We start from the raw sequence: 57,671 nt of genomic DNA on the forward strand, positions 1-57,671 counted from the left end.
GGTTGATCACCTGGTGTTCGGTCATGGGCACAGCTCCTTCTCAGCAATAAATTGGCTCGGCAGTGAAAAGCGTGACTTCTGCGGAGCGGATTGCACGGTCCGTGCCGGGAGGCGGGTAGCCGTAATCAGCGGGCCGGGCGCAGGAAGGCTCGCCGGCAACTGTTGCCCAGCCAACAGCGCATCAACAAATCGACCTGTTGATGGAGGAGACGACGGTCTACCTGTAGCCGCTGCCGCAGGCTGCGATCGGCTGCGCAGCAGACGCCGCTTTTGCCGACGCAGGAAGGCCCTTAGGGCCTTTGCGCAGCCTGCGGCAGCGGCTACAGGGCGAGTGTCTTCTGGCGTTTTGTGGCTGGCACGGTTGCTGCTCTATTCCCCGGACACTTCAGTCGCGAGGACAAGCCAATGAGTCAGCAAGCCGTGAAATTTGCCTACTGGGTGCCGAACGTCAGCGGTGGGCTGGTGGTCAGCAAGATCGAGCAGCGCACCCACTGGGGCATCGACTACAACCGCAAGCTGGCGCAGCTGGCCGAGGCCGCCGGGTTCGAATACGCCCTGACCCAGATCCGCTTCACCGCCGGCTATGGCGCCGAGTTCCAGCATGAGTCCGTGGCGTTCAGCCATGCGCTGCTGGCCGCCACCGAGAAGCTCAAGGTGATCGCCGCGATCCTGCCCGGCCCCTGGCAGCCGGCGTTGGCGGCCAAGCAGCTGGCGACCATCGACCAACTGACCCATGGCCGGATCGCGGTGAACATCGTCAGCGGCTGGTTCAAGGGCGAATTCCAGGCCATCGGCGAACACTGGCTGGAGCACGACGAGCGTTATCGGCGTTCCGAAGAATTCATCCGTTCCCTCAAGGGCATCTGGAGCCAGGACAACTTCAGCTTCCGCGGCGACTTCTATCGCTTCGACAACTACAGCCTCAAGCCCAAGCCGCTGGGCCAGCCGGAAGTGTTCCAGGGCGGCAGCTCCCGAGCCGCGCGGGACATGGCCGCGCGGGTGTCCGATTGGTATTTCACCAACGGCAACACGCCGGAAGGTATCAAGGCCCAGGTCGACGACATTCGCGCCAAGGCCGCGGCGAACCATCATTCGGTGAAGGTCGGGGTCAATGCCTTCGTGATTGCCCGCGACACCGAGGAAGAAGCGCGCGCGGTGCTGGCCGAGATCATCGACCAGGCCGACCCGGAAGCGGTGAATGCCTTTGGCGATGCGGCGAAACAGGCGGGCAAGGCGTCGCCGGAAGGCGAGGGCAACTGGGCCAAGTCCACCTTCGAGGACCTGGTGCAGTACAACGACGGGTTCAAGACCAACCTGATCGGCACGCCACAGCAAATCGCCGAGCGCATCGTCGCCTTGAAGGCGGTGGGCGTGGACCTGGTGCTGGCGGGGTTCCTGCATTTCCAGGAAGAGGTGGAGTACTTCGGCAAGCGCGTATTGCCACTGGTGCGCGAGCTGGAAGCCAAGGCGGCGCTAAAGCGCGAGGATGCCGCGGCTTGAGGTGGACTGTAGGAGCGAAGCTTGCTCGCGATAGCGGTTTAGCGGACACACCGCGTCGCCAGTATCGCGCGCAATCGAGCGTCGACCGGCCGCTCCTACAGAAGCGGGTTACAGGCCCAGTTCGGACAGCCCCGGATGGTCATCCGGGCGCCGGCCCAGCGGCCAGTGGAACTTGCGCTCGCTTTCCTTGATCGGCATGTCGTTGATGCAGGCGTAGCGGTTGGACATCAGGCCGTGCTCGTCGAACTCCCAGTTCTCGTTGCCGTAGGAACGGAACCAGTTGCCCGAGTCGTCGTGCCATTCGTAGGCATAACGCACGGCGATGCGGTTGTCGGTAAAGGCCCAGAGTTCCTTGATCAGGCGGTAGTCCAGTTCCTTGGCCCATTTGCGGGTCAAAAAGCCCTTGGCTTCTTCGCGGTTGTGGGCGAACTCGGCGCGGTTACGCCATTGGGTGTCCAGGGTGTAGGCCAGGGACACTCGCTGCGGGTCGCGGGAGTTCCAACCGTCTTCGGCCAGGCGGATCTTTTCAATGGCCGATTCGCGGGTGAAAGGGGGAAGTGGCGGACGAACTTCAGCGTTAGATGACATGTAAAGTCTCCAATGAAAGTTGAGGTTCAGCAGGGTGTCGAACTTGTTTTAAACGATTACAGGTCCAATAACTTTCGCGCCATGCATTGCGCATTATCGGCGGCACTGCGATCACCCATCACAAGTGCAACGGTAATGGCGCCGTCGATCAGGATCAGCAGCTGCCTGGCTTGCTCCTCCGGATCCTCGGTGCCGTGTTTTTCAGCAATGTGTGCCTTGCAGAGCTCGAGCACGTAGTCGAGCAGTTTCTGTTTGTGTTCCCTGGCCACCACCCGTACCGGGTCCTGCGGGTCGCCGGTCTCGCCGCTGGTATTGATGAAGGCGCAGCCGCGAAAGTCCTCCGAGGCGAACCAGTCGCCCAGCACCGTGAACAGGTTGAGCAGGCGCGCGGCCGGCGTCGGGGCCTTGCCCACCTCGCGGGTGAACCAGTGCATCCAGCGCAGGTCGCGGCGCTGCAGGGCGGCCACCACCAGCTCGTCCTTGGTGGTGAAGTAGCGGTAGATGCTTTTTCTGGAGACGCCGGCGGTCTTCACCAGAAGATCCATGCCAGTGGCGGCGATGCCACTTTTGTAGATCAACTTTTCGGTGACATCCAGAATGATGTCGCGTGTGTCGTTGCTAGTGATTTCGTTCATGTGGCGCACAGTAGAACGATCGTTCTCCTTGGTCAATAAGTTATTTTTCCACACGCGAAATTATTGTCGTCGCTTATCCCGTTGCGAGCGGTTGTGCGGCGGGGACGAAGGACAGGCGACAAATCTTCACAGCGACCCGCAAGACCCGAACCGGCACCTTGGTGTAAGCTCTTGCGCTCTTTTGGATTCGACCTTCTGCGAGCCCTATGCCGTCGCTTTTCAAACGTTCCCTGCTGCCCAAATTGCGCAGCTTCCCGCTGGCTGCCGATGACCTGACCATCCTCAATGGCGCCGCCGAATTCCGCCGTTGCCTGCTGGAGAAAATCGCCCAGGCCACCCGGCGCATCTATATCGTCGCGCTGTACCTGCAACAGGACGAGGCCGGCCAGGAAATTCTCGATGCCTTGCACGCCGCCAAGGCCGCGCGCCCGGAGCTGGACGTGGTGGTCGTGGTCGACTGGCTGCGCGCCCAGCGCGGGCTGATCGGCGCCGGCAAGCAGCCGGGCAACTCGGCCTGGTACCAGGAAATGACCCGTACCCACGCCAGTGAGGTGCCGGTGTACGGCGTGCCGGTGCAGACCCGCGAGCTGTTCGGCGTGCTGCACCTGAAGGGTTTCGTGATCGACGATTGCGTGATCTACAGCGGCGCCAGCCTGAACAACGTGTACCTGCACAAGTTCGACAAGTACCGCTTCGACCGCTACCACCTGCTGCACAACCGCGAGCTGGCCGACTCCATGCAGCACCTGGTCCAGCATGGCCTGGTGGCGTCGCGGGCGGTGCATCGCCTGGACCTGCCGAACCTGCCGACCACCCGCAGCCTGCGCAACGACATCGGCGACCTGCGCAGCCGCCTCAAGCACGCGGCCTACGACACCAGTGCCGGTGGGGTGCTCAAGGACACACTGTCGGTCAGCCCGCTGCTCGGGGTGGGCAAGAACAACCCGCTGAGCCGGGTCATCTGCGAACTGATCGCCAGCGCCCAGCAGCAACTGACCATCTGCACGCCGTACTTCAACCTGCCGCTGGCGGTGACCCGGGAAATCAATCGCGCCCTGGCGCGCGGGGTGAAGATCGACATTATCGTCGGCGACAAGACCGCCAACGACTTCTACATTCCGCCGAGCGAGCCGTTCAAGGTCATCGCCGCGCTGCCTTATCTGTACGAGATCAGCCTGCGGCGCTTCGCCAAGCGGCATCAGAAGGCCATCGACAGCGGCCGCCTGAACCTGCACCTGTGGCGCGACGGCGACAATACCTACCACCTCAAGGGCATGTGGGTGGACCAGCGCTACACCCTGCTCACCGGCAACAACCTCAACCCGCGGGCCTTCCGCCTCGACCTGGAAAACGCCTTGCTGCTCGACGACCCCAAGGGCGAGTTGCTGGAGCCGCGGCGCCAGGAGCTGGAAACGATCTTCCGCCACACCCAGCGCATCGAGCACTTCCAGCGCCTGGAAACCCTGGTGGACTACCCGGCGGCGGTCGGCAAGTTCCTGCGCCGGGTCAGCCGGGTGCGGATCGAGCGGTTGCTCTACCGCATCCTCTGAGGTCCGCGGCGAACGATCCACGATGGGGTCGTTCTTGCTGGCCCTGAAGCCCCTGCGGGGCTTATCGCAACCTGCGGCAGCGGCTACACGGAGCCAGGCCCCGATCCCTGTAGCCGCTGCCGAGCCCGCGAGGCTGCGACAAGGCCCGCAGGGCCTTCATCGGTCTCGAGATCGCCGCGCCCCTTCGGGAGGTACGCAGCCTGCGGCAGCGGCTACAGCGGTATCGGCGCTCGATCAGATGGGGCTTTTCGCCGCCGGCCAGCTCGCCACCAACAGCAGCAACAGCGTGGCAATCAGGTAGGGCAGGCGCGGTTCGACGGCGTAGATCAGCGAGCCGGCCAACGGGCCGATCACCACGCCGAACCCCTGGGCCGCGCCAATCGAACCGGCGGTGGCGCCTTGTTCGGAGGTGTCCACCGCGTTGGCCGCCAGGGCGGAGAAGGACGGGAAGATCGCGCCCATGCCCGCCGCCGAGACAAAAAAGCCCAGCCACAGCCCCCAGGCATTTTCCACCAGCATGCAGCCGGCAAAGCCACTGGCGGCCAGCAGCGCGCCGGCGCGGATCATCTGCAGCGGTGGCCATTCGAGTTTGCGCACCACCAGTTGCGAGCAGATCAGCGCCACGCCGACCATGGCCAGGGCGATACCGGCGGCCTGGGCGGCGTCGGCGCTGTCCAGGCCCAGGCGGTCGAGGGCGTAGAAGCTCACGGTGATCTGCGCGATGGACACGCAAAGCATGGCGACGAAGGCCACCGCCATGGGTCGGCGCAGCCGCGGGTCGCTCAGGCGTACCGAGCGCGGCGCCTGCTTGAGGTGCAGTTCCTGGCGCGGCAGCTTGTACAGCAGCACCAGGAACGCCGCCAGCGGCAGCACGGCCATGGCGTACAGCGGCAGGCTCAGGCTGACCCGGGCGAGCAGCGCGGCCACGGCCGGGCCCAGCACCAGGCCGACGGCATTGGCGGCACCGAGGGTGGCCATGGCGCGGGCCCGATGCTCGGGCTCGACGTTGTCGGCGATCAGGGCAAAGCCGCCCACCGGGATGGCCGCGTAGAACACCCCGATCAGGCCGCGCCCGAGCATCAGGCCGATAAAGGCCAGCCACATGCCCGGCAGCAGGTGCAGCGAGACATCGATAAACAGGCACAGCGCCCAGTAGGCGAGGGTGAAGCCGGCCGTGCCGAGCAACAGCACTCGACGGCGCCCGAAGCGGTCGCTGGCCTGGCCCCAGGGCCGCGCCAGGAGCATCCAGATCACCCCGGACACGGTCACCGCCGCGCCGGCCTGCCAGGTGGCCAGGCCGAGCACACGGACGATCGGGCCGATCAGCGAGACGAAGGCCATCATCGACATGGTGCAGGCCATGTAGGCGAGCATCAGCGGCAAGAGTTTGAACGGGGCGGCGGTCTGCGGCGGTTGGGCCGTTGGGGTGGACATGCAAAATCTTCCATGAAAGTCAGGAGTGCGCGGGACGTTATCGCTAAAACGCGCCGCCGCCCAGGGTTATCGGCGCAGGTGAGGGTAGATCAGCAGCCTGGGTGATGGGGCAAGTCATCGGTACGCCAGCGCTTGTCTGTAGGAGCGAAGCTTGCTCGCGATAAGTTCGCCAGGACGACGCGGTGAAATTTGAATATCGCCGCTGCGCGGCTATCGCGAGCAAGCTTCGCTCCTACGGAAGATCGGGCCGGGTACCCGGAGCTCAGTTCAGCCCCAACTTGCCGCGCAGGGTCGAGAGGTCTTCGGCCAGGGTGTTGACCGGGCCCACCAACGCCTTGCGGTCGTTGTCCTTGACCTTGTCGTAGGTCTCGAAGCCGCCGTCGGCGGTTTTGTACCTGGCCAGGATCTTGTTCACCGTGGCGAAGTTCTTGTCGACCTTGGCGACGAAGGCTGCATCCTGCTTCTCGATCTGCGGGCGGAACAGGTCGACGATTTTCTTCGCCCCGTCGATGTTGCCCTGGAAGTCGTAGAGGTCGGTGTGGCTGTAGCGGTCTTCTTCGCCTGAGACCTTGGTCGCGGCCACTTCCTCCAGCAGGGCGGCGGCGCCGCCGACGACTTTCTCCGGCGGGAAGGTCAGGCCGGCGACGCGGGCCTGCAGGTCCTTGACGTCCTTGTTCAGGCGGTCGGCCAGAGCGTCCAGGCCCTGGGTGGAGTTCTGGGCGAACAGCGAATACTCGATGCGGTGGAAGCCGGTGAAGTCCTCGGCCTCGACGCCTTGTTCGTGGTCGTCGACCCGCGAGTCGATGGCCGCGTCGAGGTCGCTGAACAGCTCGGCGATCGGCTCGATCGACTCGTAGTACACCCGGGTCGGGGCGTAGAGCTTTTTGGCGGTGGCCAGGTCACCTTTCTTCACCGCGTCGGTGAAGGCCTGGGTGTGGCTGGCCAGCTCGTCGAGCTGCTCGGTGACGTAGATCTTGTAGTCGGAAATCGGCCCCACCAGTTCCAGCGGCGATGTGGCGGCCACAGCCGACAGCGGAACATGGAGCAAGCCAAGGGTCAGCAACACAGCAAGGGGCGACTTTTTCATGGGACGTTTCCGTGGGGGTGTGAGTGGTGGTCAGGCGCTGGTTTTCGCTTGGGTGGCCTCGAGCAGCCCGCGACCGAGGAAGTCGCGCTCGCCAGTGACGCCGGGCAGGGTGAAGAAATACCCGCCGCCGACTGGCTTGAGGTATTCCTCCAGGGGCTCGCCGTTGAGGCGGGTCTGCACCGCGATGAAGCCTTGCTCCAGGTCGGCCTGGTAACAGATGAACAGCAGGCCCATGTCCAGCTGGCCGTTCTTGTTCACGCCGTTGGAGTAGTTGAACGGCCGGCGCAGGATCAGGTTGCGCTGGGTTTCGGCGGTGCGCGGGTTGGCCAGGCGGATATGGGCGTCGAGCTTGGTCAGCTGGCCGTGGGGATCCTTGCGGTAGTCCGGCACCTGGTGTTCCTGCTGGCCATCCATGGGCGCCCCCGAGGCCTTGACCCGGCCGATGATGCTTTCTTGTTCCTGCAAGGGCGTGCGGTCCCAGCGCTCGACGAAGTTGCGGATGATGCGCACCGCCTGATAGCTGCCATGGGCGGCCCAGGCCGGTTCGTCGCTGCCGGGCTGGACCCAGACGATCTGCTCCATGGCCTTGCGATCGTTGGAGTCGGGGTTGGCCGAGCCGTCGCGAAAACCCAGGAAGTTGCGCGCGCTCTGCGCCGGTTCGCCAGGACGCGCCGGGGCCTGGGGCGGCACGCTGCCTTCCTGCTTCCAGCGCACCAGCAGCAGGTCCGGCAGGTTTTTCACAATGTCGCGCAGGGCGTGGATATTGGTGTCGGCGGTGTTGGAGCAGAACTGCAGGCTCAGGTCGCCGTGGCAGCAGTCGGGTTCCAGCGCATCGTTGGGGAAGCCGACCATGCGTATCAGGCGCTTGGGTTTGGCCGCGGCCAGGCCGAAGCGCTCATCGAACAGCGAAGCGCCCACCGAGACGGTGATGGTCAGGTTGTCCGGGGTCACCACGGGGCCGAGGATGCCCGAGTCCAGCGGCGGCAGTTTCGGGTCGACCTGGGGGACCGGGCCGCCGGTCATGAGGAACTTGATGCGCTGGTCGAGGGTGCGCAGCAGTCGCTCCAGGTCTTCGCGATCACTGGCCAGCACGTCGAACGACACCAGCATGCCGGCCGCCGGGCGCGGGGTGACGATGCCGCTTTGATGCTGGCCGTGGAAATCGTGGCGGTCCTGGGTCTTGTCGCTGCTCGGGGCTTCTGTGACCTGGGCGGTGGTTTTCCCGGTCTGGGCTGCCATTGCCGGGCAGCTCAGGCTGCTGCCGGCCAGGGCGACACCGGCGGCGCCCATGCCCAGCAGTACACGGCGGCGTTGGGCGGAGAAAGCTGGATTGGATGGATCTGAGTCGTTCATCGGGCGGGCGTCTTCTGCTTACAGGCCTGAGAGGCCAAGGGCGGGATCGATTCCATCGAGTGCATCGGCCAGAACCTTGGCCTGGTCGGCGATCCGCTTGCGCTGATCGGCGCCGACACTGTCGTAGGAGGCATAGCCCTCGGCGCTGCGCAAAGCGCCGTACTGGCTGTCGAGGGCGCCGAGGGCGCTGTCGATCTGCGCCAGCAACGGGGCGGCGGGCTTGGCCAGCAAGGGGCGCAGCAGGTCGACGACCTTGCGGGTGGTCTCCAGGTTGGCGGCAAAGCCGTTGAGGTCGCTGTGGCTGTAGCGCTCTTCCTCGCCGCTGCCGGCACGCACCTCGGCAATGCTGCGCTGGGCGCGCGCGACCAGGCTGACCAGTTGCTCCGGTGGCAGCGACTGGGCCAGCAGTTGTTGCTTGAGTGTGATGACATCGCTGAGCAGGCGCTGGGCGATCGGCGCCAGGCCGCTCAGGTCGCGTTGCTGGAACAGCGCGTATTCGAGGCGGTGGAAGCCGACGAAGCCGGGGTCCTGCTCGCGTTTTTCGAAGTAGTCGGCGCGCGCGTTGATGCTGTTGTCCAGCTCGCCCAGGCGCTGGGCGGCCGGGGCTAGGCGCTGGTAGGCCGCGCGCGCCGGCAGGTACAAGGCCTGGGCCTGGGCCAGGTCGCCGGCCTGGATGGCTTGCTCCAGGGCGCTCACGGCCTTGATCAGGGTTGTGCCCTGGCTGCTCAGGTAGACCCGGAATTCCGACAGCGGGCCGATAAAGGCGACCATCGACGGCCGGGCCTTGGCCTGGGCGTCGGATTCGGTGGTCGGGGTCACATGCAGGGTGCCGCGCGGGTTGCTCAGCAGGCCGCAGGTGATGGCGTAGTCGCCGGGTTGCAGCCTGGCGTTGATCACCTGGCTGAGGCCCGGCGCGATGTTTTCCCGTTCTTCGACCACTAGCACGCCGTCGAGGATTTCCCACTCCACGGCGCGGTCCGAACGGTTGACGATACGGAAGCTCGCCAGCCCGGCCGGCACGTTCAGGGCGTTCGGCTCGCAGCTGTGGGGGTGGATGGTCACGGTGATTTCGTCCTTGTGCGCCTGGCGCTTGCTGGCGGCCAGCTGCGAGGCGTAATAGAACAGCCCGCCGGCGGCGATCATCACCATCACGGAACCCGCGAGCGCCCAGCGCAGGGCGCTCGGTGCCGGGGGCTGTGGGGAGGCTTGCTGGGTCATGGAAAGGCCTTAGTGGCTGGAAACGGAAGACGATGGGCTGGCGACGGGTGCCGCGCCGGGCAGGAAAAACAGCACCAGGGTCACCAGCAGGTAGAGCAGGTAGGCGCCCAGGGTGCTGACGGTCGGGGTGTCCTGGTAACCGAACATGCCGGCCAGCACCGAGCCCAGCGGGCCGTCCATCGGCAGGCTGGCGCTGAAGTCGAACAGCACGCTCTGCAGGTGGTTCCAGACCCCGGCTTCATGCAGGGCCTGCACCGAGTTGGCGAGGATGCCGGCGGCCACCACCAGGATGAACAGGCCGGTCCAGCGGAAGAACGCGCCGAGGTTCAGGCGCATGCTGCCGGTGTAGATCAGCACGCCTGCGACGATCGCCAGCGCCAGGCCGAGCAGGGCGCCGATCGGTGCCGCCGGGCCTTGGCTCTGCTGGAACACGGCGAGGAGGAAGAACACGGTTTCCAGGCCTTCGCGGGCCACGGCGAAGAACACCATGGCGATCAGCGCCGTGACCTGGTGCCGGGAGCCGGTCAGCGCCTGGTCCAGCGAGGCTTGCAGGGAGTGTTTGATCGAACGCGCGACCTTGCGCATCCAGAACACCATGGAACTGAGGATGCCCACGGCCACCAGGCCGACGATGCCTTCGAAGAGTTCCTGCTGCTTTTGCGGAAACTCGGCGCTCATCAGCTCCAGGCCGCCGCCCACCAGCAGGGCCAGGGCCGCGGCGAGAAACACGCCGATCCACACGGCCGGCATCCACTGGCCGCGCCCGGTCTGTTGCAGGTAACTGGCGATGATGCCAACGATGAGCGCGGCTTCGATCCCTTCGCGCAGCATGATCAGAAATGGAACGAGCATTCAGCACCGGCGGGCAGATAGATAGGGAGCTAAGTTGTAACATGTTGATACGTATTCGCAAATGACTATGGTTGCTATTTGCTGAACGTCAGCTGAACGGAGCGCGTTTGCCAAGTCGGCCTCTGGTCTTTGAGGGTGAGGCTTTTTGTAGGAGCGAGCTTGCTCGCGATAGCGCCAGATCAGATGCCCGCGGTGCTAACTGGATTGATCGCGAGCAAGCTCGCTCCTACAGGGGGCGGGGAGGTCAGGCCAGGTTCTGTTCGGTCAGGCGCTGCACGGCCAGGCGCCGGTAGTGGGAAGGGGTCATGCCCTTGAGTTGCTGGAAGCGCCGGTTGAAGTTGGAGATGTTGTTGAAGCCGGACTCGAAGCACACGTCGGTCACCGGCTTGTCGCCGTCGGCCAGCAGTTCACAGGATTTGCTGATGCGCAGGCGGTTGACGAACTCGACGAAGCAGCGGCCGGTGGCCTGCTTGAACACCCGGGAGAAGTAGGTGGGTTTCATGCCCAGGTAGTCGGCGACTTCTTCCAGCGGCAGCTCGCGGGCGTAGTGGGCGAAGATGTAGTCCACCGCGCGGTTGGTGCGGTCGACGTTGTGCTCGTCGGCCAGTTGCACGTTGGTGGCGCCGGACAGCAACTGGTAGTCGTCACAGGCCGCCAGCAGTTCCAGCAGGATGAAAAAGTGCCCGAGGCGGGTGATGCCGCTGGAGTCGGCGATGCGCTGCATCAGGTCCATGGCCTGGGCGATGGTGCGCTTGCAGCGGAACTCGATGCCGCACTGCGCGCGCTCCAGCAGCGGGGTCAGGCTCTTGAGTTCGGCGAACACCTGATAGCCGCTTTCGAACAGCTCGTCGGTGAAGTTCACCAGCATGTCGCGCTTGGGCACCACTTCGTCCTCGGCCACCTGGCTGATCCAGTTGTGGGGCAGGTTGGGGCCGGTGAGGAACAGCGATTCGGGGTAGAAGTTGCCGATGTAGTCGCCGATGAACACCTTGCCGGAGCTGGCGACGATCAGGTGCAGCTCGTACTCCTTGTGGAAATGCCAGCGCACCAGGGGGCAGGGGAAGCCGTGCTGGCGATAGATGATCGACAGGCCGTTGTGGTCGTCCATCAATTCGTAGGAAGGGTCGGTGACTCTCGCTGATCGGCTCATGGCGCTGCGCTTTCTTATCGTTGTTGCGCCAGATCATGCCTCCATCGGATATCCAGCACCAGTGCTGGCCAGGAGATCCCTGCAGGCGCTCGGGCGCGGCGTTCTCAAGATCGCTGAGGGCCTGCGGCCCTATCGCAGCCTCGCTGGTGCCCGTCAGCGGCTACAGGGTTTGTGCCGGCTGACAGATCGAGGCACGGCTCGGTTTCTGTAGCCGCTGCCGAAGGCTGCGATCGCCCCGAAGGGACGCGCTCTTGACGCCTGCGGCAGCGGCTACAGGAGCCTCAGGCCAGGCGGTTTTTCGCCTCGATCCACTGCGCCATGTACTGGGTGCTCTTGTGGTGATGGTGACGCAGCATGCCGCCGGTGAAGTTGTCGCGGCGCAGTTGCGCCAGGTTCGCCCGGCAGTGCTGCAGGCGCTCGATCAGGGCCGGGCCGTGGACCTGTTGCCGATAGCGCGCAAGCAACAGCTGGCGACCCTGTTCCTGGGCCGCGCTCCACAATGCCTGGTCCTGATACAGGCGCACCGCCGCCGCGGCGATGGCGCTGGCCGACTCGGCCACCGCTCCTGGCCATGGCGCGTCGCCGTGCATGGCTTCGGCGCCGACCGGGGTGGTGACACTCGGCGTACCACAGAGCATAGCGTCCAGCAGCTTGCCCTTGATGCCCGCGCCGAAACGCAGCGGCGCCAGGCAGATCCGCGCGGCGGACATGACCTCCAAGGCATCCTCGGCCCAGTTCATCACCTGGAAACCCTGGGCCGGGTTGTGCAGGGCCGCGGCCTTGGGCGGGGTGTAGGCGCCATAGATATGCAGTTGCGCGCCCGGCAGTTGCTGGCGGATCAGCGGCCAGACGGCGTTTTTCATCCACAGCACCGCGTCCCAGTTCGGCGCGTGGCGGAAGTTGCCGATGCTCAGGAAGTGCGCCCGTTCGGCGAAGGGCACATAGCTGTGCGGCATCTGCTCGGGCATCAGTGGGCACCAGTGCAGCAGGGCCGGCGGCAGGCCGAATTGCTTGACCAGCAGATCGATTTCGAACTCGGAGATCATCAGGCTCAGGTCGCAGCGGTACAGCGCGGCGATCTCGCGCCGGGCCTGGTCGGTCTCGGCCATGCCGGCGAACTCCTGCTCGGCGGCGGGGGCGAACAGGGCGCTGAAGTCATCATTGTCGTCGCAGGCGCCCAGGCGCTCCTTGAGGCGCTGATGGCGGGCGTGACGCAGGCTCTGCAGGTCGGAAGTCTCCAGCACGCGCAGGGCGCCGGGGCACTGCTGCTCGACGCGCCAGCCGAACTGTTCCTCCATCATGAACTGGTCGAACAGCACGATATCCGGCGCCAGTTCGGCGATGAAGCGGTCGAAACTGCTGTTGTTCAGTTCGATCGGGCACTCGCGGATGCCCAGGGCGCTGAGGTCTTCCTTGTGCTCGCCAGGGTTGGCCGGGCTGCTGAAGGTGATGTCCCAGCCTTGCCCGAGCAGGACCTGGAGGATCTGCATCAGGTGCCCGCTGGCCGCCGAGGAGCGGGGTTCGGGCCAGACGTAACCAATGACCAGGACTTTGGTGGCGGCGGTCGGACTCATGGGTGGGTATTCCTGAAAAAAGCGGGGGTGTTTGCGGGGGCGCCATTAAACCACAGCAGGGCGCTGGCGCGGCCGTCCCGGCGCCCATGGCCCAGGCGCTGGTCGGCTCGGAGCGGGTTACCGGGGGTTCAGCCGAGGATGGCGCGGACCTTGTCGCGCAACTGGTCGATGGAGAAGGGCTTGCCGATCACCGTCATGCCGGCGGGCACCTCGATGTTTTCCGCGTAGCCGCTGGCGAACAGCACCGGCAGCTCCGGGCGCAAGGTGCGGGCATGGGCCGCCAGTTCCTTGCCGTCCATGCCGGGCAGGCCGACGTCGGTCATCATCAGGTCGATTTGCAGCGTGCTGTCCTGCAACCGGGTCAGGGCTTCTTCGCTGCCCGAGGCTTCCAGCACCTTGAATTCCAGCTCCTCCAGCACATCGACAATCAGCATGCGCACGATGGCGTCGTCTTCGACGACCAGGATGGTGGAATCGGTGGGGGACATGGCAAGGCTCTCGAAAAAATGGAAAAAAAGGACGGCAGCGGAAAAAGGTGCTTGTCTCTTGCATCAGTAAATGACGCGCAATGACAAGTTCCCGAAGCTGTACAAAAAAGTAATTCTGTACAAGCTGTGCCAGAATAACCTGTCTGATCGAGGGCGGGCAGTGCAGGATGAAAAATTGCCACCGAGCTTGTCGGAAGAATAGATGCGCTGCCCCCCTTTGGGGCAAACTCCATGGATTTTGACACTTCACCAAGGCCTTTCAATGAGCTCCCCGTCTTCGGTTGATGAACAGAGTTTTCGCAAGCTGCTAAGCCGCAACATCGCGCTTCCCCTGGGGGTGGGCGTGCTCAGCGCGGTGGTCTTCGTGTCCCTGATCAGCTATCTGCTCTCGGCGATCCAGTGGGTCCAGCACAGCGACCGGGTGATCAACAGCATCAACCAGGCCGCCAAGCTGACGGTCGACCTGGAAACCGGCATGCGCGGCTTCCTGATCACCGGCGACGAGCATTTCCTCGACCCGTATGAAGTGGCCAAGCCGCAGATCTTCAGCGAGCTGCGCGAGTTGCGGGGGCTGGTGGCGGACAATCCGCAGCAGGTCGATCGCTTCAAGCGCCTGGAAGCCTTGCAGGAAGAGTGGGGCCTGCACGCGAAAAGCATGATCGAGATGCGTCGCCAGGAGGGCGATTATCGCCGCTCGGTGCAGTCCGGCCGGGGCAAACGCCTGACCGACCAGATGCGCAAGGAATACGACGAAGCAGTGGCGATGGAGCAGCAGCTGCGGGTCGATCGCAACGAGAACGTCACCCGTACCACGGTCCTCAGCGTGGTCCTGTACCTGCTGTTCGTGGTGGTTATCAGTGGCCTGCTGGCCTTTATCGGTCGCCGCGACCTGCTCAACCTGTCGAAGAGCTACAGCGCCAACCTAGCCGCCCAGCAGAAAAGCGCCCAGAGCCTGGCGCAACAGGCCTGGCTGCGCAGTGGCCAGACCGAACTGGCCGAGCAGTTGCTCGGGCAACTGACGCTGAACCTGCTGGGGCGCAATATCCTGCAGTTCTGCGCGCAATACCTGGGCAGCGCCGTGGCGGCGCTGTACGTGCGTGAAGAGCACGGTGGCCTCAAGCGCGTGGCCGCCTATGGCTTCTCCCGCGAGCAGGAAGAACGCGAACAGTCGATTTTCATCGGTGAAGGCATGGTCGGGCAGGCGGCCCAGCAGGACCGGCTGATCCGCCTGGACGAGGTGCCCGTCGATTATTTCAAGGTCAGCTCCGGCCTGGGCGATGGCGTGCCGCGCAGCGTGCTGGTGGTGCCGACCAGCGACGACGACCGGGTCAACGGGGTGATCGAACTGGGCTTCCTGCGCGCCCTCAGCGAGCGCGATGTCGAGTTCCTGGAGCTGATCGCCGGCAATATCGGCACCGCCATCGAAGCCGCGCGTTATCGCCAGCGCCTGCAGGAAGTGCTGGCCGAGACCCAGCAACTCAACGAAGAGCTGCAGGTGCAGCAGGAAGAACTGAAGACCGCCAACGAAGAGCTCGAGGAACAGTCGCGGGTGCTCAAGGAATCCCAGGTGCACCTGGAAGCCCAGCAGGTGGAGCTGGAACAGACCAACGAGCAACTGGCCGAGCAGGCCCAGGCGCTGGCGCAGCAGCGCGACGCCATGGACCGCAAGAACGGCGAGCTGAACCAGGCCCAGGTGCAGTTGCAAGAACGCGCCGAGGAGCTGCAGCGGTCGAGCAAGTACAAGTCGGAATTCCTCGCCAATATGTCCCACGAGCTGCGCACGCCGCTGAACAGCTCGCTGATCCTGGCCAAGCTGCTGGCGGAAAACCCCCAGGAAAACCTCAGCGCCGAACAGGTGCAGTTCGCCGAGTCGATTTATTCGGCGGGCAACGATCTGCTCAACCTGATCAACGACATTCTCGACATTTCCAAGGTAGAAGCCGGCAAGCTCGAAGTGCGTCCGGAAAACACCAGCGTCGCGCGCCTGGTCGAGGGCCTGCGCGGGCTGTTCCAGCCACTGACGGCGGACAAGGGCCTGGAATTTCGTGTCGAGTTGCAGCCCGGTACGCCGCAGATGCTGTTCACCGACCGCCAGCGGGTCGAGCAGATTCTCAAGAACCTGCTGTCCAACGCTGTGAAGTTCACCGAGAAGGGCCAGGTCAGCCTGAGCGTGTCGCAGCAGCCCGAGGCGGGCATTGCCTTTATCGTGCGCGACTCGGGCATCGGCATTGCCCCGGAGCAGCAGGAAAGCATCTTCGAGGCCTTCCGCCAGGCCGACGGCACCACCAACCGCCGTTACGGCGGCACGGGCCTGGGGTTGTCGATTTCCCGTGACCTGGCGGCGCTGCTCGGCGGTTCGATCACGGTCGCCAGCGAGCCGGGGCAGGGCAGTGTCTTCACCCTGGTGCTGCCGGAGCAGTACGTCGAGCGTGCGGCAGAGCAACAGGGCGAACTCAAGCCAGTCGCTGCGCCGCTGACCCAGGCGCCGAGCAAACCGGCGCCGGCGCCGGCTCCCCTGGTGCCTGAGGTGGAGATTCCGCGTTTCGCCGACGATCGCGACAAGGCGCCGTTCGCCACCCGCTGCATCCTGGTGGTGGAGGACGAGCCGAACTTTGCCCACATCCTGTATGACCTGGCCCACGAGCTGGGTTACCAGTGCCTGGTGGCCCACGGCGCCGACGAGGGCTACAGCCTGGCCGAGCAGTTCGTGCCGGACGCGATCCTGCTGGACATGCGCCTGCCGGATCATTCCGGCCTGACGGTGTTGCAGCGCCTCAAGGCGCACGCCAGCACCCGGCACATCCCGGTGCATGTGATTTCCGTGGAAGACCGGGTCGAGGCCGCCATGCACATGGGCGCCATCGGCTATGCGGTCAAGCCCACCACCCGCGAAGAACTCAAGGACGTGTTCGCCCGCCTGGAAGCCAAGCTCACCCAGAAGGTCAAGCGCGTGCTGCTGGTGGAGGACGACGACCTGCAGCGCGACAGCATCGCCCGGCTGATCGGCGACGACGACATCGAGATCACCGCCGTCGGCCTGGCCCAGGAGGCCCTGGAGCTGCTGCGCGACAACCTCTACGACTGCATGGTCATCGACCTGAAGCTGCCGGACATGCTCGGCAACGACCTGCTCAAGCGCATGTCCACCGAGGACATCTGCTCCTTCCCGCCGGTGATCGTCTACACCGGGCGCAACCTGACCCGCGACGAAGAGGCGGAGCTGCGCAAGTATTCGCGCTCGATCATCATCAAGGGCGCGCGCTCGCCCGAGCGCCTGCTGGATGAAGTGACGCTGTTCCTGCACAAGGTCGAGTCCCAGTTGTCCCATGAGCGGCAGAAGATGCTCAAGGCCGCCCGCAGCCGCGACAAGGTCTTCGAGGGGCGCAAGGTCCTGCTGGTGGACGACGATGTGCGCAATATCTTCGCCCTCACCAGCGCCCTGGAGCAGAAGGGCGCGATCGTGGTCATCGGTCGCAATGGCCATGAGGCGATCGCCAAGCTCGATGAAGTCGAGGACATCGACCTGGTGCTGATGGACGTGATGATGCCCGAGATGGACGGTTACGAAGCCACCCTGGAAATCCGCAAGCAGCCGCGCTGGCGCAAGCTGCCGATCATCGCGGTGACCGCCAAGGCCATGAAGGACGATCAGGAGCGTTGCCTGCAGGCCGGCGCCAACGATTACCTGGCCAAGCCGATCGACCTCGACCGGCTGTTTTCCCTTATTCGAGTCTGGTTACCCAAGATGGAAAGAATCTAGTGGAGCGCAATACCGAGATCGAACTGCGCCTGTTGATCGAAGCTATCTACCTCAAGTACAGCTACGACTTCCGCGATTATTCCGGCGCCTCGATCAAGCGCCGGATCAACCATGCGTTGCGCCAGTTCGAATGCAAGACCATTTCCGCCCTGCAGGAGCGGGTGCTGCATGATCCGGGCGCGTTCATGCAGCTGCTGCAGTTCCTGACGATCCCGGTCAGCGAGATGTTCCGCGACCCGTCGCACTTCCTGGCGATCCGCCAGGAAGTGGTGCCGCTGCTCAAGACCTATCCCTCGATCAAGATCTGGATCGCCGGCTGCAGCACGGGCGAGGAGGTCTATTCGATGGCCATCCTGTTGCGCGAGGAAGGGTTGCTCGAGCGCACCATCATCTACGCCACCGACATCAATCCCAGCTCCCTGGAGAAGGCCAAGCAAGGCATCTTTTCCCTGGAGAACATTCGCGCCTACACCCAGAACTACCAGCAGGCCGGCGGTTTGCGCTCCTTTGCCGACTACTACACGGCGGCCTACGACTACGCGATCTTCGACAAGACCCTGCGCGAGAACGTGACCTTCGCCGACCACAGCCTGGCGACCGACAGCGTGTTCTCCGAAACCCAGCTGATTTCCTGTCGCAACGTGCTGATCTATTTCAACAAGAAGTTGCAGGACCGCGCCTTCGGCCTGTTCCACGAGTCGCTCTGCCACCGTGGCTTCCTGGTGCTGGGCAGCAAGGAAACCCTGGACTTCTCGGCCTATGCCCAGCACTTCGAGCCGCTGGTCAAACAAGAACGGGTCTACCGCAAATCATGAACGACGACGTCATCAGGCAATCCGCCTTGCCGCGGGTCGAGGCCATCGTGATAGGCGCGTCGGCCGGCGGCGTCGAGGCGCTGCTGAAAATCTTCAGCGCGTTCCCCGAGGGTTTCAGCCTGCCGATCGTGGTGGTGCTGCACCTGCCCGAAGAGCATCGCAGCCAGTTGGCCGAGCTGTTCGCCCTGCGCCTGGCGCTGCCGGTGAAAGAGGCCCGCGACAAGGAGAGCATCGAGCGCGGCACCCTGTATTTCGCCGCGCCCGGTTATCACTTGTCGGTGGAGCAGGACCGCAGCCTGTCCCTGAGCCAGGAGGAGCGCGTGCATCATTCGCGTCCCTCGATCGATTACCTGTTCGACTCCGCCGCCGATGCCTATGGCCCGCGCCTGGCCGCGGTGCTGCTGACCGGGGCCAACCAGGACGGCGCCCATGGCCTGGCCCAGGTCAAGCGACGCGGCGGCCTGAGCATTGTCCAGGACCCGGCCGAGGCCCAGGTGGCGACCATGCCCGAGGCGGCCATCGCGCTGCACCGACCGGATTACATTCTCCCTTTGCACGGCATCAGCCGTCTGCTTGTCGAGCTGGAACGAATCGCATGTTAAGTAATATCCAAGCCAAGCTGCTGATCGTCGACGATCTGCCAGAGAACCTGCTGGCCCTCGAAGCGCTGATCAAGCGCGAGGATCGCCAGGTGTACAAGGCGCTGTCAGCGGACGAGGCGTTGTCGCTGTTGCTCGAGCATGAGTTCGCCATGGCCATCCTCGATGTGCAGATGCCCGGCATGAACGGCTTCGAGCTGGCCGAGCTGATGCGCGGCACCGAGAAGACCAAGAACATCCCCATCGTGTTCGTCAGCGCCGCCGGGCGCGAGCTCGACTATGCCTTCAAGGGCTATGAGAGCGGCGCGGTGGACTTCCTGCACAAGCCGCTGGATATCCATGCGGTGAAGAGCAAGGTCAATGTGTTCGTCGACCTGTACCGGCAGAGCAAGGCCATGAAACGGCAGGTCGAAGCCCTGGAGCAGAGCCGGCGCGAGCAGGGGGCGCTGCTCAAGCAGTTGCAGGCGACCCAGAACGAACTGGAGCAGGCGGTGCGCATGCGTGACGACTTCATGTCGATCGTCGCCCACGAGGTGCGCACGCCGTTGAACGGCCTGATCCTGGAGACCCAGCTGCGCAAGATGCACCTGGCCCGCGACAATGCTTCCGCGTTTACCCTGGACAAGATGCAGGCCATGGTCGAGCGCGATGAGCGCCAGATCAAAAGCCTGATCCGCCTGATCGAAGACATGCTGGACATCTCGCGGATCCGGACCGGCAAGCTGTCGATCCGCCCGAGCCAGGTCGACCTGGTACAGCTGGTGCGTGGCCTGCTGGAGAGTTTCGCGCCCCAGGTCGAGGCCGCCGAATCCTCGATCGCCCTGAGCGCCGAAGGCTCGGTGCTCGGCCAGTGGGACGAGTTCCGTATCGAACAGGTGATCTCCAACCTGCTGACCAATGCCTTGCGGTATGGCGCCAAGAGCCCGATCGAAGTGCGGGTCTACAGCGCGGACGGGCAGGCGCGGGTCGAAGTGCGCGATCACGGGATCGGCATCAGCGAGGAAAACCAGGCGCGTATCTTCCAGCAGTTCGAGCGCGTCTCTGTCAATCATGCGGTGGCCGGGCTCGGGCTGGGGTTGTTCATTTCCGAGCAGATCGTCACCGCCCATGGCGGCACCATTGAAGTCGACAGCAGGATCGGCGAAGGTGCGCTGTTTCGCGTTTGTCTGCCGCTGTAGGAAAACACCGGCACCCACGCAACCTTCTGGATGACCGGATGGTCGTATCAGCAGCTATTGACCGAACAAAGGCTTCTCATGAGTGAAGATGCACAAGACGTCGTACTGATCGTCGAAGATGAACCGGTGATTCTGATGTTGCTCGCCGACTACCTGTCGGGCCTGGGCTACCGGGTTTTGCAGGCGGAGAACGGCGAGCAGGCATTCGAGATCCTCGCCAGCAAACCGCACCTGGATGTGATGATCACCGACTACCGGCTGCCGGGCGGGATTACCGGGGTGATGATCGCCGAGCCCGCGGTGAAGCTGCGTCCGGACCTCAAGGTGATTTTCATCAGCGGCTATCCCACCGAGATTCTCGAATCCGGCAGCCCGATCGCCAGAAGCGCGCCGATCCTGGCCAAGCCCTTCGACCTCAACAGCCTGCAAGAGCAGATCCAGCGCCTGCTGGCGTGACACCTCTAAGCCCTGCAGCCCTGTAGCCGCTGCCGAGCCCGCGAGGCTGCGATCGGTTGCGTAGCAACCGCAAGACCAGGCTCCACGATGGATCAGGTAAATCTTGCGCCTGCTACGCAGGCGATTGCAGCCTGCGGCAGCGGCTACAGGGGCGGGTGCGACATTGAAATATCGTCCGGCGGCGCGGGTTTACAGGCCTTGCTGCAAGGCCGGATCGTCGGGGTTCTGTTGTTCCAGCTGGGCCAGGAGGATCTGCACGTTCTGCAGCTGGCCGCTTTCCTTCCAGTACTTGATCAGCAGCACCCGCGCCTTGCGGTTGGCGGGTTGGCGCTGGACGATTTCCTCGAGCTGTTTCTGCGCCGCTTCCAGCTCTTCTTCGCTGTGCAGGGTGGTGGCCAGGTCGTAGCGGTAGTCGGCGTTGTTCGGCTCCAGCTCCACGGCGCGGGACAGGCCGAGCAGGGCGAACTCGCTCTGGTCGTGGTGCAGCAGCCACATGCCCAGGGCGTGTTGCAGGTAGGCGGAATCCTGTTGTGCCTGCAGTTGTTTGGCCAGCAGCTTGCGGGCATCTTCGCTGCGGCCCTGGCGGTCCAGCACCTCCAGTTGCAGGATCACCGCTTGCAGGTTGTCCGGTTGCAGGCTCAAGGCGTGCTCCAGCGTCTGCTGGGCCTGGTCCAGGTTGGCGTTGTGCAGGTACAGGCGCGCCAGCTGGTATTGCGCCTCGACGTTCTCCGGCTGGGCCTTGAGCACTTGGGTGTACTCATCGATCACTTGCTGCAGCGGCCCGAAATACAGGCCTTGTTCATCCGGCGACAGGCCGAGCAGGGCGGTGACGGCGGCGAAGCGCACGCTTTGCACTTCGTCGTCCAGCAGCGGGCCGATCAGCAGGCTGCGCTGGCGCGCCGGGACCAGGCCGAGCACCGCCTGAATGGCCGCCTCGCGGACCTCGGGCTCGGCGTGGTGCAGGCCGGCGTCGGCCAGTTTCAACGCCTGCGGGCTGGGGTAGTTGTGCAGCTCGGCGAGCAGGCGGATGCGCCGGCTGTCCGACAGGTCGGGCCGCCCCAGCTGCTGATACAGCACTCGGGCGGCGCCGGGCTGGCCGTTGCGCGCCTGTTCCAGCGCCTTGCCGTAACCGTGCTTGATCGCATCCGGCACCACCGGCGGCGTGGTGCGCAGGAACAGCCACGCCAGGCCCAGGGCCAGGACGACGAGAAGGCTGATCAACAGAGTGCGGCGGGGCTTGGTCATGCAGGCATCCATGGCAGGGGCGGCTTTACGAAGGCGCAAGCTTCGGTCAGGTTCCCCCCGGAGTCAAACCCGCTTGCGGGTCGATGGGCACGACTCGGGTTTTCGCGCCGGGGCCAGGCCGCAAGAGCGGCGCCGGCTGGTCCAATCACTCTGCTTGACCACGCGATTGGCGCGAACGATCGACAGTTCGGGAAAAATTGCCTTCCTGCCGGGAAGGCCGGGACGATAAGCTTTCCCGGCCGCAGACTGACTACGCTAGCCGCAGGTGCCCCTTTGCCCAGAACCCACTCATGCAGCCACTGATCAACTACTTCAAGGTCGTCATTCACCCGGGAGGTGCGGTGCTGCGCTTTGCCCTGCGCACCATCGTCGCGGGCCTGCTGACCCTGTACCTGGCGTTCATCTTCGACCTCGACCAGCCCAAGTGGTCGCTGATGGCGGTGATCATCGTCAGCCAGCCCCTGGCGGGCATGGCCCTGGCCCGCAGCTTCGGCCAGGTGATCGGCACCACCCTGGGGGCGGCGGTGGCGGTGCTGATCATGGCGATCTTCCCCCAGGCGCCGCTGCCGTTCCTGGTCACCCTGGGCCTGTGGCTGGCGTTGTGCACCGCCGGCGGCACCCTGTTGCGCTACACCAGTTCCCAGGCGTTCGTGCTCAGCGGCTACACCGCGGTGGTGGTGGCGATGCTGGCGATCCCCGAGCAGGGCAATACCCTGACGCTGGCGATTACCCGGGTCACCGAGACCCTGCTGGCGGTGGCCTGCGTCTGCGTGGTCAGCCTGCTGACGGCGCGCCCGGAGGCCGTGGCCCACGGTTACTTCGCCAAGATCGACCAGGTGCTCAAGCTGCTGGCGACCCACGCCGCGGCGGCGATTCGCACCGACGAAAGCGAGGCCGACTTCCACAAGCGGCAGATGCAGCTGCTGGGCGAGATCAGCGCCCTGGAAGGGTTGCGCCGCCACCTGTATTTCGACGCGCCGCGCCTGCGCAGCGCCGACGGCCTGGTGCAACTGCTGGGCAACCAGCTGGTGCTGCTGACCTCGCGCCTCAGCGTGCTGCGCCACCAGCGCGAACTGCTGCGGGCGCGCTGGGTCGGCGAGCTGCCGGAGGCGATCCAGCAACTGCGCGCCGACGAGCTGGCATTTCTCGATGAACTGGCGCAGCACGGCCGTGCCTTGCCCGCCGCCTCGCGGCAGCAGTTCGCGCAATTGCAGCAGCGTTTCGATGAACAGGCGCGGCGCGCCGAGCGCGAGGCCGACGCCTTGCCCGCCACCTTGCGTTCCCTGGCCTGGGCCCTGCGCTGGGAGCAGGCGCGGATGCTCAAGCAGCTCGAAGACATTCTCGAGTTCAGCGATGCCATCCAGGACGGTCGCCAGGCCAGTTGCCTGTACCGCCAGGGCCGGGCCAATCCGTTGCACCTGGACTGGCCGCTGGCGGCGATGAATGCGCTGCGGGCTTTTACCGCGCTGCTGGTCTCCGGGCTGATCTGGATCGAAACCGCCTGGGACGGCGCGCGTTCGAGCATGGTCCTGGTGGGTATTCTCTGTTCGCTGATGGCGACCTTCCCGCGGCCTTTGGCGGCGGCGCAAAGCTACATGCGTGGCCAGGCCCTGGCGCTGGTGATCTCGGCGGTCTACGTCTTCGCCCTGGTGCCCTTGATTGGCGATTTCGAGTGGCTGGCGCTGCTGCTGGTGCCGCTGCTGTACACGGTCGCGGTGGGCCTGGCCAGCCCGATGACCGCCGGCATCGGCATGGGCCTGGGGCTGTCGAGCCTGCTGATGATCGGCCCGCAGAACATCGGCGCCTGGCAGAACAGCGCCATCCAGTGGTTCGAGTTCGCCGGGGCCTATGTCAGCGGCGGGGTGCTGTCGTTGCTGGTGTACGCCTTTATCTTCCCGTTCAACCCGGTGCTGCGCATTCGCCGCTTGTTCCGCGACACCCGCGAGCAGGTGTATGCCTTGCAGAAAACCACGGCCAGCGACGAGGAGCAGTTTGTCTTCGAGAGCCGCATGGTCGACCGCCTGACCCAGATGCTCGGGCTGTTGCCCGCCGCCGGCGACCGCGCTTCCGCCGAGCGTTTCGAAACCAGCCTGGCCTGCATGACCCTGGGCGTGGCGATGAACCAGCTCAAGCAGCAGAGCCTGGACAACCCCTGGCTGAGCAGCGCGACCAACGCCGACCTGCAGCAGTTGCTGCGGCGGATCGGGCGTTATGTGGCCGGGCGCTCGGCGCTGGAGGTGGATGAGCTGCTGGCGCGGCTGCGGGAGCTGGGCGACTACCTCGACCAGCTGCACACCGACGACCGGCCCCAGGCCCACGAGCAGCTGTGGTCGGTGTTCCGCATGCGCGTCTCACTGCTGATCGTCGGCGCCTTCCTGGAGCGCTACAGCCCCATGCTGCAACCCACGGAAACAGGAGAACCGGCCCTTGCCCATTGATTTCGAATTCGGCGGCGTCTACCTGCCGCCCATCGCCCAGGCCCTGTTGCTGGCCTTGCCGATTTTCCTGCTGCTGGACTGGGGGCTGCGGCGCCTCGGTGTGTTGCGCTTCGTCTGGCACGAAGCGTTGTTCGAAGGGGCGCTGTATGCCTGCGTCTGCGCCACGGTCATTTTACTGATGGGAAGCCTATGAATCTGAAAAACACCCTGGCCCGCTCGATCACCCTGGTGGCGGTAGTGCTGGCGCTCGTGCTGGGCTGGTTCGCCTGGGAGCATTACACCCGCGCGCCCTGGACCCGCGATGCGCGGGTGCGGGCCGATGTGGTGACCCTGTCGGCGGACGTCGCCGGGCGCATTGTCAGCCTGCAGGTGCAGGACAACCAGCACGTGGACAAGGGCCAACTGCTGCTGGAGATCGACCCGGCGCAATATGCCCTGGCCGTGGAGCATGCCAAGCGTTCGGTGGAAGTGGCGGTCGCCACCCTCGGCCAGTCCGAAGCGGCGATTGCCGCCAGCGCGGCGCAGCTCAAGCAGCGGCAAAGCGAAGAGCGTCGGCGCCGGAGCCTGAAGCAGGGCTTCGCGATTTCCGGCGAGGAGTGGGAGAAGTCCAATACCGATGTGGCGGTGGCCCAGGCCGACCTGTTGCGCGACCAGGCCAATCTCGGCCTGGCCCAGGCCAACGTGCACCTGGCCCAGGCGGCGCTGAAACAGGCCGAGCTGGACCTGCAGCGCACCCGGGTCGAAGCCCCGGTCAGCGGCTACGTGACCAACCTGCAGACCCGCCAGGGCGACTACGCCAGCGCCGGCGCGGCCTTGCTGGCGCTGGTGGACAGCGACTCCTTCTATATCAGCGGTTACTTCGAGGAGACCAAGCTGCCACGGATCGAGGAGGGCAGTGCGGTGCGCATCCAGTTGATGAGCGGCGAGACCTTCGGCGGCCAGGTACAGAGCATCGCCTTCGCCATTACCGACCGCGAGAACTCCCAGGGCAGCCGCCTGCTGGCCAACATCAACCCCAGCTACACCTGGGTCAAGCTGGCGCAGCGGGTGCCGGTGCGGATCGCCATCGACCCTGATTACCCGGGCAAGGACAGGTTGCGCGCCGGGACTACGGCGACGGTGACGGTGCTGGAATAGGCGAGAGGTTGTTGTGGATGAACGATCTTATCGCGGGCAAGCCTCGCTCCTACGGACAGTGGCGTCTGTGGGAGCGAGCGGGCGGCGATCCGACTTGCCCGCGATGCTTTTTGGCAGGCCAAAAAAAGCCCCGTGACCGAATGAGAACACGGGGCAAAAATTTGGTTGGTTGCGGCCAACCAGAGGAGCTCGGTTGAAGCCTTACTTGCTGGCGACCGTCTCAGGCTGCCAGCCGCCACCCAGGGCCTTGTAGATGGCGACGATGCCACGGTACAGGTCGACCTCGGCCTGGGCCTGGGAGTCTTCGGCGGCCAGGCGTTCGCGCTGGGCGTCGAGCAGCACCAGGAAATCGACGGTGCCTTCGCGGTAGCGGATTTCCGCCAGGTCCGCCGCGGCGCGGCTCGACTCGCTCTGGCGAATCAGCGAGATCAGCCGTTGCTGGCGCTTGCCGTAATCGCTGAAAGCGTTTTCCGACTCTTCCAGGGCCAGCAGCACTTGCTGCTCGTAGGTCGCCAGGGCGCCGTCGGCGTTGGCATTGGCGCCGCGCAGACGGGCGCGCACGCTACCCAGGTCGAAAGCAGCCCAGGTAATGCTCGGGCCCAGGGCCCAGGCATTGGCGGCCGAGGAGCCGATCTGCGAACCACGGCCGGCGGTGAAGCCGAGGAAACCACTGAGGCTGACCCGGGGGAACAGGTCGGCCTTGGCCACGCCGATCCGCGCGGTGGCGGCGGCCAACTGGCGTTCGGCGCTGAGGATGTCCGGACGGCGTTGCAGCAGCTCGCCCGGGTCGCCGATCGGCAGGGCCTTGGCAATCGCCGGCAGCTGCGCGGGCGCAAGATCGACGCTGAGCTTGTCCGGACGCTCGCCCAGCAGGGTGGCGATACGGTTGCGCTGGCGCACCTGTTCGGCCTGCAGTTGCGGCACGCTGGCCTCTACCGCGGCCAGGCGCGCATCGGCGCGGACCACGTCGAGCTGATCGCCGACGCCGGCGTCACGCAGGCTTTCGGTGATCTTGCGCGACTCCTGCTGGTTGTTCAGGTTGGCCAGGGCGATCTTCTCCCGCAGCTGGGCGCCGCGCAGTTGGCCGTAGGCATCCACCAGCTCGGCAATCATGGTGACTTGCAGCTGGTAGAGGTCGGCCTCGGCGGCCTGCTGGTCGGCTTCGCTGGCTTCCAGGTTGCGCTGGATGCGGCCGAACAGGTCCAGTTCCCAGGCCATGTCCAGGCCCAGGTCGTAGCGTTCGCTGTTGACCCGGCGAGTGGTCTGGCCGGGGATCTGACCCTTGGCCAGGTCGCTGCTGGCGCGGCTGGTGATGGTCGGCATCGCATCGTTGCTGGCGTCGTCGCGAATCGCCCGGGCGGCCCGCAGGCGGGCGAAGGCCACGCGCAACTCACGGTTGCCCTGCAGGGACCGGGTCACCAGTTGGTTGAGCACCGGGTCGTCGAACTGTTGCCACCAGATGCCTTCGAAACGCGCGCGGTCGAAATTCTTCTGACCCGCGGCGCCATCGGTGGCGGCCGTGATGTTGGCCGCCTCGGTCGTCGGGGTCTGATAGTCCGGGCCGACGGCACAGGCACTCAGGGCCAGTACCAGCAAGCTCGGCAGGAAGACTTTCAGGCTCATTGTTGCGCCTCCAGTTTCAGGGCACGGGTCGCTTTGCGGGCTTCGCTGCGCTCCACATAGTTGCGGATCAGGACGTAGAACACCGGGGTCAGCAGCAGGCCGAAGAAGGTCACCCCGAGCATCCCGGAGAACACCGCGACACCCATGGCATGACGCATTTCCGCACCGGCGCCGCTGGAGAACACCAGGGGCACCACACCCATGATGAAGGCGAACGAGGTCATCAGGATCGGCCGCAGACGCAGGCGGCAGGCTTCCAGCACCGCGGCCAGCGGGTCGAGGCCTTCTTCCTGTTTGTCCTTGGCGAACTCGACGATCAGGATCGCGTTCTTACACGCCAGGCCCACCAGTACGATCAGGCCGATCTGGGTAAAGATGTTGTTGTCGCCACCGGACAGGATCACCCCGGCGATGGCCGACAGCAGGGTCATCGGTACGATCAGGATCACCGCCAGCGGCAGGCTCCAGCTCTCGTATTGCGCGGCCAGTACCAGGAACGCCAGCAGCACGCAGAGCGGGAAGACGAACAGCGCGGTGTTACCGGCAAGGATCTGCTGGTAGGTCAGCTCGGTCCATTCGTAGGTCATGCCGTTGGGCAGTTCTTCCTTGAGCAGTTTCTCGATCGCCGCTTCCGCCTGGCCGGAGCTGTAGCCCGGTGCGGCCGCGCCGTTGATTTCCGCGGTGACGAAGCCGTTGTAGTGCATCACGCGGTCGGGACCGGCGGTGTCACTGACCTTGATGAAGGTCGCCAGCGGGATCATCTCGCCCTTGTTGTTGCGTACTTTCAGCTGGCCGATCTGCTCGGCTTCGAGACGGAACTGCTGTTCGGCCTGGACGTTGACCTGGTAGGTACGGCCAAAACGGTTGAAGTCGTTGGCGTACAGCGAGCCCAGGTAGACCTGCAGGGTGTCGAAGATATCGCTGATGGCCACGCCGTGGGTCTTGGCCTTTTCCCGGTCGATAGCCGCGTCGACCTGAGGCACGTTGACCTGGTAGCTGGTGAACAGCCCGGCCAGTTCCGGCACGCTGCGACTCTTGGCGATGACGTTCTGCACTTCCTTATACAGCTCTTCGTAACCCATGCCACTGCGGTCCTCGACCTGCAGGCGGAAACCGCCAATGGTCCCCAGGCCCTGTACCGGCGGCGGTGGGAAGATCGCCATGTAGGCTTCCTGGATATCGGCGTACTTGCCGTTCAGGGCGCCGGCGATGGCCCCGGCGGACATGCTCGGGTCCTTGCGCTCGTCGAAGGGCTTGAGGGTCACGAACACGATGCCGTTGTTCGGGCTGTTGGTGAAACCGTTGATCGACAGGCCCGGGAAGGCCACCGCGCTTTCCACGCCCGGTTGCTTCAGGGCGATGTCGGACATGCGCTTGATCACATCCTCGGTGCGGTCCAGGCTCGCGGCGTCCGGCAGTTGGGCGAAGGCCACCAGGTATTGCTTGTCCTGGGCCGGGACGAAGCCCATCGGCGTGTGGGCGAAGCCGAACCAGGTCAGCACCATCAGGCCCGCGTAGAGGAACAAGGCGATGCCGCTGCCACGGATCACCCGGCGCACGGTGCCGACGTAGCCATGACTGGCGCGGTCGAAGAAGCGGTTGAAGGGTTTGAACAACCAGCCACCCAGCAACTTGTCGAGGAACCTGGAGAAGCGGTCCTTCGGTGCGTGGTGGTCCTTGAGCAAGACCGCGGCCAGGGCCGGCGACAGGGTCAGGGAGTTGAAGGCCGAGATCACCGTGGAGATCGCGATGGTCAGGGCGAACTGCTTGTAGAACTGCCCGGTCAGGCCGCTGATGAAGGCCGCCGGCACAAACACCGCGCACAGCACCAGGGCGGTGGCGATGATCGGCCCGGTCACTTCGCGCATGGCGCGTTTGGTGGCTTCCACCGGGTTCAGGCCGAGGCCGATATTACGCTCGACGTTTTCCACCACCACGATCGCGTCGTCCACCACGATACCGATGGCCAGGACGAGCCCGAACAGCGACAGGGCGTTGAGCGAGAAGCCGAACAGGTGCATCACGGCGAAGGTACCGATCAGCGAGACGGGCACCGCCACCAGCGGGATGATCGAGGCGCGCCAGGTCTGCAGGAACAGGATCACCACCAGCACCACCAGGATCAATGCTTCGAACAGGGTATGCACCACGGCCTCGATGGAACCGCGGACGAAGATGGTCGGGTCGTAGACGATGCTGAAGTCCATGCCTTGCGGGAAGCTCTGCTTCAGCTCGGCCATCTTGGCCCGCACTTCGTTGGAGATCTCGATGGCGTTGGAGCCTGGGCGCTGGAAGATCGGGATCGCCACCGCCGGCTGGTTGTTCAGCAGCGAACGCAGGGCGTACTGGTTGGAGCCCAGCTCGACCCGGGCGATGTCTTTCAGGCGAGTGATCTCGCCGTTGTCGCCTGCGCGAATGATGATGTTCTCGAACTCTTCCTCGGTCACCAGGCGACCCTGGGTGTTGACCGACAGCTGGAAGCTGGTGGCGCTCGGCGCGGGCGGGGCGCCCAGGGTACCGGCGGCGACCTGGCGGTTCTGCTCGCGAATGGCGGTGACCACGTCAGTGGCGGTGAGGTTGCGCGAAGCGGTCTTGTTCGGATCGAGCCAGACCCGCAGCGAGTAGTCGCCCATGCCGAACAGCTGCACGTCACCGACGCCGCCCAGGCGCGCCAGCTCATCCTTGATATTGAGGATGGCGTAGTTGGACAGGTAGAGCATGTCGTAGCGTTTGTCCGGCGAGGTCAAGTGCACGACCATGGTCAGGTCGGGCGATGCCTTGTCCACGGTGATACCGATGCGCGTCACCTCTTCAGGCAGCTTGGGCTCGGTCCGGGTCACGCGGTTCTGCACCTGCACCTGGGCGTTGTCCAGGTCGGTCCCCAGGGCGAAGGTGATGGTCAGGGTGATCTTGCCGTCGGCGGTGGACTGCGAGGACATGTAGAGCATGTTCTCGACCCCGGTGATGGCCTGCTCCAGGGGCGCGGCCACGGTTTCGCCGATGACTTTCGGGTTGGCGCCCGGGAAGTTGGCGCGTACCACCACGGTCGGCGGTACCACTTCCGGGTATTCGCTGATGGGCAGCTGGAACAGCGAGATGGAGCCGGCGATCAGGATCAGCAGCGACAGCACCGCTGCGAAGATCGGCCGTGAAATGAAGAATTGGGAGAAATTCATCTTGAGTCTTTTCCCTTAACCGCGTGGAGTCGCAGCGCTGGCCAGTTTCGCAGCCGCTTCAGGCGCGCCCTTGGCGGGGGCGACTTGAGGCAGGTTGCTGGCTTCCAGGGCTTGTCGTTGTTGCGCCAGGGCGGCGAGGGTTTCCTTGCTGGCCATCGGCACTACTTCAGGGCTGACCGGCGCGCCCGGACGGGCTCGCTGCAGACCCTTGACGATGATGGTGTCGTCCTTGTTCAGGCCGTTGCGCACAATGCGCAGGCCTTCGATCTTCGGCCCCAGCTCGACGGCGCGGTACGCCGGCTTGTTGTCGGCGTCCATCACCAGCACGAACTTCTTGCCCAGGTCGGTCCCCACCGCTTCGTCGTTGATCAGCACGGCGGAGTAGGTGCCGCTGCCCACCAGTTTCAGGCGCGCATAGAGGCCCGGGGTGTAGCTGCCGTCGCTGTTGTCGAACACCGCGCGACCGCGGATGGTGCCGGTCTGCGGGTTGACCTGGTTGTCGACGAAGTTCATCTGGCCCAGGTGCGGGTGGCCATCCTCATTGGACAGGCCGAGGTAGACCGGGGTGGTCTGGCCGCGCTGGCCCTGGCGGGCGAGCTGGGTGTACTTGAGGTACACACGCTCGTCGGCGTCGAAGTAGGCGTAGACCTTGTCGGTGGAGACCACGCTGGTCAGCGGGGTGACGTCGGCGGTCACCAGGTTGCCGGCGGTGATTTCCGCGCGGCTGACGCGACCGCTGATGGGCGCGGTGACCCGGGTGAAGCTCAGGTTGAGCTTGGCCACGTCCAGTTGCGCCTGGATCGCGTCGACCCCGGCGCGGGCTTCCTGGGCGGCGCTGGTGCGGGTGTCGGCCAGTTCGGCGGAAATCGCGTTGCTGGTCAGCAGGCGCTGGCCGCGCTGGGCTTCATTGGCACTGCGGGTGGCGGTGGCGCGGGCTTGTTGCAGCTGGGCTTCCAGGCGGCGTACTTCGGCCTGGAACGGCCGTGGGTCGATCTGGAACAGCAGGTCGCCTTTCTTCACCAGGGCGCCTTCGGTGAAGGCCACCTGGTCGATCTGGCCGGAAACCCGTGGGCGGATCTGGACGGTTTCAGGCGCCTCGAGGCGCCCGGTGAACTCGTCCCATTCGTTGACCGGTTGCTCCAGCACCTTGGCCACACTGACTTTGGCGGCGGGCATGTTGGCGGCCGTTTGCGGTGCCTTGCCACAGGCGCTCATCACCAGCACAGCCAATAATGCGAGAGGGAAGCGTAAGTGTTTGAGTGACTGTTCCATGGATCATCCGCCAATGTATTTGAGATGGGCGGATGATGCTCGGCAGGGGTTGTATCGCACGAATCGAATGAGCCGAAGGTAACTATCATTCGGAATGATATAAGCGCGATGAAAGCCCTCTAGCATGCACCTTTCGTTAGGGTGCTATCAATTCCTTAAATGGAATTTCATTGTTTCCCGGATTGTAAGGGTGGGAAGAGGGGAGGAGTCCTATCGCGAGCCATCGAGCATCGACCCACTGCTTTCTGTAGCGGATTTATAAAAGCACCCTTTACCCCTGCTGTAGCGAGCCTGCTCGCGGTGCGCCTGGGTTGCCAGGAAGAGGGCTTGGGCAAGTGCGTTACGACAGGGCTGTCTTTAGATGCAAATTTTGCATATTAAGTTATTCCTAAAATGACTTTTACAGCGCTCCTTAGTGTCGTTAGCTTATAGGCTATGGTTTTTAAGTTTTCTTCTTATATAACCAAATAAATGACAGCCCCGACTTTCGACTTCCTGGAGATTGCCTTGCGTACACTTCTGCAACTGGCCGCCGCCGCGCTGGCCGCGTCCATCAGCCTCGGTGCCTCGGCGCTCACCCTCACCGTCGGCGACCAAAGCTACAACACCCGCGCGGTGATGGATGCCGCCGGCGTGCTCGACAACCTGCCGTACACCCTGGAATGGAAGCAGTTCACCGCCGGCTCGCCGGTGGCCGAAGCGCTGAACTCCGGCAGCCTCGACCTCGGGCTGTTGGGGGATGCGCCACCGCTGTTCCTCGGTGCCCTGGGGGCGCCGATCAAGGTGATCGCGGTCACCCAACAGAATCTTTCCGGGGTGGCCATCGTGGTCAACCAGGATTCGCCGATCAAGACCGTCGCCGACATCCGTGGCAAACGCGTGGCGATCTGGAAGGGCTCCTGGAGCCAGCAACTGCTGTTCAGCGCGCTGGACCAGGCTGGCGTGCCCCGTGACGCGGTGGACATCCGCTACCTCAGCGCCCTCGATGCCTTCCATGCGCTGGAAGGTGGCTCGGTGGATGTGATCGCCACCTGGGAACCCTACGTGACGCAACAGGAGCGGCGCGGTGGCCGGGTGATCGCCACGGCGCAAGGGCTGATCCCGGCGCAGAGCTTCGTGGTCGGCAACAACCGTTCCCTGGAAGAAAAACGCGCGGCCATCGGCGACTTCCTGCAACGGCTGAAAAAAGCCCGGGCCTGGAGCGTCAACGATCCTGCCCACAGCGAGGCCTATGCCGATGCCTGGGCCGAGCGCACCCGCGCCGACCGGGAGATCGCCCGTGCCTGGTTCCGTCGGGCGCAAACCGACGTGGGGCCGATCAGCCCGCAGAACATCGCCGACGCGCAGAAGACCGTGGATTTCTTCAGTGGCATCGGCCTGATCAAGTCCTACCCGGCCGCCAGCCTGTTCGACACTTCCTTTAATGCCGCCTTGCAGAATCCTGCTGTGACGCTTCAGGCCGCGCCGTAACCACCAAGGACCCTCCATGAGCACACGACAACTGAAACTGGGCGCCCTGACCATGGGCGTCGGTGGCCCCGGCCGGCACAACCTGTGGCTGGACCCCGAATTGCCGGCCGACGCCAGCGTCAATATCGACTGGTACATCGACATTGCGCGCCAGGCCGAGGCGGCGTTGTTCGACCTGATCTTCATCGTCGACAGCCAGTTCATCACCCCGGGTTCGCCGCCCCATTACCTGAACCGCCTGGAACCGCTGACGCTGCTCTCGGCGCTGGCGGTGAGCACGCGGCATATCGGCCTGGTGGGCACGCTCACCACCTCCTATAACGAGCCGTTCAACGTCGCCCGCCGCCTGGCCTCGCTGGACCTGATCAGCAAGGGCCGCGCCGGCTGGAACGTGGTCACCAGCGGCGACGCCGGCACCGCCGGCAACTACGGGCGTGACGAGCACTACGACTACGACACCCGCTATGGCCGGGCCCGGGAGCATGTGCAGGTGGTGCAGGGCCTGTGGCAGTCCTGGGAGGACGACGCCTTTGTCCGGGATCGCGCCAGCGGGCGTTATTTCGACCCGGCCAAGCTGCATGCGCTGAACCACAAGGGCGAGCATTTTTCCGTGGTCGGGCCGCTCAACCTGCAACGCTCGCCGCAAGGCCAGCCGGTGATCTTCCAGGCGGGGGACTCCGAACAAGGCCGCGAGCTGGGCGCGGCGATTGCCGACGTGGTCTTCACCCATGCGCCGAGCATGGAGCAGGGGCAGGCGTTCTACCGGGAAATCAAGGAGCGCGCGCTGCGCCAGGGCCGCGATCCGGAACAGGTGCTGGTGCTGCCGGGGGCCGAGGTGTTCGTCGGCGACAGCGACGAGCAGGCGCGGGAACTCGAACGCCATTACCACGCGGCCGATCACAGTTTCGAGCAGGCCCTGCTGGAGTTCGGCCGTTCCTTTGGCTGGCATGACTTCAGCCAGTACGAGCTGGACGCGCCTTTCCCGGCGCAGGCCCTGGAGTTCGCCCGCAGCAGCTTTTTCACGCTGGCCAAGCGCATCACCGAGCGCGCGGTCAGCGAAGGACTCAGCCTGCGCCAGGCGGTGCAAGCCTCCCGACAGCTGCGCCCCGGCGCCTTTGTCGGCAGCGCCGAAACCGTCGCGGCGAAGATGAGTGAATGGTTCGAGGCGCGGGCCGTGGACGGTTTCAACCTCTACATCGGCCACCCGGGGCAGTTTCGCCGGTTCACCGAGGAGGTGGTGCCGTTGCTCCAGGAGCGCGGGGTGTATCGCCGCGAATACCCGGGCAGCACCTTGCGCGAAAACCTCGGGCTGAGGATTCCGCGCAATCTGCGCTGATGCACAGAAACCCCAGATAGCCAGAGAGTTTTTTACTCTCTAGCAACCACAAAAATCATAATTTCGGCATTTCCCGCCTTCTCCCAGAATGCGTCCTACACCTCCCACGGCTGCCTACGTGGGATCACTCAGTAGGGCGCAGACATGACAACCCATAAAACAACAATCGATACGCTTGTAGTGGGCGCCGGCCAAGCCGGCGTGGCCATGAGCGAACACCTGAGCCGCCTGGGCGTGCCGCACCTGGTGCTGGAACGCAACCGTATCGCCGAAGCCTGGCGCACCGGCCGCTGGGATTCGCTGGTGGCCAACGGCCCGGCCTGGCACGACCGCTTTCCCGGCCTGGAATTCGAAGGCCTGGACCCCGATGCCTTTGCCGGCAAGGACCAGGTGGCCGACTACTTCGAAACCTACGCCCGCAAGTTCAATGCGCCGATCCGCACCGGCGTCGAAGTCAGGAAGGTGGTGCGTAACGCTAACCGCCCGGGCTTCACCGTGGACACCAGCGACGGTGTGATCGAAGCCCGCCAGGTGGTGGTGGCCACCGGTCCGTTCCAGTGCCCGGTGATCCCGCCGATCGCCCCGCAAGATCAGCGCGTACTGCAGATGCATTCGGCCGCTTACCGCAATCCGCAACAGCTGCCCGAAGGCGCGGTGCTGGTGGTGGGCGCGGGCTCCTCGGGGGTGCAGATCGCCGATGAACTGCAACGCGCCGGCAAGCAGGTCTACCTTTCGGTCGGGGCCCATGACCGCCCGCCGCGGGCCTACCGCAACCGTGACTTCTGCTGGTGGCTGGGGGTGCTCGGCGAGTGGGATGCCGAGACCATGCAGCCGGGCAAGGAGCACGTGACTATCGCCGTCAGCGGCGCCCGTGGCGGGCACACCGTGGACTTCCGTCGGCTGGCCCACCAGGGCATGACCCTGGTCGGCCTGACCAAGGCCTTCGATAACGGCGTGGTCAGCTTCGAGGCCAACCTGGCCGAGAACATTGCCCGCGGCGACGAAAACTACCTGGCGCTGCTCGACGCCGCCGACGCCTACATCGCCCGTAACGGCCTGGACCTGCCGCAAGAGCCCGAAGCGCGGGTGATGCTGCCGGATCCGCCGTGCCTGACCCAGCCGATCCTCGAGCTCGACCTGGCCAAGGCCGGCGTCGGCACCATCATCTGGGCCACCGGTTATTCGGTGGACTACAGCTGGCTGCAGGTCGATGCCTTCAAGGACAACGGCAAGCCCCGCCACCAGCGCGGCGTGTCCAGCGAGCCCGGGGTCTATTTCGTCGGCCTGCCGTGGCTGTCGCGCCGTGGCTCGGCGTTTATCTGGGGCGTGTGGCACGACGCCCGGCACATCGCCGAGCACATCGTCAAACAGCGCCTCTACTTCGATTACCGCGACGCCGCGCAGCGTCAAGCCGAGCGCGAATCCTCCGTTCAATCCGCCAGCCTCATGGGAGCCCGCTGATGCCTACGCATACCCGCATCCGCATGTTCAACACCAAAGACACCTACCCGAACCAGAGCCTGGACAACGACCTGTGCCAGGCCGTGCGCGCCGGCAACACTGTGTATGTGCGCGGCCAGGTCGGCACCGACTTCAATGGCCAGCTGGTCGGCCTCGGCGATCCGCGGGCCCAGGCCGAACAGGCCATGCGCAACGTCAAGCAATTGCTGGAAGAGGCCGGCAGCGACCTCAGTCATATCGTCAAGACCACCACCTACCTGATCGACCCACGTTACCGCGAGCCGGTCTACCAGGAGGTCGGCAAGTGGCTCAAGGGCGTGTTCCCGATCTCCACCGGGCTGGTGGTCAGCGCCCTGGGCCAGCCGCAGTGGCTGATGGAAATCGACGTGATCGCGGTCATCCCCGAATAAGGAGTTCGCCATGACTTTCTCCATCGTCGGCCGCTGCGCCGAAACCGGCCAGCTGGGCATCGCCATCAGCTCGTCGAGCATCGCCGTCGGCGCCCGTTGCCCCTGGCTGCGCAGCGGGGTGGGCGCGGTGTCGAGCCAGAACATCACCTTGCCGGCCCTCGGCCCGCAGGTGCTCGACGGCCTGGGCGAAGGTCTGGCGCCCGCGCAGGCCCTGGACCGGGCGCTGACCCGCAACGGCTACAGCCAGTACCGCCAGGTGGCGGTGGTGGATGCCCAGGGGCGCACGGCGGTGTTCAGCGGCAATCATGCACTGGGCATTAACAATGCGGTGGCCGGTGAGCAGTGCGTGGCGGCCGGCAACCTGCTGGCCAACAGCACAGTGATCGAGCGCATGGTCGAGGCCTTCGAAAGCAGCGAAGGCTGCCTGGCGGCGCGGCTGCTCAGCGCACTACAGGCCGGGCAGGATGCCGGGGGCGAGGCGGGCGCGGTGCATTCGGCGGCGCTGTCGGTGGTCGGCGAGCTGGTCTGGCCGATCGTCGACCTGCGGGTGGACTGGGCCGAGGCCAACCCCATCGGCGAGTTGCAGAAACTCTGGAGCGCCTACGAGCCGCAGTTGCAGGACTACCTGACCCGCGCCCTCAACCCGACCCTGGCGCCGAGCTACGGAGTGCCGGGCGATGAGTGAGCTGCGCAGCCGCGCCTTGTTGGCCAGGCTGGTGGGCTTTGCCACGGTCAGCCGCGATTCGAACCTGGCCCTGATCGAGTTCGTCCGCGACTACCTGCACGACCTGGGGGTGAGCTGCGAGCTGATCTACAACGCCGAGCGGACCAAGGCCAACCTGTTGGCCAGCATTGGCCCGGCGCTGGAGGGCGGCGTGGTGCTCTCGGGCCACACCGATGTGGTGCCGGTGGACGGCCAGCCCTGGACGTTCGAACCCTTCAGCCTGACCGAGCGCGACGGCAAGCTCTACGGGCGCGGCACCGCCGACATGAAAGGCTACCTGGCCTCGGTGCTGGCCGCAGTGCCGCTGTTTCTCGCAAGCCCGCTGCGCCGGCCGGTGCACCTGGCGTTCTCCTATGACGAGGAGGTCGGCTGCCTCGGTGTGCGCAGCCTGCTGGAGCTGTTGCCACAGCGCATTCCTCAACCGGCGCTGTGCCTGATCGGCGAGCCCACCGAGCTCAAGCCGGTGCTCGGCCACAAGGGCAAGCTGGCCATGCGTTGCCATGTGCACGGTGCGCCGTGCCATTCGGCCTATGCGCCTTACGGGGTCAACGCCATCGAGCAGGCGGCGCGGCTGATCGGCCGGCTGGGGGAGATCGGCCAGCGCCTGGCGGCCCCCGAGCATCACGACGGCCGTTTCGACCCGGCGTTCTCCACCGTGCAGGTCGGGGTGATCCAGGGCGGCACGGCGCTGAATATCGTTCCGGCCGACTGCCGCTTCGACTTCGAGGTGCGTGCCTTGCCGGCCTTCGAGCCCCAGGCGGTGGTGGACGAACTGCAAGGCTATGCCGAACAGCAGCTGTTGCCGGCGATGCAGGCAATCAAGGCCGACACGGCGATCCGCTTCGAAGCGATCTCGGCCTATCCGGGGTTGGCGACTGCCCCTGAAAGCGCCGCCGCGCAACTGGTGGCGCAACTCTGTGGCAGCGCGGCCTTCAGCACCGTGGCCTTTGGCACCGAAGGCGGACTGTTCCATCAGGCCGGGATTGCGGCGGTGGTCTGCGGCCCCGGCAGCATGGACCAGGGTCACAAGCCGGACGAATTCGTCAGCGTCGAGCAGATGGCGGCCTGCGACCGGCTGATGGAGCGCCTGGCCGAATACCTCTGCAACCCTTCATGACAACTCATAAGAACAAGGAATCCGCGGTGAAAGATTTCAACGAGTGGACAGCCCTGGCGCAACGCCAACGCCTGATCGACAGCGCCTTTATCGACGGCGAGGCGTGCCAGGCCGAGAGCGGCGCGCGCTTCGCTGTGGTCAACCCGGCCACCGAGAAACTCCTGGCCCAGGTGGCCGCCTGCGGTGAGGTCGAGGTCGACCGGGCGGTGCGCAGCGCCCGTCGTGCGTTCGAGCAGGGCCCCTGGGCCAGGATGGCGCCGGGCGAGCGCAAGGCGATCCTGCTGCGCCTGTCGCGGCTGATGCTGGAGCACCGCGACGAACTGGCCTTGCTCGACTCCCTGAGCATGGGCAAGCCGGTGATGGATGCCTGGAACATCGACGTACCGGGCGCCGTCCAGGTGTTCGCCTGGTACGGCGAAAGCCTCGACAAGCTCTACGACCAGGTGGCGCCGAGCGCGAGCAATGTCCTGGCGACCATCACCCGGGTGCCGCTGGGGGTGATCGGCGCGGTGGTGCCGTGGAACTTCCCGCTGGACATGGCCGCCTGGAAGCTGGCCCCGGCCCTGGCCGCCGGCAACAGCGTGGTGCTCAAGCCGGCCGAGCAGTCGCCGTTCTCGGCCCTGCGCCTGGCCGAGCTGGCCATCGAAGCCGGGATTCCCAAGGGCGTGCTCAACGTGGTGCCGGGCCTGGGCGAGGAGGCCGGTCGTGCCCTCGGCCTGCACATGGAGGTGGATGCCCTGGTGTTCACCGGTTCCACCGAGGTGGGCAAGTACTTCATGCAGTACGCCGCGCAATCGAACCTCAAGCAGGTCTGGCTAGAGTGCGGCGGCAAGAGCCCGAACCTGGTGTTCGCCGATTGCCAGGACCTGGACCTGGCGGCCGAGAAAGCCGCATTCGGCATCTTCTTCAACCAGGGCGAGGTCTGCTCGGCCAACTCGCGCCTGCTGGTGCAGCGCTCGATCGCCGACGGGTTCATCGAGCGCCTGGTGGCCAAGGCGCGCCAGTGGCAGCCGGGCAATCCGCTGGACCCGGCGAGCCGGGCCGGGGCCATCGTCGATACGCGGCAGACGCAGCGCATCAGGCAGTACATCGAACAGGCCCAGGCCGAGGGCGCACAGCTGGTGTGCGGCGGTCGGCAACTGAGCTTCGACGGCTCGAGCAACTTCATCGAGCCGACCCTCTTCACGGGCGTGACCGCCGACATGACCCTGGCCCGCGAAGAAGTGTTCGGCCCGGTGCTGGCGGTCACGTTGTTCGACGACGAAGACCAGGCGGTGGCCCTGGCCAACGAGCACATCTATGGCCTGGCCGCGTCGCTGTGGACCGACGATCTGAACCGCGCGCACCGGGTGGCACGGCGGCTGAATGCCGGGACGGTGTCGGTGAATACCGTCGACGCGCTGGACGTGAGCGTGCCCTTTGGCGGCGGCAAGCAGTCGGGCTTTGGCCGCGACCTGTCGCTGCATTCCTTCGACAAGTACACCCAGCTGAAAACCACCTGGATTCAATTGCGGGGCTGAGGGCCCCGAGCGCAGCACCGATCTTCCAAAAAATAGAACAACAAGACGGAGCAACCGATGAACAGCAATGCAAGCGTGCAAACCGGCGTTCTGGCGCCGCCCGCGAGTCGCAAGAAACTCGGCCTCACCGCACTGTTGGCGGTGGCCATCGGCCTGGTGGTTTCACAAGGCGTGATGGTGCTGATGCTGCAAGGCGTCGGTATCGCCGGCCTGGGCTTTATCGTGCCCCTGGGCCTGGCCTACCTGCTGGCCCTGAGCTACGCCTGTTCGTTCTCCGAGCTGGCGCTGATGATCCCCCGCGCCGGCAGCCTGAGCACCTACACCGAAGTCGCCATCGGCCAGTTCCCGGCGATCCTGGCGACCTTTTCCGGCTACGTGGTGGTGGCGATGTTCGCCCTGTCGGCCGAGCTGTTGCTGATGGAATTCATCATCGACAAGGTCTACCCGCACTCCATGCCACCGCTGACCGTGGCCCTGGCGGTACTGGCGCTGTTCACCGTGCTCAACCTGTTCAACATCGACATCTTCGCCCGCCTGCAAACGGTGCTGGCGGTGGTGATGACCGTGGTGTTGCTGGTGATGGGCCTGAGCGCGATGAACAGCGACATCGTCACGCCCAATCCGGCGCTATTCGACAGCGCCCACTGGAACCCCATGGGCCTGGGGGTGATCGCCCTGACGGCGATGGCGGTCTGGGGTTTCGTCGGCGCCGAGTTCGTCTGCCCGCTGGTGGAAGAAACCCGGCGCCCCGAACGCAATATCCCGGGCTCGATGATGCTCGGCCTGACCATCATCTTCGTGATCATCAGCCTGTACGCCCTGGGCGCCTTGCTCACCGTGCCCCAGGCGGAACTGGCCAGCAACGGCCTGCCGCATTACCTGTTCGCCACCACGGTGTTCGGCGAGGCGGGTAAGGTGTTCCTGGTGACCGCGGCGATCACCGCCACTTGCAGCACCCTCAACAGTTCGCTGGCGGCGATCCCGCGCATGCTGTTCGGCATGGCCCGCAACGGCCAGGCCTTCGGCGTGTTCAAGCGCCAGGGCAAACGCACCGGCGCGCCCTGGGTGGCGGTGCTGTTCATTGCCGCGGTCACCGGCCTGCCGTTGCTGCTGATGCACGACCATGCCGACGCGATCAACCAGCTGCTGCTCTCGGCGGCCCTGGCCTGGCTGCTGGCCTACATCATCACCCACGTCAACGTCATCGCCCTGCGCCGGCGCTACCCGCAGGTGGCGCGGCCGTTCCGCACGCCGTTCTACCCCTTGCCGCAGCTGTTCGGCATCGCCGGCATGCTGTTTGCGATCTGCAACGTGTCGCCCAGCCCGGAGATGACCTTTTCGATTTTTGCCTACGCAGGCCTGGTGCTGCTGATCGTCTCGATCATCGCCGTGCTGTGGATCAAGGGCGTGATGGGCAAGCCACTGTTCAAGCCGGAGCCGCTGGCCAGCGTGCTCGGCAGCCTCGATAAAAAACCGCAAGGAGACTCGCAATGACCGTTCAAGTGAAACCCGTCCGCAGCACCGGCGACTACCAGGCCGCGGATGCCGCGCACCACATTCATGCGTTCCTCGACCAGAAGGCGCTGAACGCCGAAGGGCCGCGGGTGATCGTGCGGGGTGAGGGCCTGGCGCTCTGGGACAACGACGGCAAGCGCTACCTGGACGGCATGTCGGGCCTGTGGTGCACCAACCTCGGCTACGGCCGCAAGGACCTGGCCGCAGCCGCCAGCCAGCAGCTCGAGCAACTGCCGTACTACAACATGTTCTTCCACACCACCCATCCGGCGGTGGTCGAGCTGTCGGAGCTGCTGTTCAGCCTGCTGCCTGCGCACTACAGCCACGCGATCTACACCAACTCCGGCTCCGAGGCCAACGAGGTGCTGATCCGCACCGTGCGCCGCTACTGGCAGATCCTCGGCAAGCCGCAGAAGAAGATCATGATCGGCCGCTGGAACGGCTACCACGGCTCGACCCTCGGCGCCACGGCGCTGGGCGGGATGAAGTTCATGCACGACATGGGCGGGGTGATCCCGGACGTGGCGCACATCGACGAGCCGTACTGGTTCGCCCACGAAGGCGACCTGACCCCGGTCGAGTTCGGCCTGCGTGCCGCGCGGCAGCTGGAAGAGAAGATCCTCGAACTGGGCGCCGAGAATGTCGCGGCCTTCGTCGCCGAACCCTTCCAGGGCGCCGGCGGCATGATCTTCCCGCCAGAAAGCTACTGGCCGGAGATCCAGCGCATCTGCCGCCAGTACGATGTGCTGCTGTGCGCCGATGAAGTGATCGGCGGTTTCGGCCGCACCGGCGAGTGGTTCGCCCACCAGCACTTCGGTTTCGAGCCCGACACCCTGTCGATCGCCAAGGGCCTGACCAGCGGCTACATCCCCATGGGCGGGCTGATCCTCTCCAGGCGCATGGCCGAGGTGCTGGTGGAGCAGGGCGGGGTGTTCGCCCACGGCCTGACCTATTCCGGCCACCCGGTGGCGGCGGCGGTGGCCATCGCCAACCTCAAGGCCCTGCGCGACGAAGGCATTGTCAGCCGGGTCAAGCAGGACACCGGGCCTTACCTGCAGCGCTGCCTGCGCGAAGTCTTCGACAACCATCCGTTGATTGGCGAGGTGCAGGGCGCCGGGCTGGTGGCGGCCTTGCAGTTCGCCGAAGACAAGGCCAGCCGCAAGCGTTTCACCAACGAGAACGACATGGCCTGGCGTTGCCGCACCATCGGCTTCGAAGAGGGCCTGATCATCCGCTCGACCCTGGGCCGGATGATCATGGCCCCGGCCCTGGTGGCCAGCCACGCCGACATCGATGAACTGGTCGACAAGACCCGTACCGCCGTAGACAGGACCGCCCGCGAATACGGTCGTCTGTAGGCCCAAAAGCGGCCGGCGCGCGCGGGCGCGTCGGCCTGTTAGAGGAACCGCTACATGTCCAGATCCTTGCGTTGCTGTGTTCCCTTTGCCCTGGCCCTGTTGTGCACCGCTGTTGCGGCCGCACCGCAGAGCCTCACCGTCATCTCCTTTGGCGGTGCCACCAAGCAGGCCCAGGACAAGGCCTACTTCCAACCTTTCACCGCCAGCGGCGCAGGACGCGTGGTCGCCGGCGAGTACAACGGGGAGCTGTCGAAAATCAAGGCCATGGTCGATGTCGGCCATACCAGTTGGGACGTGGTCGAAGTCGAAAGCCCGGAGCTGTTGCGTGGCTGTGACGAAGGCCTGTTCGAACGCCTCGACCCGGCGCGCTTCGGCGACCCGGCGCAGTTCGTGCCGGGGACCCTGAGCGAATGCGGGGTGGCCACCTATGTCTGGTCGATGGTCATGGCCTACGACCAGGACAAGCTGGCCAAGGCGCCGACCTCCTGGGCGGACTTCTGGAACGTCGCCGACTTCCCCGGCAAGCGCGGCTTGCGCAAGGGCGCCAAGTACACCCTGGAAATCGCCTTGCTCGCCGACGGGGTCAAGCCGGACCAGCTGTATAAGGTGCTGGGCACTCCCGAGGGCGTGACCCGGGCGTTCGCCAAGCTCGACCAGATCAAGGGCAATATCCAGTGGTGGGAGGCGGGCGCGCAGCCGCCGCAATGGCTGATCGCCGGCGATGTGGTGATGAGCGCGGCCTACAACGGCCGGATCGCCTCGGCGCAGAAGGAAGGCATGAAGCTGAGCATCGTCTGGCCGCAAAGCCTGTACGACCCGGAGTACTGGGCGGTGGTCAAGGGCACGCCGAACAAGGCATTGGCCGAAGACTTCATCGCCTTCGCCAGCCAGCCGCAGACCCAGAAGGTGTTCTCCGAGGAGATCCCCTACGGGCCGGTGCACCGTGACGCGCTGGGGCTGCTGCCGACGGCGGTGCAACAGCAACTGCCCACCGCTGCAGCCAACCTGGCCGGGGCGCGGGCCGTGGACGCGGAGTTCTGGGTGGACCACGGCGAGGAACTGGAGCAGCGCTTCAACGCCTGGGCGGCGCGCTGAAATTGCGGCATCGCCGGGCTTGCGAGAGCGGGTAAATCCGCTCCCGCAAGCTGGCTATTTCAGGCCAGCCAGGCCTTGAACTGTTCCTTGCAGTAATCGACGAACAACTGCGCAGGCTTGGTCAGCTGCGCCCGTTTCAGCCAGCCGGCCACCAGCGCCGAACCGGTGACATCCTCGGCAATCTCCACACAGACCACTTCCTGGCCGTCATAGGTGCTGTTGCCATGGGGCCTGGTCACCAGCAAGGCAAAGCCGAACCCCTGGCCGACCATGCCGCGCACCATCTCGATCGACGGCGAGCCGAAGACGATATTCGGCGTCAGTTGCAGCTCCTCGAAGATGCTCACGAAGTAGGTGCGGCTGGGCTGCACATCCAGCAGGATCATCGGCTCCAGCACCAGGTCGCGCAGTGACACCTGGGCCTGCCCGGCAAAACGGTGCCCGGCCGGCACCAGGGCATAAGGCCGTTGCGGCGCCATCAGCGCCTCGGTCTCGATGGTGCTGTCCAGGTCGTGCTCGTAGAAGATCGCCAGGTCGAAGCGCCCGCCGGTCAAACCCTGCACCAGTTCCTGCTGCTCGCCGTCCTGCAGGCGGATCTCCACCCCCGGAAAGCGCTCGCGAAAACCGGCGATCAGCCGCGGCAGGTAGAGCGGGGCGACGGTCTCGAAGCACCCGATATCGATCTGCCCGCTCACCACGTCGTTGTCGGCCAGGGCGTTCTGCTCGAACTCATGGGCCATGCGCAGCAGTTCCTGGGCCTTGCGGTAGAACCGCGCGCCGCCGGGCGTCAGGGACACGCCCTGGGCGTGATGACGGATCAGCAACTGCACGCCGAAGCTGTCTTCCAGGCCCTTGACCGCCGTGGAAATCGACGGCTGGGCGATATACAGCTTGCGCGACGCCTCGGCGACGCTGCCACAGTCGACGGTGGTGACGAAATATTTCAATTGACGCAAGGAATAGGACGCCACAGTGCACCTCTGGCCGATGGTTTTGCTTCCACGATACCCGCTCCGCGGGCTGGCACTGCAGCGGATTTTGCTCGGCAGTGGGCATATTTTCGCTGGGTAGGCGCGCAGTGCCGCAAAGGCTTGCGGGTAGAGGTACAGCTTCCAGGTGCCGCCTGGACATGTAGGACTTTTACTTCAAGTTGGGTAGGAGAAATCCTGGAGTACTGGTTATATATCCAGTATTTTCGGGCGATTCCTCTACCAGCGTGATGCAGAACGAAAAATGGGCGCGTGGACAGAAATTCCAGCTCGGTTAATTTGCAGACCTCTCCTTTGGAAAGGGAGAGTTTCTTAAATCAATGGAGTAATAAACATGAACCAACCACAAACCCAATCACCGCTTCGCCATGGTCGCGTCACCTCCCCAGCCTCCCGTGGCGCAGTCGCCATCGACCTGGGCCTGCTGGGCGGCTGGCAGGTCAATGAGATGGAAGGCGGCAAGAACTTCCCGGCCCTGGCCGCCGGTCCGTTCCCTGCACCGTTCGACTCGGACAACCCAAGCGTCGCGCCGCCGGCCGATGGCTTCATCCTCAGCGGTGGCAAGGCCGATGCCCGGGACTGCGTCAACTTCACCGATGAGGAAATGAGCAAGAAGCTCAACCGCGCCTTCACCTGGCCGCTGCTCAACGTCGACCCCGGCCAGATCTTCAAGGTGACCTGGCAGTACACCGCACCGCATACCACCCGTGGCTATCGCTGGCTGATCACCAAGGACGGCTGGGATCCGAAACAGCGCATCACCCGCGCCCAACTGGAGGCTCAGCCTTTCGCCGAGGACTTCTATTCGCAGGTGCCTTACTACAGCCATGCCGGCGAATTGAAGGCCAAGGTCGATCACCAGGTGAAGCTGCCGGCCAACAAAAAGGGCCGTCACGTGATTGTCCTGATGTGGATCGTGGCCAATACCGGCAACGCCTTCTATCAGGCCTTCGACGTCGACTTCAAATAAGTCTGCGGATCATTCAAACGTTCTGAAGGATTAGAACATGTCACAGATTGACTTTACCCAACTGAAAACGACGCAGGACGATGCCGCGTCGCGGATGCCGAGCCTGGATGGCAAGAAAATCCTCATGGGCTACTGGCACAACTGGCCGGCCGGCCCCTCGGACGGCTACCAACGCGGGCAGTTTGCCAATATGAACCTGGAGGATGTGCCCCGCGACTACAACGTGGTGGTCGTGGCGTTCATGAAAGGCAGCGGTATTCCGACGTTCAAGCCGTACAACCTGCCCGATGCCGAGTTTCGTCGCCAGGTGGGCGTGCTGAACAGCCAGGGCAGGGCGGTGCTGATGTCCCTGGGGGGCGCTGACGCTCATATCGCATTGAACCCGGGCCATGAACAGCCGCTGGCCAATGAAATCATCCGTCTGGTGGAAACCTACGGCTTTGACGGGCTGGACATCGATCTTGAACAGAGCGCGATTGACGCTGCCAGCAACAAGACCGTCCTGCCTGCTGCGCTGAAGCTGGTCAAGGATCACTATGCTGCCGAGGGCAAGCATTTCATCATCAGCATGGCGCCGGAGTTCCCCTACCTGACCGCTGCCGGTCGATACGTCGACTACCTCAAGGCGCTGGAGGGCTACTACGACTTCATTGCGCCGCAGTTCTACAACCAGGGCGGCGATGGCCTCTGGGTTCAGGAGGCCAACAACGGCAAGGGGGCCTGGATCGCCCAGAACAACGAGGCCATGAAAGAGGACTTCCTCTATTACCTGAGCGAAAGCCTGGTGAGTGGTACTCGCGGTTTCACCCGGATTGCGCCTGACAAATTCGTCATTGGCCTGCCCGCCAACGTCGATGCCGCTGCCACCGGGTACGTGGTCAACCCGATGGCCGTTTCCAATGCGTTCAAACGCCTCCATGCCAAAGGGCTGTCGATCAAGGGCCTGATGACCTGGTCGGTCAACTGGGACAACGGGTTCAACAAGGACCACGTGCCCTACAACCAGGAATTCAGCCGGCGCTACGGGCCGTTGATCAGCGGTGGCAAGCAGTCCCCGTCAACGCAGGATGAGCCCCTCCCGCAGACCGCCCGCTAGTACTCGGTCAAGGAAACATCCGGCAGACGTGCCTGGTGCTCCAACAGTCAAGCCTGTTGACTGATCGATGAGGGCAAGCAATGAAAATCCGATGCCTTCCGGCATCGGATTTTTTTTGGCTTTCAAGATGGGGGCCGTCCACCAGGTCCCGGCAGAGGGCGGCAGCGTGGAGGACCCGGCTACCGGGCCATTGCAGCTGCTGCGCATCAGTGCCGGCGACAGGCTTGCGCAGGCGCTCAACTGATGAAGATGATCTTCGACACCAGCTCTGCACTGTTCTTGGCCTGAAGCTTCTTCATCAGCCGGGCGCGGTGGACTTCCACGGTGCGGTGGGAAATGCCCAGCTTGCGCGCCACTTCCTTGCAGGTCAGGCCATTGACGATATGCAGCGAGATTTCCCGCTCGCGCGGGGTCAACTGGATCATCGGTGCCGGCTGGCGGTCCAGGCGCTCGAAATGCCAGACCATCAGCTTGAACGGATCCTCGGCCGTCAGGGAAAAACCGTGGGCGCGGGCCCAGAACACCTCGCCGTTGCGATGCTGCATGAAGCGCTCGTCGGAGTAGAAGGCACCGGGCCCGTTGCGCAGCCAGTGCTCGCTGCGTTCGCCGATGCTCTGGTAGTCGGCCTGGGAGGGGTACAACAGCAGGGTCAGGTGGCCCTGCAACTGTTCGCGTTCATAGCCGAACAGGCGAACGAAGGCCTGGTTGCAGTCGAGCATCCGGCGATGCCCGGTGATCATCTGCGGTGCGGGGGAAACCTGGAAGGCCAGGCGCTCGAGGTCCTGGAATTGCTGGGCGTATACGGTCATCAGGCATCCTGCCTCGGGTTTATCGGCGCGTCCCTTTTTTTGGGGGGATACGTACTACTTACTGCCGTACGTAGTTGCCCCAACTAGCGTGTGATTCGGGTGCTGAATCATTGTATGGAATACCCGCTTCAAGGACAGAAGAAAATCACCATGACTCACGATTCCGTATCCATCGTCGCTGCCGCCCATAGCCCTTTCGGGCGCCTGGACGGCTTGAACCTCGAAGACCTGATCGTCCAGGTTACCCGCGAGGCCCTGGCAGACGCTGAGATCGACGCTGGACAAATCGACGCGCTGTTTCTCGGGCATTTCAACTCCGGTCTGGTGGCGGATGGTTTCCCCGCTTCGCTGATGCTCCAGGCCGACCCGCAACTGCGCTTCAAGCCCGCTACTCGCTGCGAGAATGCCTGCGCCTCCGGTTCGGCGGCGATCCAGGCCGGGATCCACGCGATCCGCAGCGGCGCCGCCGAGCTGGTGCTGGTGGTCGGCGCGGAGAAAATGACCGGCAACAGCACCGTCGAAGTCACCCGCGCCCTGGCCGGCGCCGGCTACCAGAACGCTCTCCAGGAGGCCGGCCTGAGCTTCGCCCAACTGTTTGGCCAGGTGGCGCAGCAGTACGCCGATCGTTACCACAGCCCAATGGCTTCGATGGCCATGATCGCGGTGAAGAACCACGCCAATGCCATGGCCAACCCCCTGGCGCAGATGCACCGCGTGATGGACTTTGAACACTGCAACAACGTTTCCCAGGGCAACCCGCTGATCGCACCGCCACTGCGCCTGACCGACTGCTCGCTGATCAGTGACGGTGCGGCAGCGATCATCCTGGCTTCGCCGCGGCGCGCCCGTTCGATGCGACGCCAGGTGGCGATCCGCGCCATGACCCAGGTGAACGACTTCCTGCCCTTGTCGCGCCGCGACGTGCTGGCCTTCGAGGGGCCGAAACGGGCGATCCACGGGGCCTTGCGCCAGGCTGGCGTGACCCTCGGCGACCTGAGTTTCGCCGAGGTACACGACTGCTTCACCATCGCCGAACTGCTGATCTACGAAGCCATGGGCCTGGCGCCCAGGGGCGAGGGGCACCGGGCCCTCGACGACGGCACCGTGCGCCAGGGCGGACGCCTGCCGGTGAACCTGTCCGGCGGGCTCAAGGCCAAGGGGCATCCGGTGGGCGCCACCGGGGTATCGATGCATGCCCTGGGCTTTGCCCAACTGATCGGCAAACCCATCGGCCTGGGCGTGCCCGGTGCCGAGTTCGGCTTGCTGTTCAACATGGGCGGCATGGCGGTGGCCAACTACGCCAGCGTCCTGCAAGCGGTCAAGGTCTGAGGATGAACATCGCCCATTGGCTGCGCGATGCGGCCGAGCGCTGGCCCCGGCGGCCGGCTCTGTTCGAGGGGCGCCGCCAGGTCGCCGACTACCAGGCGTTTGCCGCGCAGGCCCGGGCCCGCGCGCTGCAACTGCGCCACGCGCACGGCATTGTGCCTGGCGACCGGGTGGCGCTGCTGATGCAGAACAGCTGCGCTTATCTCGAACTGTTGTATGCCATCTGGTGGAGCGGGGCGGTGGCGGTTCCGATCAACAGCAAGCTGCACACCCAGGAAGCCGCCTGGATTGCCGGCAATGCCGGGGCCCGGCTGATCTACACCGATGAGGGCCGAAGCTTCGACGCTGCGACCCTGCCGGCCGGCTGCCGCGAACTGGCCGCGTCCGGGTTGGCCATGCAAGGCCTGGCGCCGAGCGATGAGCTGGTGGAGCCGCACTTGCGGGAGGACACCGACCTGGCCTGGCTGTTCTACACCTCCGGCACCACCGGGCGCCCCAAGGGTGTGATGCTGTCCCATGGCAATCTGATCGCCATGTCCTTGTGCTATCCGCTGGACGTGGATCCGGTGGCCGCTGATGACGCCGTGGTCTATGCCGCGCCGATGTCCCACGGCGCCGGCCTCTACAACTTCATCCATGTGCGCTGTGGCGCCCGGCACGTGGTGCCGGCGTCCCGAGGGTTCCAGGCGGCGGAGTTGTTCGAGCTGGCGCAGGCGCTGGGCCAGGTCAGCCTGTTTGCCGCGCCGACCATGGTCAAGCGCATGGTGGAGCAGGCCCGGCAGCAGGGCTATTGCGGCGAAGGCATCAAGACCATCGTCTACGGCGGCGGCCCGATGTACCTGGCGGACCTCGCCCAGGCCCTGGATACCTTCGGCCCGCGCCTGGTGCAGATCTACGGCCAGGGCGAATGCCCGATGACCATCAGCGCCCTGTCGCGGGAGGCGATTGCCGACCGCGGGCATGCCGACTGGCCGGCCATTGCCGCCTCGGTAGGGCGCGCCCACGCCTGTGTCGAGGTGCGGGTGGTGGATGCTACCGGCCAACCCCTGGCCCCCGGCGAACCTGGGGTGATCGCCGTGCGTGGGGCTGTGGTGATGCAGGGCTACTGGGGCAATCCGCAAGCCACCCGGGAGGCCCTGGTGGACGGCTGGCTGCTCACCGGCGACATCGGTTTCCTGAACGAGCGGGGTTACCTGACCCTGACCGATCGCAGCAAGGATGTGATCATCTCCGGCGGCAGCAACATCTACCCGCGGGAAGTCGAGGAAGTGCTGATCCAGCACCCCGAGGTGTTCGATGTGTGCGTGGTGGGGGAGGCCGACGCCCTGTGGGGCGAGTCGGTGGTGGCCTTCGTGGCCCTGCGCACGGCCGGCAGCCTCGATGCGCAGGCGCTCGAGCAGTGGTTCCTGGCGCGCATGGCCTCGTTCAAGAAACCGAAGAAGTACCTATTTTGCGCCGAGCTGCCGAAAAACAGCTATGGCAAGATTCTCAAGACCCGATTGCGCCAGTGGTTGCAGGACCCCACGGGGCCCTTGAACAACCTCTGAAACGCTGCATTTCATGGATAACACGACGACAGGAGTCACCGACATGGATGTGTCACCTTCCAACTTCCAGCGCCAGCGGCGCCGAGCCTTCATCGGCGCCACTTCCGGCCACTTGATCGAGTGGTACGACTATGGCGTCTACGGCTTCCTGGCCTTGTATATAGGCAAAGCCTTCTTCGTCTCCGACGATCCCACCAGCAGCCTTCTGGCGAGCTTCGCGGCCTTTGCCCTGAGCTTCTTCATCCGGCCCTTGGGCGGCCTGTTCTTCGGCCCCCTGGCCGACAAGATCGGCCGACGCAAGACCCTGATCACGGTGCTGGTGATGATGGCCGGCTCCACCTGCCTGCTGGGCCTGTTGCCGACCTACGCCAGCATCGGCATCGCTGCGCCGGTGATCCTGGTGCTGATCCGCTGTGTGCAGGGCTTCTCCGCCGGTGGCGAGATCGGCACCATCACCAGCTTCATTTCCGAATACGCCGGCCCCGGGCGCCGGGGTTTCGCCACCTGCTGGCTGATGGTCACCGCCGTGCTCGGCCTGCTCCTGGGCGGCGCCGTGGCCAATGGCATGACCTGGGCCCTGGGCGCCGAGCTGATGCAGGAGTGGGGCTGGCGGATCCCGTTCCTGCTCGCCGGTCCCCTGGGCTTCATCTCGCTGTATATCCGCCTGAAGCTGGAAGACAGCCCGGAGTTCCTCGCCCTGGTAGAGGCCGGGCAGACCTCCAAGGCGCCGCTACGCGAGGTCTGGCAGTGGAAGCGCTCGATCGCCCTGGTGTTCTTCATCATTACCCTGCACAGCTCGATCTTCTACCTGGTGCTGACCTTCGCCTCGACCTACATGTCCAACACCCTCAAGTTCGACAGTGGCACCACCTTGCTCTATGTGTTCGTCGCCAGCCTCTCGGCGGCGGTGGTCATGCCCTTCGGTGGCGCCTTCACCGATCGCTACGGGCGCAAGCCGTTCCTGATGGTGATCGGTACCCTGGCGACCCTGGCCATGTACTGGTTCTTCAAGACAGCGCCCAACGCCACCCCGGCGACCCTGTTCTGGCCGCTGATGGCCGTGGCGATCCTGTTCGGGCTCTACGCGTCCTCGACCTATGCGCTGATGAGCGAGTTGCTGCCGACCCGCATCCGCTCCACCGGCATCGCCGTGGCCTACAACATCCCGGTGGCGGTGTTCGGTGGCAGTGCGCCGCTGATTTCCACCTGGCTGATCAAGCTCACTGGCGACATCACCGCGCCCTGGTACTTCTACGTGGCGACCGGGGTCGCGTCGCTGCTGGCCCTGGTAGTGCTGCGCAAGGAGGACTTCGTCGCCTGTACCCACGACGCCCGGCCCCAGGGCCGCGGGGCTGCGCAACTCCTGGTCAACCCGCAAGCTTGAGCCCGCCTGTCGGCAAGCTCGCAGCAGCGGCCTGACGATCTCCGACTGGATACTGAGATCCCGTTACCTGCAGTATCAACGTGTGCGCATACGCTAGCTTCAGCCCCGGTCAGTGATGCCTTGTTACCGGAGTAAATGGTATGAGTGCTGTCTTCGTTGTGGTGGAGCTTTACGCAAGAAGGTGTTGAATGAATGGGTAGATACAGCAATGGGGAGGGGCAATGCGACGCAAGTGAACTTGACAGCTGTAGTGGCAAAATGAGATTTACCGGGCTGAATTGGATCCAGCCGAGAACTATTAGGGAACGATATGAATAAGGCTCAAGATTTCTCCAAGCTTTATGCTCGCGTAGCTAGCGACATTGCCACCGCGCTGGATGATGTCTCCAGACTGGATGTGAGTAATGATAAGGGCAATGTGCACCTTGCCAGTGTCAAGGAAAAGCTCGGCGAAATGAAGTCGCGCTTTGACGGCGAGATTTCCTACCTGGAAAAGCATGCCGAATGGGACAACTTCACCATTGCCTTCTTCGGCGAAACCAACGCAGGCAAGAGCACCATCATCGAGAGCCTGCGTATTATCTTCGAAGAGAAGAAACGACAGGCCCTGATTCATCGCAATCAGGCGACTGTCAGCGATATTCAGGCGGTGTTCTCGAGCAAAAGCGACGAGCTTATCGAAGAACTCAGCACCCGCTATGTTAGTTTCTGTGAAGACATTGCCGCGCTGGGCGACGACATCGGCGCGCTGGTCAACCAGACCCAGCGTGATCTGCAGAGCACCCGCCAGCAGCTCGAACACACACAGCAGGATTACACCTACTGCAAAGAGCGGCTGAACCTTGCGGTAAGCGATCTGGACGGCACTCGCCAGACGCTGCAGGGCACTGAGGCACGCTTGGCTGATAGCCAGAAAGACCTCGCTCAGACCCAAGGTGAACTGCAGCAGGTTGGCTTGCAACTGCAAGGCGTACGTAGCGACTTCCAGCGCAGTCAGCAACAACTGACAGAGCAAGGTGCTCAGTTGCAGGCCATTCAAGCGCAATTGAGCGAATGCCAGCGTCAGGGCGAGGCAACCCGCATTTTGCTGGAGCAGCGGGCAAAGATGAAATTGGTGATTGGATTGGTAGGCGGAGTGGTGATCGGTGTCATCGCCGGTGCCTTGGGCTATGTGCAGTTGCTGTGAGCCCGGGCATTGATGGCCCTGTAGTTACCTTCCTATCGTAGAATCCGGACCCACCCCATGCGCGAACAACATTCCTTGAGCGAGTTGGTCAGCGACAGGCTGCCAACCCTTCTGAAACAACAGCAACAACTCGAGCGCCTGCAGCGCTGTGCTGGCCAGGTCGACGGAGAGATCGTCGGCACCGGCCAGGCAGACTTCACCCAGGACAACGTGATCTATCAGTTCAGCCACCAGGGCAAGAGCTTTCAGCTGATCGACGTCCCAGGCATTGAGGGTAACGAGTCGAAGTACGAAGCGATGGTTCAAGCTGCTATCGCCAAGGCCCATTTGGTGTTCTATGTGAACGGCACCAACAAGAAACCAGAGGCTGAGACCGCCCAGAAGATCAAGCATTACCTCAATCGTGATGCCAAGGTGTATGCCATTTGCAACCTGCGCGGCAAGGCGGACTCCTACGAGTTCGACAGCGACCGTGAGTCGCTCGAGCGCACCCATAAAGATGCCGTCGCGACCCGCGAGCAAACCCGCGAAGTATTGGACAATATTCTCGGCGCCGAGCTGGTCAGCGGTTGTCAGAGTCTGCAGGGGTTGCTCGGCTTTACCGGTGTGGCGTTCGACGAACGTGGCCTGACCAGTATTCATCCCAGCCGCACCGATCTGCTCAAATCGCAACGTGCCTACAAGCAAGATTTTGTCAGCCAACAGGCGATGCGCAGCTTCAGTCAGTTGGACCAACTGCACCAGGTCATAGGTAATGGCTGCGCCAACTTTGAAGTCGATATCGTTGAAAGTAACAAGCGCAAGGTACTGCGCCTGCTGCAAGACACCGTGGGCGATCTGCAGAAGCAGCGGGATGAGCACCAAGTGTTCTGCGACAAGATCGGCGCGGAAATTGTGGAATGCCAGGATGTTATCCGAAAGAGCTTCCAAGACCTCAAGAGCAGCTTCAGCTCCAAGCGCAGCAGCGCACTGGATCGCTTTTTCAATGAGCTGACCTCGGCGGCTCGTGAAGCTGTCGAAGTGCATTTCAGTGACAAGGACGATGTGGAGCGAGTGATTAAGCGACACGTCAGTGAGGGGCAAGAGCGGCTAGCGCAAAAGCTTGAGGAAATTCAAGAACAGTTGCTTGAAGACCTGTCGCAGGCCATAGAACGGGCACTTAAACGCTTGCAGGAAAACGCAGAACGCGTGAGCTTCCAACGACGTTTGAGCGAGGCTGCCAGCAACTCGCTTTCACTTTCTAGTGCTATGGATGCCATCAGCTTCAACTTCTCTGACGTGGGCAGTTTCCTCCTGAGTATTGGCTCCTATGCCCTGAGTGGCTTTGGCATCGGTACGGTGTTCCCAGGCATAGGCAATATCGTCGGGGCGATTGTGGGTGGCGTAATTGGCCTGCTCGCCGCTGGGTTGAGCTACCTGTTCGGCGGCCGCAGCAAGAAAATTGCCGAGGCGCAGGATCAAGTGGCCAAAGCGATCAAAACCGAGCGTGAAAAGGTTACCAAGACCTTCAACCGAGATACCGAAGAAATGCTGACGAAGATCAAGGAGCAAATCGAAGGCACGGTGTTGAGCCAACTGACCGATGAGCGGCGCAAGATGGCCGACGTCACCGCCTTGTTCGATGAAAAAATCGCCTCTATTCAGGCACTGAAAAACCAAGTGGAAGCCAAACCCTATGGAACAATTTAAGCAGTTTAACGCCAGCAAGACCGAGGTCATCAAGTCGCTCGATAACCTCCAGAAACTGGTGGGTGCGCTTGAAGCTCTAGGGCTGGATGTCTCCCAGGACATCGACAAGATCAAGAAGGCCATTGGCGATGTGCAATCCGATGCCTTGCGCATTGCCCTGCTGGGGGCGTTTTCCGACGGCAAGACCAGCGTAGTTGCAGGCTGGCTGGGCCAGGTCATGAAGGACATGAAGATCGACACCAACGAGTCTTCGGACGCGCTGGCGATTTACCGCCCAGACAACCTTCAGGACCGCTGCGAGATCGTCGATACCCCCGGTCTGTTCGGTGACAAAGAAAAGGCGGCGGAAAACGGTGCCCTGATGCAGTACGGTGATATCACCAAGAACTACATTTCCGAGGCGCACCTGATCTTCTACGTGGTCGACGCCACCAACCCGCTCAAGGAAAGCCATCAGGACATCGTTCGCTGGGTGCTGCGCGATCTCAACAAGCTGAGCTCGACCATCTTCGTCATCAACAAGATGGACGAAGTGGCTGACCTGCGCGATGTCGAAGAATTCGAGCAGCAGAGTGCGATCAAGAAGAAGAATCTGCTGGATAAACTGCAGCGTTTCGTTGATCTCACTGCCGCTGAGCGTGAAGCGATCAACGTGGTTTGCGTCGCCTCCAATCCTAATAGTCGTGGACTGGAATTCTGGCTCGAACAAAAAGACCTGTATGACCAGCGTTCGCGGATCAGCGAGCTCAAGCAGATCACCCAGCAAGTACTCGATGGTAGTGGTCGTGAAACCCTGATCAAGAAGACTGGCATCGACGTAGTGCGCGATGTGCTTGGCAAAAAGATCGCCGAGGCTCAGGACGAGCTGATCAAGTTCAAGTTGCTTGCCGATAACCAGCGTCGTGATTCGGCGCGCATCCAGGAAGACATTGCCGAAGGCAAGCGAAAAGTCCTAGCGACTGTCGGCAACTTGTACGAGGAGCTGAATAACCTCGAGACCGATTTGCTCAACAGCATTCGTACCTTGCCGCGTGACCAGGTTCACGCTTTCCTCGAGGCGCAGATTGGCTTCTCGAACAACGATATCGGCGAAAAATTGCGCTTTCGCATCGACCATCTGTTCAGCACCGCGTTCAACCAGTCCTCAAACATCATGAGTGGCATCAGCGCCAAGATCGAACATCAACTCGACAGCTCCTCTGACTTTGCCGACAGCGTCACCGCATCGGCGCTGTCGGCTTCGAGCCGAGCGTTGACCGCAGTGTCGAAGATCCCCGTTGAAAGCATCAAGAGTGGCGTGTTTCTGGCCCGCGAGACTCTGAAAAACCTCACTGGTTACGTCTACAAGTTCAAACCATGGGAAGCGACTAAACTGGCCGCCAACATCAGCCGTTGGGCCGGGCCGATCGGTGCGGGTATTCAGGTACTGAGCGACGTCATAAGCGTTGCCCAGCAGCAGCGTGCCGAGGCTGAGCTCAAGCAACTGCAGGGTGACTTGGTCGAAGTGGTCAAAAGCCACTTTGCCGAGCCGATGAAGTTGCTTCAGGATCACGACAAAGTGATGGATATCTTCGCGCCGCAGATCAAGGTGTTTGAGAAGATCCTGGTCGAGCAGGAAGTAAACCTCGCCAACCTGAGCAACCGCCAAACACAGCTGGCAGAGCTGGAGACCCACTTGAGCCAGGCATTTGGATCGCAAGGGGTAATCGAAGGCGAATACCGAGTGGTTTGATTCGCCGAGCCTGGCCAGCCGTAAGCTGGCCAGGCTTTCTCGGGGCGTTAGAACAGCCCTTCGTTATTCAGCTTCAAGCGTGCGTAGAAGAGAATCGCGACCGCCGGAATCAAGGCGGAATAGCCCGGTTTTACTGCACTTTTCAGATTGGTTACCGCAACCTTGATGCGTTCGGTCGAAATCAGCTCAGTGAGCGCTGGCAATATCGATGTAGATGCCAGTGCTAACTTCTTGTTCGTTACGGCTGGGGTTATCTTCTGATACTTGGGTACAGGCGCCTCAGGGGTCAAGAAGTAAGAAGTCACGGTAAGGCTCGCGGCCAACGCATTGACCTGCTCGAAGTAGCCCTTCTCGGACATGGCATCCATATGCTTAACAATGTCCTGCTTTGAAGCAAGAACATGACCCTCACCGAAAGAAGAGCGGAAGCACTTGCTGATCAGCAGCGCCTCCATTTCGATCACCTGCGCACAATCGTGCAACTCGTTCACCAGATCGTAGTGTTCGGCCAGCATCAGCAGGATCTGTACGTACTTGAGACCACGGCCACGCGCCAGGTTGACTAGGCAGTGGCCTCCCAATAGTTGGAATTCCTTGGTTAGCAGATACAGCGAATGGTCGGTTTCAAGGGTCGTCCAACTGCTGCTGCGCAAGTGCTTGGCGACTTGTCCACGGATTCGGTCGCTGGTCAGTTCGAGCAGATCGTAGAGCAGGTGGTCGGCGACTACGGGGTCTGGATTCTTGATGATTGGCTGGGGCTGGCTTGAGGTGGGTAGGCCGCTTTTGTAACCATGGAAGCCTGATTCCCGCAGTACCTGCTCCAGACGCGGCCAATAGTCCGTATGCCCGAATTTGTGCATCGGCACGTCCTTGCAGTTTTCAACCCGCTGGCGACCAGCACTACTTTCCCCGAAATTGAACAACAGGATGTTGTCATCGTTCGAGCGGGCATTGTAGAGCTTGCCTTTGATGCGCTTGCCGATGGCTAGAGCATCTTCCCCCGACAGTTTGCTTGCGGCGGCCATCAGTAATACATCGCCGATTTCCAGACTCTCGTCAGCAGGCTTGTCTACTAAATCGAGCAGGGCGCTCACGACTACCCGTCCGCCGAGCGAGTGTCCGACCAGATTGACCTTCACCACGTAGGGATGACATTTGAGGAGGTAGTTCTCAAGTTGTGAGAGCAGCGTCTTACCCATGGCTGTGGCACGGTTGCGGCTTGTGTTGAAGTGAATCGCTCGGTCAGCCACCGCGGCGCCCGCGCCGGCCAAAAAATTAAGCCGGCCGAGTGCAAGGATACTTTTGCTGGACAAATCACTGAGCTGGCTCCAATGCCCCGACGGCCAGAATGCGAAGATGTTGATGCAGTTATGCAGGGATGATGGGATGCATTTGCGCAGTGCGCATCGGTCTTCCATGTCGTGGCCGGCCGAGTAGCCGTGGATGAAGACGTTCGCGACCTCTCCAGAACGGTGGGGGAGGGTCAGGAATTTGAACTGGTGGTTCACGCAACGTCCTTGTTTGAAGCTGTAGGGGAGCAGATGATGGCAGTTGGCCATTTGTCTGTAAACGGATGCACAGACAGGAAGCAAGCTGACGACCGTATCCTAGGAAGTGGTGCAACTCATCATGGCTCTAGTCCCTGAGTTTGCTGTTTTGCACGGCCGGCAGCTTGGCCTGAGGATTGTCGCTGACCGTTTCGAAGGCTTCCAAATGAGCGCCGTACTCCTGGTCGGCCGCGAAAACTCGAATCCCGTCACCGTACAAAGCAGGAGCAAGGTACCCAAGGTCATGCCCAAGACGACAGCC

The 57,671-nt window shown here is 63.8% G+C and carries 47 protein-coding genes (1 of these 47 running past the window's edge); 29 read left to right on the forward strand and 18 right to left on the reverse strand.

The features are described 5' to 3' along the window. Nucleotides 1-25 carry the 5' end (the start) of an acyl-CoA dehydrogenase family protein gene (locus NRG23_RS01265; RefSeq protein ID WP_257373530.1) on the reverse strand. Its footprint begins 1,214 nt before the window's first position, so only the first 25 of its 1,239 coding nucleotides appear in the window; its start codon is at nt 23-25; its stop codon lies beyond the left edge, outside the window. Between the two features lie 380 nt (nt 26-405). Here NRG23_RS01265 and sfnG point away from each other — a divergent pair, with 380 nt between their 5' ends. After that, nucleotides 406-1,500 carry a dimethylsulfone monooxygenase SfnG gene (gene sfnG / locus NRG23_RS01270; protein WP_009049277.1) on the forward strand — a complete coding sequence of 365 codons (1,095 nt, stop codon included), beginning with the start codon at nt 406-408 and terminating at the stop codon, nt 1,498-1,500. A gap of 108 nt (nt 1,501-1,608) precedes the next feature. On the opposite strand, the gene NRG23_RS01275 is transcribed toward sfnG, so the two are convergent. Both NRG23_RS01275 and NRG23_RS01280 read right to left on the reverse strand, forming a co-directional pair. Then, complete coding sequence (locus NRG23_RS01275; protein WP_009049276.1) at nt 1,609-2,088, reverse strand: nuclear transport factor 2 family protein; 480 nt, start codon at nt 2,086-2,088, stop codon at nt 1,609-1,611. Between the two features lie 56 nt (nt 2,089-2,144). Further along, a complete protein-coding gene (locus tag NRG23_RS01280; protein ID WP_009049275.1) occupies nt 2,145-2,723 on the reverse strand; it encodes a TetR/AcrR family transcriptional regulator in 579 nt (192 codons plus the stop codon). 206 nt (nt 2,724-2,929) lie between these two features. On the opposite strand from NRG23_RS01280, the gene pssA reads away from it, so the two are divergent. Further along, nucleotides 2,930-4,273 carry a CDP-diacylglycerol--serine O-phosphatidyltransferase gene (pssA, locus tag NRG23_RS01285; protein WP_009049274.1) on the forward strand — a complete coding sequence of 448 codons (1,344 nt, stop codon included), beginning with the start codon at nt 2,930-2,932 and terminating at the stop codon, nt 4,271-4,273. A gap of 234 nt (nt 4,274-4,507) precedes the next feature. Here the strand turns inward: pssA and NRG23_RS01290 are convergent, their stop codons facing one another. From NRG23_RS01290 to NRG23_RS01325, 8 genes are all read right to left on the reverse strand, one after another. Continuing rightward, nucleotides 4,508-5,707 carry an MFS transporter gene (locus NRG23_RS01290; RefSeq protein WP_257373531.1) on the reverse strand — a complete coding sequence of 400 codons (1,200 nt, stop codon included), beginning with the start codon at nt 5,705-5,707 and terminating at the stop codon, nt 4,508-4,510. Between the two features lie 262 nt (nt 5,708-5,969). Beyond that, complete coding sequence (gene efeO / locus NRG23_RS01295) at nt 5,970-6,794, reverse strand: iron uptake system protein EfeO (protein WP_038632767.1); 825 nt, start codon at nt 6,792-6,794, stop codon at nt 5,970-5,972. 30 nt (nt 6,795-6,824) lie between these two features. Then, entirely contained in the window at nt 6,825-8,147 is a 1,323-nt protein-coding gene (gene efeB / locus NRG23_RS01300; RefSeq protein WP_016703820.1) for an iron uptake transporter deferrochelatase/peroxidase subunit, read from the reverse strand. A gap of 18 nt (nt 8,148-8,165) precedes the next feature. Beyond that, complete coding sequence (gene efeO / locus NRG23_RS01305) at nt 8,166-9,365, reverse strand: iron uptake system protein EfeO (protein ID WP_257373532.1); 1,200 nt, start codon at nt 9,363-9,365, stop codon at nt 8,166-8,168. A gap of 9 nt (nt 9,366-9,374) precedes the next feature. Next, nucleotides 9,375-10,217, reverse strand: coding sequence for an iron uptake transporter permease EfeU (gene efeU, locus NRG23_RS01310; protein WP_016703822.1), 843 nt, complete (start codon nt 10,215-10,217; stop codon nt 9,375-9,377). Nucleotides 10,218-10,461: 244 nt separating this feature from the next. Then, complete coding sequence (locus NRG23_RS01315; protein ID WP_016703823.1) at nt 10,462-11,367, reverse strand: AraC family transcriptional regulator; 906 nt, start codon at nt 11,365-11,367, stop codon at nt 10,462-10,464. A gap of 281 nt (nt 11,368-11,648) precedes the next feature. Next, nucleotides 11,649-12,941: a glycosyltransferase gene (locus tag NRG23_RS01320; protein ID WP_028682578.1), complete on the reverse strand. Its 1,293-nt coding sequence runs from the start codon at nt 12,939-12,941 to the stop codon at nt 11,649-11,651. A 128-nt stretch (nt 12,942-13,069) separates the two neighbouring features. Further along, on the reverse strand, nt 13,070-13,429 hold the full coding sequence (locus NRG23_RS01325) for a response regulator (RefSeq protein ID WP_103330645.1): 360 nt from the start codon (nt 13,427-13,429) through the stop codon (nt 13,070-13,072). Nucleotides 13,430-13,691: 262 nt separating this feature from the next. Here NRG23_RS01325 and NRG23_RS01330 point away from each other — a divergent pair, with 262 nt between their 5' ends. From NRG23_RS01330 to NRG23_RS01350, 5 genes are all read left to right on the forward strand, one after another. After that, nucleotides 13,692-17,189, forward strand: coding sequence for a response regulator (locus NRG23_RS01330; RefSeq protein ID WP_257373533.1), 3,498 nt, complete (start codon nt 13,692-13,694; stop codon nt 17,187-17,189). Beyond that, nucleotides 17,189-18,004, forward strand: a complete 816-nt coding sequence (locus NRG23_RS01335) for a protein-glutamate O-methyltransferase CheR (protein ID WP_009049264.1) — start codon at nt 17,189-17,191, stop codon at nt 18,002-18,004. Before NRG23_RS01330 ends, NRG23_RS01335 begins: the two co-directional genes overlap by 1 nt. Further along, the gene (locus tag NRG23_RS01340; protein WP_103330647.1) at nt 18,001-18,606 is read left to right on the forward strand and encodes a chemotaxis protein CheB; all 606 of its coding nucleotides are present in this window, start codon (nt 18,001-18,003) and stop codon (nt 18,604-18,606) included. The genes NRG23_RS01335 and NRG23_RS01340 overlap by 4 nt, the downstream gene beginning before the upstream one ends. Beyond that, nucleotides 18,600-19,781 (forward strand): hybrid sensor histidine kinase/response regulator, encoded by a 1,182-nt coding sequence (locus tag NRG23_RS01345; RefSeq protein ID WP_257373534.1) that lies wholly within the window; start codon nt 18,600-18,602, stop codon nt 19,779-19,781. Before NRG23_RS01340 ends, NRG23_RS01345 begins: the two co-directional genes overlap by 7 nt. A 78-nt stretch (nt 19,782-19,859) precedes the next feature. Beyond that, entirely contained in the window at nt 19,860-20,237 is a 378-nt protein-coding gene (locus NRG23_RS01350; RefSeq protein WP_009049261.1) for a response regulator, read from the forward strand. Between the two features lie 189 nt (nt 20,238-20,426). Here NRG23_RS01350 and NRG23_RS01355 read toward each other — a convergent pair whose 3' ends face one another. After that, a complete protein-coding gene (locus NRG23_RS01355; RefSeq protein ID WP_041983558.1) occupies nt 20,427-21,482 on the reverse strand; it encodes a tetratricopeptide repeat protein in 1,056 nt (351 codons plus the stop codon). A gap of 290 nt (nt 21,483-21,772) precedes the next feature. Here NRG23_RS01355 and NRG23_RS01360 point away from each other — a divergent pair, with 290 nt between their 5' ends. From NRG23_RS01360 to NRG23_RS01370, 3 genes are read left to right on the forward strand one after another with little or no spacing between them, the layout of a single operon-like run. Then, on the forward strand, nt 21,773-23,920 hold the full coding sequence (locus tag NRG23_RS01360; RefSeq protein WP_257373535.1) for an FUSC family protein: 2,148 nt from the start codon (nt 21,773-21,775) through the stop codon (nt 23,918-23,920). Continuing rightward, a complete protein-coding gene (locus NRG23_RS01365) occupies nt 23,910-24,113 on the forward strand; it encodes a DUF1656 domain-containing protein (RefSeq protein ID WP_007924845.1) in 204 nt (67 codons plus the stop codon). Before NRG23_RS01360 ends, NRG23_RS01365 begins: the two co-directional genes overlap by 11 nt. Continuing rightward, a complete protein-coding gene (locus NRG23_RS01370; RefSeq protein WP_009049258.1) occupies nt 24,110-25,057 on the forward strand; it encodes an HlyD family secretion protein in 948 nt (315 codons plus the stop codon). The genes NRG23_RS01365 and NRG23_RS01370 overlap by 4 nt, the downstream gene beginning before the upstream one ends. Before the next feature lie 201 nt (nt 25,058-25,258). On the opposite strand, the gene NRG23_RS01375 is transcribed toward NRG23_RS01370, so the two are convergent. Genes NRG23_RS01375 through mexE form a run of 3 tightly spaced genes read right to left on the reverse strand, consistent with a single transcriptional unit; the run spans nt 25,259 to nt 31,128 of the window. Then, nucleotides 25,259-26,680 carry an efflux transporter outer membrane subunit gene (locus NRG23_RS01375; protein WP_257373536.1) on the reverse strand — a complete coding sequence of 474 codons (1,422 nt, stop codon included), beginning with the start codon at nt 26,678-26,680 and terminating at the stop codon, nt 25,259-25,261. After that, nucleotides 26,677-29,856, reverse strand: a complete 3,180-nt coding sequence (locus NRG23_RS01380) for an efflux RND transporter permease subunit (RefSeq protein WP_101282606.1) — start codon at nt 29,854-29,856, stop codon at nt 26,677-26,679. The genes NRG23_RS01375 and NRG23_RS01380 overlap by 4 nt, the downstream gene beginning before the upstream one ends. 15 nt (nt 29,857-29,871) lie before the next feature. Further along, nucleotides 29,872-31,128, reverse strand: a complete 1,257-nt coding sequence (mexE, locus tag NRG23_RS01385; protein WP_009049255.1) for a multidrug efflux RND transporter periplasmic adaptor subunit MexE — start codon at nt 31,126-31,128, stop codon at nt 29,872-29,874. A gap of 507 nt (nt 31,129-31,635) precedes the next feature. Between mexE and NRG23_RS01390 the strand changes: the two genes are divergently transcribed. The 10 genes from NRG23_RS01390 (at nt 31,636) to NRG23_RS01435 (ending at nt 43,134) form a co-directional block, all read left to right on the forward strand. Beyond that, entirely contained in the window at nt 31,636-32,598 is a 963-nt protein-coding gene (locus NRG23_RS01390; RefSeq protein WP_257373537.1) for an ABC transporter substrate-binding protein, read from the forward strand. A 16-nt stretch (nt 32,599-32,614) separates the two neighbouring features. Further along, nucleotides 32,615-33,934, forward strand: a complete 1,320-nt coding sequence (locus NRG23_RS01395; protein WP_016703833.1) for an LLM class flavin-dependent oxidoreductase — start codon at nt 32,615-32,617, stop codon at nt 33,932-33,934. 144 nt (nt 33,935-34,078) lie between these two features. After that, nucleotides 34,079-35,395: an NAD(P)/FAD-dependent oxidoreductase gene (locus NRG23_RS01400; protein ID WP_257373538.1), complete on the forward strand. Its 1,317-nt coding sequence runs from the start codon at nt 34,079-34,081 to the stop codon at nt 35,393-35,395. After that, nucleotides 35,395-35,805, forward strand: a complete 411-nt coding sequence (locus NRG23_RS01405; RefSeq protein ID WP_007924833.1) for a RidA family protein — start codon at nt 35,395-35,397, stop codon at nt 35,803-35,805. The genes NRG23_RS01400 and NRG23_RS01405 overlap by 1 nt, the downstream gene beginning before the upstream one ends. 10 nt (nt 35,806-35,815) lie before the next feature. Next, entirely contained in the window at nt 35,816-36,490 is a 675-nt protein-coding gene (locus NRG23_RS01410) for a DUF1028 domain-containing protein (RefSeq protein ID WP_103330652.1), read from the forward strand. Next, nucleotides 36,483-37,646: an acetylornithine deacetylase gene (gene argE, locus NRG23_RS01415; RefSeq protein WP_103330653.1), complete on the forward strand. Its 1,164-nt coding sequence runs from the start codon at nt 36,483-36,485 to the stop codon at nt 37,644-37,646. The genes NRG23_RS01410 and argE overlap by 8 nt, the downstream gene beginning before the upstream one ends. Further along, nucleotides 37,643-39,166, forward strand: a complete 1,524-nt coding sequence (locus NRG23_RS01420; RefSeq protein WP_373922241.1) for an aldehyde dehydrogenase — start codon at nt 37,643-37,645, stop codon at nt 39,164-39,166. Before argE ends, NRG23_RS01420 begins: the two co-directional genes overlap by 4 nt. 57 nt (nt 39,167-39,223) lie before the next feature. Then, on the forward strand, nt 39,224-40,660 hold the full coding sequence (locus NRG23_RS01425) for an APC family permease (protein ID WP_257373540.1): 1,437 nt from the start codon (nt 39,224-39,226) through the stop codon (nt 40,658-40,660). Continuing rightward, the gene (locus NRG23_RS01430) at nt 40,657-42,039 is read left to right on the forward strand and encodes an aspartate aminotransferase family protein (protein WP_110175976.1); all 1,383 of its coding nucleotides are present in this window, start codon (nt 40,657-40,659) and stop codon (nt 42,037-42,039) included. Before NRG23_RS01425 ends, NRG23_RS01430 begins: the two co-directional genes overlap by 4 nt. 54 nt (nt 42,040-42,093) lie before the next feature. Further along, entirely contained in the window at nt 42,094-43,134 is a 1,041-nt protein-coding gene (locus tag NRG23_RS01435) for an ABC transporter substrate-binding protein (protein ID WP_038632741.1), read from the forward strand. Between the two features lie 59 nt (nt 43,135-43,193). Here the strand turns inward: NRG23_RS01435 and NRG23_RS01440 are convergent, their stop codons facing one another. Next, on the reverse strand, nt 43,194-44,105 hold the full coding sequence (locus NRG23_RS01440; protein ID WP_028682595.1) for a LysR substrate-binding domain-containing protein: 912 nt from the start codon (nt 44,103-44,105) through the stop codon (nt 43,194-43,196). 352 nt (nt 44,106-44,457) lie between these two features. Here NRG23_RS01440 and NRG23_RS01445 point away from each other — a divergent pair, with 352 nt between their 5' ends. The 3 genes from NRG23_RS01445 to NRG23_RS01455 all read left to right on the forward strand — a co-directional run bounded on the left by NRG23_RS01445 (nt 44,458) and on the right by NRG23_RS01455 (nt 46,433). Then, complete coding sequence (locus NRG23_RS01445) at nt 44,458-45,093, forward strand: lytic polysaccharide monooxygenase auxiliary activity family 9 protein (protein ID WP_124313660.1); 636 nt, start codon at nt 44,458-44,460, stop codon at nt 45,091-45,093. A gap of 37 nt (nt 45,094-45,130) precedes the next feature. After that, on the forward strand, nt 45,131-46,189 hold the full coding sequence (locus tag NRG23_RS01450) for a chitinase (RefSeq protein ID WP_257373541.1): 1,059 nt from the start codon (nt 45,131-45,133) through the stop codon (nt 46,187-46,189). A gap of 91 nt (nt 46,190-46,280) precedes the next feature. Beyond that, nucleotides 46,281-46,433, forward strand: a complete 153-nt coding sequence (locus NRG23_RS01455) for a hypothetical protein (RefSeq protein ID WP_257373542.1) — start codon at nt 46,281-46,283, stop codon at nt 46,431-46,433. On the opposite strand, the gene NRG23_RS01460 is transcribed toward NRG23_RS01455, so the two are convergent. Then, nucleotides 46,426-46,998, reverse strand: a complete 573-nt coding sequence (locus NRG23_RS01460; RefSeq protein ID WP_038632737.1) for a LuxR C-terminal-related transcriptional regulator — start codon at nt 46,996-46,998, stop codon at nt 46,426-46,428. The genes NRG23_RS01455 and NRG23_RS01460 overlap by 8 nt on opposite strands. A gap of 150 nt (nt 46,999-47,148) precedes the next feature. On the opposite strand from NRG23_RS01460, the gene NRG23_RS01465 reads away from it, so the two are divergent. The 6 genes from NRG23_RS01465 to NRG23_RS01490 all read left to right on the forward strand — a co-directional run bounded on the left by NRG23_RS01465 (nt 47,149) and on the right by NRG23_RS01490 (nt 55,862). Continuing rightward, nucleotides 47,149-48,327 carry an acetyl-CoA acetyltransferase gene (locus NRG23_RS01465; protein ID WP_096374436.1) on the forward strand — a complete coding sequence of 393 codons (1,179 nt, stop codon included), beginning with the start codon at nt 47,149-47,151 and terminating at the stop codon, nt 48,325-48,327. A gap of 2 nt (nt 48,328-48,329) precedes the next feature. Further along, nucleotides 48,330-49,871: a class I adenylate-forming enzyme family protein gene (locus tag NRG23_RS01470; RefSeq protein WP_028682600.1), complete on the forward strand. Its 1,542-nt coding sequence runs from the start codon at nt 48,330-48,332 to the stop codon at nt 49,869-49,871. A 43-nt stretch (nt 49,872-49,914) separates the two neighbouring features. Beyond that, entirely contained in the window at nt 49,915-51,255 is a 1,341-nt protein-coding gene (locus tag NRG23_RS01475; RefSeq protein ID WP_038578760.1) for an MFS transporter, read from the forward strand. Nucleotides 51,256-51,565: 310 nt separating this feature from the next. Next, entirely contained in the window at nt 51,566-52,441 is an 876-nt protein-coding gene (locus tag NRG23_RS01480) for a hypothetical protein (RefSeq protein WP_257373543.1), read from the forward strand. A gap of 57 nt (nt 52,442-52,498) precedes the next feature. Then, a complete protein-coding gene (locus NRG23_RS01485) occupies nt 52,499-54,130 on the forward strand; it encodes a GTPase (RefSeq protein ID WP_257373544.1) in 1,632 nt (543 codons plus the stop codon). Next, nucleotides 54,117-55,862: a LeoA/HP0731 family dynamin-like GTPase gene (locus NRG23_RS01490; RefSeq protein WP_257373545.1), complete on the forward strand. Its 1,746-nt coding sequence runs from the start codon at nt 54,117-54,119 to the stop codon at nt 55,860-55,862. The genes NRG23_RS01485 and NRG23_RS01490 overlap by 14 nt, the downstream gene beginning before the upstream one ends. A gap of 47 nt (nt 55,863-55,909) precedes the next feature. Here NRG23_RS01490 and NRG23_RS01495 read toward each other — a convergent pair whose 3' ends face one another. Then, nucleotides 55,910-57,370: a TMCO4 family protein gene (locus NRG23_RS01495; protein WP_257373546.1), complete on the reverse strand. Its 1,461-nt coding sequence runs from the start codon at nt 57,368-57,370 to the stop codon at nt 55,910-55,912. Between the last annotated feature and the right edge of the window lie 301 nt (nt 57,371-57,671).

The sequence above is a fragment of the Pseudomonas sp. T8 genome, from assembly GCF_024610635.1.
Taxonomy (GTDB): domain Bacteria; phylum Pseudomonadota; class Gammaproteobacteria; order Pseudomonadales; family Pseudomonadaceae; genus Aquipseudomonas; species Aquipseudomonas chlororaphis_I.

Bases quoted from the DNA above. Each gene is read 5' to 3' on its own strand.
- sfnG (WP_009049277.1), top strand. From the start codon at position 406: ATGAGTCAGCAAGCCGTGAAATTTGCCTACTGGGTGCCGAACGTCAGC.
- NRG23_RS01275 (WP_009049276.1), bottom strand. From the start codon at position 2,088: ATGTCATCTAACGCTGAAGTTCGTCCGCCACTTCCCCCTTTCACCCGC.
- NRG23_RS01280 (WP_009049275.1), bottom strand. From the start codon at position 2,723: ATGAACGAAATCACTAGCAACGACACACGCGACATCATTCTGGATGTC.
- pssA (WP_009049274.1), top strand. From the start codon at position 2,930: ATGCCGTCGCTTTTCAAACGTTCCCTGCTGCCCAAATTGCGCAGCTTC.
- NRG23_RS01290 (WP_257373531.1), bottom strand. From the start codon at position 5,707: ATGTCCACCCCAACGGCCCAACCGCCGCAGACCGCCGCCCCGTTCAAA.
- efeO (WP_038632767.1), bottom strand. From the start codon at position 6,794: ATGAAAAAGTCGCCCCTTGCTGTGTTGCTGACCCTTGGCTTGCTCCAT.
- efeB (WP_016703820.1), bottom strand. From the start codon at position 8,147: ATGAACGACTCAGATCCATCCAATCCAGCTTTCTCCGCCCAACGCCGC.
- efeO (WP_257373532.1), bottom strand. From the start codon at position 9,365: ATGACCCAGCAAGCCTCCCCACAGCCCCCGGCACCGAGCGCCCTGCGC.
- efeU (WP_016703822.1), bottom strand. From the start codon at position 10,217: ATGCTCGTTCCATTTCTGATCATGCTGCGCGAAGGGATCGAAGCCGCG.
- NRG23_RS01315 (WP_016703823.1), bottom strand. From the start codon at position 11,367: ATGAGCCGATCAGCGAGAGTCACCGACCCTTCCTACGAATTGATGGAC.
- NRG23_RS01320 (WP_028682578.1), bottom strand. From the start codon at position 12,941: ATGAGTCCGACCGCCGCCACCAAAGTCCTGGTCATTGGTTACGTCTGG.
- NRG23_RS01325 (WP_103330645.1), bottom strand. From the start codon at position 13,429: ATGTCCCCCACCGATTCCACCATCCTGGTCGTCGAAGACGACGCCATC.
- NRG23_RS01330 (WP_257373533.1), top strand. From the start codon at position 13,692: ATGAGCTCCCCGTCTTCGGTTGATGAACAGAGTTTTCGCAAGCTGCTA.
- NRG23_RS01340 (WP_103330647.1), top strand. From the start codon at position 18,001: ATGAACGACGACGTCATCAGGCAATCCGCCTTGCCGCGGGTCGAGGCC.
- NRG23_RS01345 (WP_257373534.1), top strand. From the start codon at position 18,600: ATGTTAAGTAATATCCAAGCCAAGCTGCTGATCGTCGACGATCTGCCA.
- NRG23_RS01350 (WP_009049261.1), top strand. From the start codon at position 19,860: ATGAGTGAAGATGCACAAGACGTCGTACTGATCGTCGAAGATGAACCG.
- NRG23_RS01355 (WP_041983558.1), bottom strand. From the start codon at position 21,482: ATGACCAAGCCCCGCCGCACTCTGTTGATCAGCCTTCTCGTCGTCCTG.
- NRG23_RS01360 (WP_257373535.1), top strand. From the start codon at position 21,773: ATGCAGCCACTGATCAACTACTTCAAGGTCGTCATTCACCCGGGAGGT.
- NRG23_RS01370 (WP_009049258.1), top strand. From the start codon at position 24,110: ATGAATCTGAAAAACACCCTGGCCCGCTCGATCACCCTGGTGGCGGTA.
- NRG23_RS01375 (WP_257373536.1), bottom strand. From the start codon at position 26,680: ATGAGCCTGAAAGTCTTCCTGCCGAGCTTGCTGGTACTGGCCCTGAGT.
- NRG23_RS01380 (WP_101282606.1), bottom strand. From the start codon at position 29,856: ATGAATTTCTCCCAATTCTTCATTTCACGGCCGATCTTCGCAGCGGTG.
- mexE (WP_009049255.1), bottom strand. From the start codon at position 31,128: ATGGAACAGTCACTCAAACACTTACGCTTCCCTCTCGCATTATTGGCT.
- NRG23_RS01395 (WP_016703833.1), top strand. From the start codon at position 32,615: ATGAGCACACGACAACTGAAACTGGGCGCCCTGACCATGGGCGTCGGT.
- NRG23_RS01400 (WP_257373538.1), top strand. From the start codon at position 34,079: ATGACAACCCATAAAACAACAATCGATACGCTTGTAGTGGGCGCCGGC.
- NRG23_RS01405 (WP_007924833.1), top strand. From the start codon at position 35,395: ATGCCTACGCATACCCGCATCCGCATGTTCAACACCAAAGACACCTAC.
- NRG23_RS01410 (WP_103330652.1), top strand. From the start codon at position 35,816: ATGACTTTCTCCATCGTCGGCCGCTGCGCCGAAACCGGCCAGCTGGGC.
- argE (WP_103330653.1), top strand. From the start codon at position 36,483: ATGAGTGAGCTGCGCAGCCGCGCCTTGTTGGCCAGGCTGGTGGGCTTT.
- NRG23_RS01420 (WP_373922241.1), top strand. From the start codon at position 37,643: ATGACAACTCATAAGAACAAGGAATCCGCGGTGAAAGATTTCAACGAG.
- NRG23_RS01425 (WP_257373540.1), top strand. From the start codon at position 39,224: ATGAACAGCAATGCAAGCGTGCAAACCGGCGTTCTGGCGCCGCCCGCG.
- NRG23_RS01430 (WP_110175976.1), top strand. From the start codon at position 40,657: ATGACCGTTCAAGTGAAACCCGTCCGCAGCACCGGCGACTACCAGGCC.
- NRG23_RS01435 (WP_038632741.1), top strand. From the start codon at position 42,094: ATGTCCAGATCCTTGCGTTGCTGTGTTCCCTTTGCCCTGGCCCTGTTG.
- NRG23_RS01445 (WP_124313660.1), top strand. From the start codon at position 44,458: ATGAACCAACCACAAACCCAATCACCGCTTCGCCATGGTCGCGTCACC.
- NRG23_RS01450 (WP_257373541.1), top strand. From the start codon at position 45,131: ATGTCACAGATTGACTTTACCCAACTGAAAACGACGCAGGACGATGCC.
- NRG23_RS01455 (WP_257373542.1), top strand. From the start codon at position 46,281: ATGCCTTCCGGCATCGGATTTTTTTTGGCTTTCAAGATGGGGGCCGTC.
- NRG23_RS01460 (WP_038632737.1), bottom strand. From the start codon at position 46,998: ATGACCGTATACGCCCAGCAATTCCAGGACCTCGAGCGCCTGGCCTTC.
- NRG23_RS01465 (WP_096374436.1), top strand. From the start codon at position 47,149: ATGACTCACGATTCCGTATCCATCGTCGCTGCCGCCCATAGCCCTTTC.
- NRG23_RS01470 (WP_028682600.1), top strand. From the start codon at position 48,330: ATGAACATCGCCCATTGGCTGCGCGATGCGGCCGAGCGCTGGCCCCGG.
- NRG23_RS01475 (WP_038578760.1), top strand. From the start codon at position 49,915: ATGGATGTGTCACCTTCCAACTTCCAGCGCCAGCGGCGCCGAGCCTTC.
- NRG23_RS01480 (WP_257373543.1), top strand. From the start codon at position 51,566: ATGAATAAGGCTCAAGATTTCTCCAAGCTTTATGCTCGCGTAGCTAGC.
- NRG23_RS01485 (WP_257373544.1), top strand. From the start codon at position 52,499: ATGCGCGAACAACATTCCTTGAGCGAGTTGGTCAGCGACAGGCTGCCA.
- NRG23_RS01490 (WP_257373545.1), top strand. From the start codon at position 54,117: ATGGAACAATTTAAGCAGTTTAACGCCAGCAAGACCGAGGTCATCAAG.